Raw genomic sequence first — 57,671 nt, 5'->3', positions numbered from 1 at the left:
GAACAGGCCGTCGAAATAGCGGTCATCGACGCTCACAGGAACACCACTTCAAAAGGTTGCAGCAAACGATCGAGCACATAGGGCGCGAGCACTGGCCCGAGGCCGACGTCGCGGTCGCCTTCCAACTGGCTGGCGAACGCGTGCGCGGCGTGGCGTTTACGTGCGATGTGCGTCGGTGAAAGGAGAATCTTGCGCGCACGCTCCCATGGCACCGAAGCGTCTTCCGGGGTTGCCCAGTGCCAGGTCCAGACCGGAAGTTCATGGCAGGTCGCACCCACGCGTCGCGCCGCTTCGACACTGGCGCGGCCGACGGCCTCGTGATCGCTGTGACCGTCCTGGCGCCAGGTAGTGAAAACCACATCACTGGCGTGCAGATAACCGGCGATGAATTCGCTCAACTCGGTTTCCTGCGCCGCCACTTGCGTATCGGTAAAACCTCCGCGCAGCCATTTCAGGCTATGCATCGGCAGACCGAGACGACGCAAGGCTTCGGCAGACTCCTGCGGACGCACCACGCTCAAACGCTCGACTGTCCAGCGCTGCGAGCCGGGGTGACTGGCGCTGCCATCGGTAACAGAGATCAACTGCAACGGCCGTCCGGCTGCCGCCAGCAACTGCATGAGGCCGCCGCAACCGAGCACTTCGTCATCCGGGTGCGGCGCGATGATCACCGCTCGCGAGCCCAGCGGTACCAAGTCAAGAATGTCGATGGCCGGCAGCTCGGCCAGACGGCGCGAAGCCTGCCATTGCTGCAATGAAGTGCCCTGGCCAACGATCGGGTTGGCTTTCATAACGCCCAGACCTCGCAGGACTGACCAGCAATCTGCTGGCCCAATGCAGCAAGGTCGCGTTCGGCATGACTCTGGCGCAGAAATACCGGCAGGTCGGCACTCAACCTGGCGAAATGCCGATCCTGACAGAACGGCCCGGCACCCAGCGCCCGGCCGACTTCGCGCATCACCTGTTCGGCAGACTGTTCGACCACCGCGCGGGCGCGACGAGCAAGCAATTCAGCGTCGGCCTCGGGCTGCGCATCGATTTGCAGCGCGCTGAAGCGCAACACATCGGCTGCCGCTTGCAGTGCTGTGTCAGTCGCACCGAGATGGGCGAGGGCGTGCGGTTCATCGCGTTGCGCGCAATGCTGACGCAGCCCTTCGGCAATCCGCCGTGAAGCGCCGTACCAGCAAGCGGCGATACCGATCCCGCCCTGCCAGAACCCCGGCCGTTGCAGGTAATCACCGGGGTTGCCGATGGCCTGCGCTTCGGCGTTGTCGAACAGCACTTCGACGCTGCCGGTCGCCGCCATGCCCACCGCTTGCCAGCCTTGATCGGTGATGGTCACGCCAGGTTGATCGAGTGCGACTGCAACCAATTGCTGCTGACCGTCCGCGTCCCATGCGGTGAGCAAGGCGTGGCTGAGCACCGCAGCGCCAGAGCACCAGGCCTTGCGCCCGTTCAGCGTCACCATGTGCCCGGCCGGCGTGACTTTCACCCGTGCCTGCGGCGGTTCGGCGGCCCACATGCCCCACGTGCTGCCCGGGGTTGGCGTGCCGCCCAATTGCTCGATGATCGCCAGCGCGTCGGTGTGGCCCTCATAGAATTTGCACAGGCCTAAATCGTGTCCACCGACTTCCGAGAGACGCTGAAAGCGCTCCAGCGTGTGACCGCTGCCGGGCAACGGCAAGCGGTCGAGGCCGGCCTCGACCATTGCCCGCAGGCAACGGCCGAGGGCATTGGTGTCGGCGTAATCTGGCGGACGGCGGGCCAGATAATGTTGAAAGTCCATATCAATCTTCTTCGTCACGTTGCAGTTCGAACAGCAGCAACGAACGCCCGGTCACCGAATATTCATGGCCGAATTCAAAGCGTTCCTGGCCGCGAATAGACGGCTGATTGGTGTCGATCATGCAGGTCCAGAAGCCGCCGTCCGGCACTTCCGGCAGGGTGAAGTTGACGATGTCGTGGTGTGCGTTGACCACCAGCAACAGGGTCGCGTCGGCACCTTTGCGGCGGATGCCGGTTTCCTGCGCGCGACCGTCGAGCAGCATCCCGAGGCAGCGGTTGTGCGCATCGTGCCAGTGCTCGGTGGTCATCTCGGTGGCGTCCGGTGCCAGCCAGGTCACGTCCTTGACGCCGATGTCTTCGTTGTACTCGCCGACCAGGAAGCGTCCGCGACGCAGGATCGGATAAGTCAGGCGCAGCTTGATCAGGCGTTTGACGAACTTGAGCAGGGCCTTGCCGTCCTCGCTCAGGTCCCAGTTGACCCAGCCGATCTCGCTATCCTGGCAATAGGCGTTGTTGTTGCCGTCCTGAGTGCGGGCGAACTCGTCACCGGCAACGATCATCGGTGTGCCTTGGGCCAGCAGCAGGGTGGCGAAGAAATTGCGCATCTGCCGATGGCGCAAAGCGTTGATTTCCGGATCGTCGGTCGGACCTTCGACGCCGTGGTTCCACGACAGGTTGTTGTTACTGCCGTCCTGGTTGTTCTCGTCGTTGGCTTCGTTGTGCTTGTCGTTGTACGACACCAGATCGTTGAGGGTGAAACCGTCGTGGGCGGTGATGAAGTTCACCGACGAATACGGCCGGCGCCCGCGCTGGTTGAACATCTCGCCGGAAGCGGTCATGCGGCTGGCGAAATCGGCAAGCTGAGCGTCGTCACCTTTCCAGAACGCACGCACGGTGTCGCGGAATTTGTCGTTCCACTCAACCCAGCCCGGCGGAAAGTTGCCGACCTGATAACCGCCGGGACCGCAGTCCCACGGCTCAGCGATCATCTTCACCTGACGCAGCACCGGGTCCTGACGGCAGGCGACGAGGAAGCTGTGGCGCTCGTCGAAACCATCGTGGTAACGGCCAAGAATGGTTGCTAGGTCGAAGCGGAAGCCATCGACGTGCATCTCACTGGCCCAGTAGCGCAGAGAGTCGGTGACCATTTGCAGCACGCATGGGTGACTCAGGTCCAGGGTGTTACCGGTGCCGGAATCGTTGATGTAGTAGCGCTTGTCGTCGGGCATCAAGCGGTAGTACGAGGCGTTGTCGATACCGCGCATCGACAGGGTCGGGCCTTGCTCGTTGCCTTCGGCGGTGTGGTTGTAGACCACGTCGAGAATCACTTCGAGGTTGGCATCGTGCAGATGCGCGACCATTTCCTTGAATTCGGCAATCTTGCCACTGGCCAGATAACGCGGGTCCGGGGCGAAGAACGCAATGCTGTTGTAGCCCCAGTAGTTGGTCATGCCCTTTTGCAGCAGATGCTGATCGTTGACGAAGGCATGGATCGGCAGCAGTTCGACAGACGAAACACCGAGCTTGCGAATGTGCTCGAGCACGTCGTCAACCATCAGACCGCCGAAAGTGCCACGCAGGTTTTCCGGCACCGACGGGTGACGCATGCTGATGCCGCGCACGTGGGTTTCATAGATGATGGTCTTGTCCCACGGCACGCTGACGCGATGGTCGTTGCCCCAGGTGTGCGCCGGGTCGATGACCTTGCACTTGGGCACGAATGGCGCGCTGTCACGCTCGTCGAAACTGAGGTCGGCGTCGGGGTGGCCGATGGTGTAGCCGAACAGCGCCTCCGACCATTTCAGTTCGCCGACCAATTGCTTGGCGTACGGGTCGATCAGCAGTTTGTTGTGGTTGAAGCGGTGACCATTGGCCGGGTCATAAGGACCATAAACGCGGTAGCCGTAGATCAAGCCAGGGTGCGCATCCGGCAGGTAGCCGTGGTAGATCTCATCGGTGTATTCCGGCAGCTCGATGCGTTCGAGTTCGACCTCGCCGGCATCGTCGAAAATGCACAGCTCGACCTTGGTGGCGTTGGCGGAAAACAGAGCAAAGTTCACCCCCAGACCATCCCAGGTCGCACCGAGCGGGAAGGGCAGGCCTTCACGGATTCTCGACGGCTCGGCGTGCGCAGCGGGTTCGGCTTTCTTTGGACGGGTCATGATTGCTCCTGCAAAAAAACGGGACAGTTCAGGCAATGAGATTTCCTTGTGGGAGCGAGCCTGCTCGCGAAAGCGTCGGTACATTCGACATTTTCACCAACTGACCTAGCGCTTTCGCGAGCAGGCTCGCTCCCACAGGGTTGTGTGTTGTTCCCAATAAGGGACTTTCTTCGGGGCGCAAGAACCCCTTGTGGCGAGCACGCTCGCCACACAGTCATTCAGTTCAAAAATGGATCGGGTCAGTTCGCCGGAGGTTTCTTCGCGGCTCGCGGCTTTTTCTCGGCAGCCTTTTCGCCCGGCGGGACTACTTTGGCCGTGGCCGCAGGCTTGGCTTTCGCTGCCGGTTTGGCTTTGGCGGTCGCCGGTGTTTTGCCGTCGGTGCTTTTCGCTGCTGCGCCTGTAGTCTTGCCAGCCACTTTGCTGCCCGCCGCTTTCGGTGGCTTCTTGGGTGCCAGCGCTTCGGCCTCGGCCAGCTTGCGCGCCATTTCCCAATGACGTTCTTCGTGGCCTTCAGGTTTCCCTTCCGACTCCCAGATCTGATAGGCGAATTCGCGAATGCGTTTATCGTCGGTGCTCATCGCAATGCTCCTGAACTGAACTCATGCTTGTGTTAAGTGTTGGATAAAGAGATTGACCGGGACATCCCCCAGCGCTTCGCTGACATTCAGCTCCCTGTTTTGTGTGACTACGCTGCTTGCAAAAAGTCCCTTCAGGTTTGCATCCGAAGCGGCAGACGGTAAAACCACCCGCGTATCGCCCCAGCGCAGCGCATCGACCTGCGGCATGGCACTGTTTTCCAGCAACGTCGCGCAACGCACCGGCACTACCACGATGGCCCGCACGCCTTCGTGTTCACGCGCGAATGCCAAGACGTTGTGCGCCTGACTGCCCAGTACTTCCAATGGCTGGTAATCGCCACGACGGAACAGCTCGCTGTGTTCCTTGCGCAGGTTCAACACCTCACTGATCAGCGCCTGTTTGATGCGCCCGTCACGCCAATCCTTGAGCAGTTCGGTACCCGGCACAGATGCCTGCAACGCTTGCTCGCGGGCGGCGTAATCTACCGGGCGGCGGTTGTCCGGGTCGACCAGACTGAAGTCCCAGTACTCGTTGCCCTGGTACAGATCCGGCACACCCGGCACGGTCATGCGCAGCAAGGTTTGCGCCAGCCCGTTGAGCGCGCCGGCAGCGGCGATGCTGTTGACGGTCTTGCTCAGCGCCGCACGCAGCAACTCGCCTTCTTCACCGGTCAACAGCTTTTCCGTGAACGCCTGTGCTGCGTTTTCATACGCTTCATTCGGCGCGCTCCAGCTGCTTTGCAGCTTGGCTTCACGCAGGGCTTTCTGCTGCCATTGCCAGATGCGCTTGGCGTAATCGGCGAAACCGGCCTTGTCGTCGTCCTGCAGGTCCAGCGGCCAACTGCCGAGCAATGCCTGATAGAGGATCAGTTCGTCGCCAGCGGAAGGCGCGTCGTCTTCGATGCGCACGGGGCGGGCGAGGGCGCGCCACAGTTCGACCTGATCGGCGTACCAATGGCTGCGTTCGCTCAGCACGGCCAGACGGGCGCGAGTGTCTTCGCCACGCTTGTGGTCATGGGTAGCAGTCGCGAGCAGGTTGTCTGGAAACTCGGCCATGCGCTGTTGATTGACTTCGTGGAACTCACTGACCGGCGCGCTGAATTGCTCGGTGTTGTAACCGACATCATTGCGCGACAGCAGCACCGCCGAGCGATACAGCGCGGTATCTTCCACGGCTTTGGCCGCCGCCGGCGAAGTCAGTTGCTGGAAACGCACGCAGGCATGCTTGAGGATCTTGCGCGAGCGCCCCCGTGGCTTGCGGCGCCAAGGCGTGCCGCCGAGCCAGCTGGCGACCGAGTCGAGCACTGGCCAGTCGGCTTCGCTGAGGGTTTGCCGCGCACCGTCCATGGCGTGCTGGAAAATCGCTTCGTCCTGCTCGGACCGGCCCATGGCGCTGATGTAAGTGCGATAAACCGGGAAGTGCACGATCAGCGCATGCAGCACGCGGCGAATCGCGCCCAAGGTCAGGTCGCGGGTCATCAGGTCATCCCGCGCGACTTGATGCAGGGCCTGCGCGACACTTTCAAAGTCGCTGGCCAGCGAGCCGTTGAGGATCTGCTGACGGGCCAGTTGCGCTTCTTCCATGAACGCAGCCGGGCGCTCAGTGCGGCGCTGCCAGAGTTCGCCGAGCACGTGTTCGCCGTCCGGGTCGTGTTGCAGCAGCGACAGCTGATTCATGAACTCGTAGCCGGTGGTGCCGTCGACGCTCCAGTCGCGGCGCAGGGTTTCGCCCTCGCCGAGGATCTTCTCGACATAGATCGGCAGATGACGTCCCGGCGCCAAGTGATCAAGGCGACGGCGCAATTTGCGGCAGTAGCCACGCGGGTCGGCGAGGCCGTCGATGTGGTCGATGCGCAAGCCGTCGACCAGACCTTCTTCGACCAATTGGAAAATTTTGCCGTGGGTCGCTTCGAACACCGCCGGACGCTCGACGCGCAGGCCGCCAAGCTCGTTGATGTCGAAGAAGCGCCGCCAGTTGATGTCGTCCGCCGCCGTGCGCCAACTGGCCAGGCGATAACTCTGCCGTTCCAGTAACTCGTGGAGCTTGTGGAAGCCTTCCTCGGTGGTGGAATCGTACTGTGCGAGGTTGCCTTCGATAGTCGCCAGAACACGCGGATCGCTCGCCAGCTCGCGCAACTCCTGCTTGAGCGGCATCGCCAGCGAATGTGCGTCGGTCTGGTAGCTGAGTGTGCTGAAGCGATCTGCCAGAGACTTCAGCGTGTCGTCGGACTTGAGCAGCTCGCCATAGTTGTTCGGGCAGATCGGGAAGTGGTGATCGTAGTGCTCAACGTAAAAAGTACCGGTCTGCGCGTTGAATTTGAGCTTAAGCGTGCCTTCCTGCAACGCCACGCCGTAATCACTGCCAAGGAACGGCAGCAGCAACTGGCCTTCCATCAACGGGTCCGGCGAGTGCCACTGAATGTCGAAGAATTCGCCGTACGGGCTCAGGCGTCCCCATTCGAGCAAGTCGAGCCACCACGGGTTGTCATTGCCGCCCACGGCCATGTGGTTGGAAACGATGTCGAGGATCAGGCCCATGTTGTGTTCACGCAGGGTGCTGACCAGTTGGCGCAACGCCGGCTCGCCGCCCAGTTCCGGATTGACCTGGGTCGGGTCGACCACGTCGTAGCCATGCATGGAACCGGCGCGCGCCGCCAGCAATGGCGAGGCATAGATATGGCTGATGCCGAGGCGGGCAAAGTACGGCACCAATGGCACGGCTTGTTCGAGGGTAAAACCTTTATGAAATTGCAGGCGCAAGGTGGCGCGCAGTGGCTGGATTTGCTGTTGATTCATTGGTCACGCTCAGAGGCTTGAAGGCGCGCGCAGGCCAGCAGTTCCAGGCGGCGGGCGGCATCGGGGCCGTCCAGCAACGCTTCGCTGGGACCGGGCAAACGTCGCGACCAGTTCGGATGTGAATCGGTGGTGCCAGGCAGATTCGGCTGTTCATCGATACCCAAGGCATCTTCCAGCGGCAGCAGCACCAGCGGCGCGCGGGTGTGGCCGAGGAAACGCACACTGGCATCGACCACTTGATCGGCTTCGTGGGACTCTTCGCGGAAATTCTGCGGATCCTGGCGCAGTGCATCGCGCAGGCCTTCGCGTTCACGCTCGCGATGCCGACGCCAGTCGATTTCGCCGTTGGCATCGACCAGCCCAAGTCGTGCGTTCCAGTCGATATCGCGGCCATGCCACCAACCGTTGAGCGTCGGCAGGTCATGGGTGCTGGTGGTCGCCAGGGCATCATCCGGCCAGTCGAGAATCGGTTTGAAGCGGGTGTTATCCTGTTCGAACAACAGCACGCGCATGCCCAGGATTGACCGCGCGGCAAGTTTTTCCCGCAGGCCTTCCGGCACGGTGCCGAGGTCTTCGCCGAGCACGATGGCCTGATGCCGATGGGATTCCAGGGTCAGCAGGCGCAACATGTCGTCGAACGGGTAATACAGATAGGCGCCATCCGCCGGAGCGGCGCCGTTGGGAATCACCCACAGGCGTTGCAGGCCCATGACATGGTCGATACGCAAGCCACCGGCGTGGGCGAAGTTGGCGCGCAGCATGTCGATGAAGGCACGGAAACCGTTACGGATCAGCCCTTCAGGCGAGAACGCGGAAATGCCCCAGCCCTGGCCGCTGCGATTGAGGATGTCCGGCGGCGCGCCGACGGTCAGCGAGGCGAGCAATTCGTCCTGAAAACTCCAGGCCTGGCTGCCAGCGCCATCAGCACCGACCGCGAGGTCGGCGATCAGACCGATGCCCATGCCGGCACTGCGCGCAGCAGTTTGCGCACGCTCGAGGCAGCGATGGATCAGCCATTGGCAGAACGCGAAATAACCGATGCGCTCGGCATATTCCTCGGCAAACGCGCCGAGCGCCGCGCCGCGTGGGTCGTGCCAGTGCTCTGGCCATTGGCGCCAGTCGAGGCTTTCGCCACGGGCGGCGCGCATTTCCTGAATCGCTTCGAAGCGGCAATGGTTCTCCAGCGCTTCGCCACCGGCGTGACGAAAACTGGCGAAGTCGGCGTGCAGCGGATGCTCACCAGCGACGAAACCGTCATATAAGGCTTGCAGCAGCTTCTGCTTTGCTTCGGCAGCGGTCGGCCAGTCGATCAGCTTGAGATTTTCCAGCTGCTCGAACTGCGCGGCCAGGCCACTGGCATCAATTGCATCACGCAACGCGCGTTCCCCGAGAATGCTCCCCGGCGCGGCATACAGTGAATTGAGAAACAAGCGGCTGGACGGCGAATAAGGGCTGTAGCGGCCATTGTCTGCGCTGAACATCGCGTGCATCGGACTGATCGCCAGCGCATCGGCGCCACGTTCGCCCGCTACACGAACCAGTTCCTCCAGCGCCTGGGTGTCGCCAAAACCACCGTCACCCGGACGGCGCAGCGAATACAACTGGGCGCTCAAACCCCAGGCCCGCGGGATCGGGCTATCGACCGCATCGGCGACGCTGAAGCAGCGTTCAGGCGCCACGGCGAGCGTGAAATACTGATCGGCGATATGCACTTGCTGGTAACCGACCGGAATCAAGCCGGGCAACATGGCTTCGTTGTCCAGCTTCAGGTTCATCTGCGAGCCGTCTTCAAGATGGATTTCGCAGGGGGTTTCCGGTGAGAAATAGCGACTCAGGTCGAGGGCAACGCCCACGTCGCAGGTCAGCAGGGGCGGCAAATGGCGGTCTTGCTGGACTTCTTGCAATTCCAGCAGGCTGGCATCGATTTCTTGCGCGGTGCTGGCGGGGTGGCCGAGTCCGATCAGGACATTGCGCAACACAGCAGGAGCGACTTTTTGCTGACGCCCGTTGGCGTCGATCCAGTCGACGGCAAGGCCGGCTCGACTGGCGAGTATTTCCAGTTGCGCATCGCTCATAGGCGCTCTCCATCCAGGGGGTGCATAACGGGTGCGGCCGTGAGGCTGACGAGCGCGGTGTACGCCGGCAGTTGGTTCGGGTCCGACAGTTCGATCGCGGCTGGCTGTTGAAACAGCCACTCGGTATCGGTCTGTGCAGGGTTGACCACTGGCGTGTCGCTGAGGTTCAGGTCAATTCGCAGCTCACTGCCGTTGCCCAGTCGCCAGCGTGCGCTGACCGCGCCATAGCCGAGCATCTGCGCGCCCAGAGCCTGGGTCCCGGAGAGGTTGGGAATGATGTACTGGTGACGCAATTTCAACAGTTGCCGATAGAGCTCTTGGGTCTGCTGTTGCAATGGCGTGCCGCTGCCGGACAATCGCGGCTGCGAAGCGTGGAAAGTGCTTTCGGCATTCGGATCGGGGATCTGTTCGCGCTTGTGCGGATCGGTAAAGGCACTGAATGCGGCGAACTCGTTGCGCCGACCTTCCCGCACCAGTTCCGCCAGTTCACCGTGGTGACTGGTGAAAAACAGGAACGGTTGCTCGGCGGCAAACTCGTCGCCCATGAACATCAGCGGAATCATCGGCGACAGCAGCAACAACACCGTCGCCGCTTGTACCGCACGCGGGTCGGCGAGCTGATGCAGGCGTTCGCCAAAGGCACGGTTGCCGATCTGGTCATGGTTCTGCAGGAACAGCACGAAAGCAGTGGAGGGCAGATGTTCGCTCGGCTCGCCACGGGGTTCGCCATGGCGAGTGATGTGGCCTTGGAAAACAAAGCCCTGACTCAGGCAGCGCACCAATTGCTCGGTGGGTTGCGCGGCATAGTCGGCGTAGTAGGCGTCGGTTTCGCCGGTCAGCAGCACGTGCAGGGCGTTATGACCGTCATCGTTCCACTGCGCGTCGTAATCGTTTTCCAGCAGGCTCGACTGGTTCAGCTCGTTCTCGACGGTCAGCCAGACGTGCCGGGTCGGGTCTATCTGCTGGCGAATGCGTCGGGCCAGATCGCTGAGAAAGTCGGGATCCTCAATCGCGTGCACCGCATCCAGACGCAAACCGTCGAAACGGTATTCGAGCAGCCACATCAGCGCGTTTTCAATGAAGAACTCGCGCACTTCCGGGCGACGGAAGTCGATCGCCGCGCCCCAGGGCGTGTGCTTGTCCTCGCGGAAAAAGCCTTTGGCGTAACGATGCAGATAGTTACCGTCGGGACCGAAGTGGTTGTAGACGACGTCGAGAATCACCGCCAGGCCATGGCCGTGGGCGGTGTCGATCAGGTGTTTGAGTTGTTCCGGTGTGCCGTAGGAGGCTTGCGGTGCATAGGGCAGCACTCCGTCGTAGCCCCAGTTGCGATCACCGGGGAATTGCGCCAGCGGCATCAATTCGATGGCGGTAATGCCCAGCGCCACCAAGCGCGCCAGATGCTGTTCAACTTCGGCAAATCCACCGAGCGCACCGACGTGCAGCTCGTAAATCACCGCTTCGCTCCACGGCCGACCATTCCAGGTCGTGTGCCGCCATTGGTAGGCATGGGGATCGACCACCACACTGTGGCGGTCGAGGTCACCATCCTGCGCTCTGGAGGCCGGGTCCGGCACCTCCAGTTCGCCATCGATGCAGTAACGGTAGCGACTGCCCGCCGGGCAATTGGCCTTGATTACAAACCAACCGTCGCCCTGAGGCAGCATGGGCAACGATTTTCCATCTTCCAGTTCCACACTGACGTAGAACGCGTCAGGCGCCCACAACGCAAATTGCGTGTGCTCGGCATCCAGCATGATCGCGCCGTGGGGCCAGGTTTCTTGGGTCCTTGACGGCATTTTCTGCAACTCCCTGGTTATTTGTGGCTGGCTTTACCCAACGCCTTGGCGACCAGTTGTTCGTAAAGTTCGGCGTACGGTTCAACCGCTTTGCTCCAGTTGAACGGTGCAGCCATGGCGCGGCAGCGCATGGCATTGAGCAGTTCCGGGAAGGCGAAGACCTTGAACGCGCGGCTCAGGGCTTCCTTGTAGCTATCAACGGTGGACTCATCGAAGAGGAAACCGGTGACGCCGTTTTCAATGGTGTCGGCCAGACCGCCGGTGTTGCGCGCGACCGGCAGCGAGCCGAAACGCTGGGCGTACATTTGGCTCAAGCCGCAAGGCTCGTAACGCGAAGGCATCAAGAGGAAATCGCTGCCGGCGAACATGCGTCGGGCATCGGTTTCGTTGAAGCCGATGCGCACGCCGATCTGGCCTGGGAAGCGCAGCGCCAATTCGCGCATGGCTTGCTCTTCTTCCGGCTCGCCGCGACCAATGATCGCGATCTGACCACCGTTCTGCACGATGAACTCGGACACCGCTTCGGTGAGGTCAAGACCTTTCTGATAGACCAGGCGCGAAACCACGGCGAACAGTGGGCCGGTAGAGTCATTCAGGCCGAACAGCTCACGGACGTGGGCGGCGTTGACCGCTTTGCCTTCCCAGTCGCCGATGGCGAACGGGGCAAACAGGTGCGGGTCGGTCGCCGAATCCCAGCTCTCGTCGATGCCGTTCGGGATACCGCTGAGCAGGCCTTGCTGGGTCTTGGCGGCAAGGAAACCGTCGAGGCCACAGCCGAAGTCCGGGGTGGTGATTTCCTGAGCATACGTCGCGCTGACGGTGGTGATGTGGCTCGAATAGGCCATGCCGGCCTTGAGGAACGACATCTTGCCGTAGAACTCCATGCCTTCCTGTTGCAGGGCATGGGTGGGAATCCCCAGCTCCGGGCAGGAACCAAGGCTGGTCACGCCCTGGTAGGCAAGGTTGTGAATGGTGAACAGCGTTGGCGTGCGCTGCCCGCGCCAGTGCATGTAAGCGGGCGCGAGGCCAGCCGGCCAGTCATGGGCGTGCACCAGATCCGGGCGCCAATGGATTTGCGCAAGGTTGGCGGCGATGTCGGCAGCGGCCAGGCCGAGACGGGCGAAGCGGATATGGTTGTCCGGCCAGTCGCGACCGTTGTTGGCGCCGTAAGGGCCACCTTCACGCTCGTAGAGTTCAGGGCAGATCAACACGTAGATCACCAGGCCATCGGGCATGTCCATGCGTCCGATCTTGCAAGGTGGCAGCGCAGCGTGGCCACCCAGCTCGCCGATGATGTGAATCGGGTTTTCGCTGTGCACCACTTGCGGATAACCGGGAATCAGCACCCGCACATCATGCAGATGGGCCATGGCCCGGGGCAGGGCGGCGGAGACGTCACCGAGGCCGCCGGTCTTGACCAGATCGGCGATTTCCGAAGTCACGAACAACACTTTTTTCTTGTTGGGATTCTGGCTTGCTACCGGAGCAAGCGTCTTGGTGCCGGGTACGTTGATCTGTCGGCTGCCGGGAACACTGATGGTGCTCGATTCTCCAAGCGACTGGTGAGCACGCTCTCCCTGAATATCCAATGCCGCACTGATCATATGTATCTCCCGTGTGTGATCTGATTCTTGTCTCGAACAAGCTGTTTCGTGGCCAAGTCCTGTGGCCGGGCGCAAAGGCGCCACGCATCGGTGAGCAAATGCTGACCCAACACGCGCAAGCAGAATGGGTGGTGAGGCCGTTGCAAGGATTACACCAGTCGCTTTCGCCCAGTTGTTCTGATGACCTGTGGCGTGAAGCAAAAGTTTCGACTTTTTTTCGTCGGTATGACCGAGTGGTTTGGCCACTGAAAAATGAGTCTAGGCCAGATCCTAGAGCGGGTCGGGGCAAATGGGTAAATTGTTCGACAATCGGTTGTGTCGGGATGTAAGCGAGGGTTCAGGAGGGGAAACGCTCCGACGAAGGGCATGTTTTTCGGTCGGAGTGGGCCAAAACAGTGACTGGGTAGTCACGGTTTTGTGCTAGAGGATGGGCGGGTTGCACCGTTGTGGTGCGAAGGTATTTCAGCGTGGTATCTGAAATGACCCCTTCGCGAGCAGGCTCGCTCCCACAATGGGACGCGTACAACCTGTGGGAGCGAGCCTGCTCGCGAAGAGGCCTGTTGCAGCAACTGAACTTTAAAGTGATGGAATCAATTCAACAGACGCACCGGCTCCCCAGTTGCCCAACCCTGAATATCCTCGATCATCTGCCGGAAGAACTGCTCGTAATTCTGCCGACTGACATAGCCCACATGCGGCGTGGCGAGGACATTGTCCAGCGTGCGAAACGGGTGCAGGGCCGGCAAAGGCTCTTGCTCGAACACGTCCAGCGCTGCCCCGGCAATGCGCCGTTTCTGTAGCGCCTTGATCAACGCCGCTTCATCGACGATCGGCCCGCGAGCAGTGTTGACCAAAAGCGCGCTCGGTTTCATCCACTCCAGCGCTTGGGCATCAACCAGACCGCGACTGCGTTCACTGAGCACCAGATGCACCGACAGCACGTCGGCCTGCTCGAACAGTTGCTGCTTGCTGACGTACGTCACGCCGACCTGTTCCGCGCGTTCGGCGGTGAGGTTCTCGCTCCAGGCGATCACCCGCATGCCGAACACCTGGCCGAACTGCGCGACCCGCTGGCCGATGCTGCCCAAACCCAGGATTCCCAGGGTCTTGCCATGCAGATCGCCGCCGAGGCCCTGTTGCCACTGGCCGGCGCGCAAGGCATTGGCTTCCTTCACCAGATCACGGGTGGCCGCCATGATCAGCGCCCAGGTCAGTTCCGGTGCGGCATGTTTGTAACTGTCGGTGCCGCAGACCTTGATGCCCAGCGCTGCAGCGGCCGGCATGTCCAGCGCCGCATTGCGCATGCCGCCGGTGACCAGCAACTTCAGATTGGGCAAGCGTCCGAGCAAGTCGGCGTCGAAACGCGTGCGTTCGCGCATGACGCAGATCACCTCGTACTGGCCGAGGCGCTCGGCCAGTGTCGCGTTGTCGGCCGGGTAATCATGCACAAAGGTCACGTCACCGATGCTCTCCAGCACGGACCAGTCGACCACGTCGCGTGCCACGTCCTGCCAGTCATCGATCACTGCAATCTGCACCGTCATCGGCTTACCTCATCATGGAGCGGAAGGAGTCTTGCCCAGCCAACCGAGCAACGCCTGATGGAATTTCTCCGGTTCTTCCATTTGTGGCGCGTGGCCCATGCCCGGGAATTCGATCAGCGTCGACTGCGGAATCAACTTGGCGACCTGTTTGCCGAGCACCTCGTAGTGGCCGATTTTCGCTTTGACTTCCGGCGGTGCGAGGTCCTTGCCGATGGCGGTGGTGTCGGAGGTGCCGATCAGCAACAGGGTCGGCATCTTCAGGTCCTTGAACTCGTAGTAGACCGGCTGGGTGAAGATCATGTCGTAGATCAGCGCCGAGTTCCACGCGACCTGGGTCTTGCCCGGACCTTTGCTCAGACCGGCGAGCATGTCGACCCAGCGATCGAATTCGGGCTTCCAGCGGCCGTCGTAATAAGTGGTGCGCTCATAGTCGCGAATGCCCTTGGCCGTGACCTTCAACTCACGCTGATACCACTGATCGACGGTGCGATACGGAACGCCGAGGGCTTTCCAGTCTTCCAGACCGATCGGGTTGACCATCGCCAATTGATCGACCTGCTCCGGGAACAGCAGCGCATAACGGGTGGCGAGCATGCCGCCGGTGGAGTGGCCGAGCACAGTGGCTTTCTGAATGCCCAACGCCTTGAGCAATTGCTGGGTGTTGGTCGCCAGTTGCTGGAAGCTGTACTGATAGTGCTCGGGTTTGCTGGAGGTGCAGAAGCCGATCTGATCCGGCGCAATCACGCGGTAGCCGGCATCGCTCAAGGCCTTGATCGAACTGTCCCAGGTCGCCGCGCAGAAATTCTTGCCGTGCATCAGCACCACGGTGCGGCCGTTGGCCTTGCCATTGGCGGCGACGTCCATGTAACCCATTTGCAGCTTCTGACCCTGGGATTCGAAGGCGAAGTGTTTAAGCGTGTAAGGATATTGGAAACCCTGCAGCTCCGGGCCGTAGGCAGGCCCTTCGGCGGGGGCGGTTTCAGTGGCCGCTTGCGCCATTAATGGCAGGGCAGCGCTGAGGACGAGGCCGGGCAGCCAGCGGGAAAGCGTGACGGACATAAGCACTAACTCCTTGAAAATTGGCCGACTCTGGAAGGTCGGGATTACGCCGACGTTAAACAAAGGCAATCACAGGAAGGGTTGGTTCAACCGAGCCAGCCCAGGGTCAGCAAGGCCAGCACGCCATAGCGCGCGCCTTTGGCCAGGGTGACGATCAACAGAAAGCGCCCGAGCGGTTCGCGCATGACGCCGGCAATCAAGGTCAGCGGATCGCCAATCACCGGCAGCCAACTGAGCAGCAGCGACCAATGCCCATAGCGCTCGTAGTGCTTGCGCGCCTTGGCCATATGCCGCGGACTGACCGGGAACCAGCGTCGATCCTGAAACCGCTCGATGCCCCGTCCCAGCCACCAGTTGACCAGCGAACCGAGCACGTTGCCCAGCGTCGCCACCGCGAGCAAACCCCACAGCCAGTAACGCTCGCTGACGATCAGGCCGACCAGCAGCGCCTCGGACTGCAACGGCAACAATGTCGCCGCGCCAAACGCAGCAAAGAACAGGCCGAAGTAGGCTGCCCCCATCAACGGGCCGGGTAGTCCGCCACTACCACATCAGCGCCGTCCTTCTTCAGGCCGATGACCTGATACGCGTCGCTCATGCCGTCCATTTCCATGCCCGGTGAGCCCATTGGCATGCCCGGTGCAGCCACACCCAGCAGATCGTCGCGCTTGCTCAACGCAAGCACCTGATCGGCAGGCACATGGCCTTCAACGAATTTGCCATTGATGATCGCCGTGTGGCAGGACGCCAGACGCGGTGGTACGCCGTGCTGCTGTTTAAAGCTGCTCATGTCGCTTTCGACGTGATCTTCGACTTTGAAGCCATTGGCTTCGAGATGGCTGATCCACTTTTTGCAGCAGCCGCAATTGGCATCGCGGTGCACTTCGATCGGGATCAGTTCGGCGGCTTGCGCCAGGGAGGAGATGAACAGGGCGCTCAGGGCGAGCAGACGCAGTTGGCTTCGCATGGGAATGGGCTCTCGACTCGGTGAAGGTCAGCAAGAACGCATTTTGACCTGTTTTCCCGCTCCTACATCAACTGAGTGTTTCCAGTTGCTACAAAACACCCGAACCATTGTAGGAGTGAGTCTGCTCGCGAATGCGGTTGACCAGCCGCAGCTCCAGTGACTGAGAAATCGCTTTCGCGAGCAGGCTCCGCTCCCACAGGGGATTGGCGTAAAGGCCAACATCCCCGTGGTCGCGGTTGGCTTAACTGACCTTGAACCGCCCCATGATTGCGCTCACGCGGCTATTGGCTTCGAGCAACTGGCGGGTATTCAGCTCGCTGGCCTGGCCGCTCTGCACCAGTTCATCGACCATGTGGCGGATCTGCACCATGCTGCGGTTGATCTCTTCGGTCACTGCGCTTTGCTGTTCGGCGGCGGTGGCGATCTGCGTGCTGAGGCTGTTGATGTGGCTGACCGAACCGGCCATTTCGTCCAGCCCCGAGTTGACTCGGGCGGTGGCGTCAGCGGCGGACTGGCAACTGGCCTGGGTGTTTTCCATGGCACTGACCGAGGAACTCACGCCTTGGGTCAGACGGGTCAACATCTCGTTGATTTCCGAGGTGCTGGCCTGAGTGCGGGCGGCGAGGGCGCGGACTTCATCCGCCACCACCGCAAAGCCACGACCCTGTTCACCGGCACGCGCCGCCTCGATCGCCGCGTTGAGGGCGAGCAGGTTGGTTTGCCCGGCAATCGCACCGATCACGCCGAGGATTTCGGTAATGCGCTGGGCGTCCTGCTGCATGTTTTCAACTTTGTGTGTAGCGCTGGCCACTTCGTCGATCAGCGCGACCACGCTGTTGGTCGCTTCACCCACCACGACGCGCGAGCGATCGGCATTTTCATTGGCGCGCTGGGTGAACGCAGCGGTTTCAGCGGCATTCTGCGCCACGCTTTCAGCGGTGGAGCTCATCTCGGTAATGGCGGTGACAGTCTGGTCGGTTTCCGAAGCGTGACGCAGCAGAATCTGGCTGGTGTGCGCCGAAGTGCGCTGCAGATTATCGAGGCTGGAGGCCATGGCACCGGTGGCCTGGGTGACTTCGCCGATCATGTTCTGCAAATAGACGATGAAGGTGTTGACCGAATGGCCGATGGCACCCAGTTCGTCTTCGGCGCGAATGGTGATGCGGCGGGTCAGGTCGGCGTCACCGCTGGACAGTGAATCGATGTTGGCTTTCAGAGCCTTCATGCGTTGTACCAGTTTGCGAATCGCGTAAACCTGCAACAGCACCAGCAGGATCACCAGCGGAATCTGGATCAGGCTGAGACTGTTGAGCACATCGTCACGCTGGGCGGTGAGCATCTTGGTCGGCAGGGCGGTGGCGAGGAACCACGGTGTGCCCTCGATAGGGCGCATGAAGAATGTGGCGTCTTCACCATTGTTGTCGAACTCGACGCGTTGCGCTTTATCGCGGTTCTGCAGGCCGGTCTTGATCTGATTGATGAAGGTGGAGCTGGCCGCCAGTTCGCTGATGTTCTTCAGTACGATCGGACCGCTGATGCGCGAGCTGTTACTGATGATCTTGCCGTCAGCCTCGACGATGAGCATTTCGGCGTTGAGGTCTTTTTCCTTGCGCGCCACCAGGTCGTTGAAGAAGCCCAGGGTCACGTCGATGGTCGAAACGCCCCAGGCACTGCCGTTCTTGTAGATCGCCATGGCGCAGTTGGTGCGCGGCTCGGCACTCGCGTCGTCCTTATAGGCAGCGGCCCACGCGCACTGACCGCGCGGGGTGGCCATGCCGCCCTTGTGCCAGCTCTGGTCGTAGTAGTTCGGTGCGGCGTCGCTGTTCCAGAACGTATTGACCTTGAGCTGACCCGAGGCATCCCGGTGCCAGAAGGTGCTGAACTTGTTGCGCCCGGCTTCGCGCTGGCCGGGCAACGGCCAGATACCGCCGCCAAAGACTTTCAGTTCGCCGTACTGATCCACCAGCCCTGGCAACACCACGTCGATGGCTGCACTGTCGAGCAGGGGGATGGTCTGGGTGATACTGCGTTGCTGCGCCTGCACCTTGTTCAGTTCGCCCTGAATCTGCACGGCGACTTCGGCGATGCGGTTGAGCACGACCTTCTCTTCGGTATCGCGCAGGGTCGGTGCGACCAGTTGGCTGATGCCGACCACGGTGAGCACGGACAACAACAGGATGAACAGAATCAGAAACAGCGTGTAGCGAGCCTGAATAGTGCGCAGTGCGGGCATGGAACTGATCCTTGAGCGGCTTTTTTGTTGGAGGGCAGGAATAAAACAGGGCGGGTATCACAGCGTATCGTCGTTACGGGCGGAAGCTTTAGGTACTTGCGCGCCGAAAGAACTCCGGGCGATGACCGGTTGGTATCGGGATTGGTACATCTCGCGCAATCGCCACAGTTGTTACATCCTGATGACGGCGCTGAAGCAATGTTTGCGGGCCTTAAGCTCGGTGTCATGAATGTACGAGATTTGTAAAAAAGCGCACAAAAGGGTTGGTTGGATCAGGCGAAGCGGCCGATACTCGCGCCCATTCAATTGGTTGGGACAAGGACATTTCATGCTTATTGCACAAGGAATCCTCGCATGACGATCGGCTATACCGGCGCCTGGGAAAGCAAGGCGGGCGTAATGGTCCGCGATACCGGCGCGAAAAAGCAGGTTTCGCAGAGCGTCAAGGTGCAGCAGATGCTGACCCTGGTCGGCAACGATCCGAATGCGCTTAACGTCGCGGAGATGGACAAACAGGGTTTGCGCAAGCAGATCAAGGGCTTTGATCCAGCCAACGTCTCCGTCAAGCAGTTGGGCAACCTCAGCGAGTTCCTGCGCGGGCGCGGCCTGATTTCCGAGATCACCTCGATCACCTTGCTCAATGCCGGCGACAAATTCGACCGCTTCGGCGTGCAGAAAGACCCGGAGGCGAAGTTCAACGCGCTGGAATATTTCGCCACGCAGCTCGATGCCATCCAGACCAACAGTCTCAATGGCAATTACTACGGCAAGAGCCTGATTCCCGAATTCAAGAAAGCCATTTACGTCCTGCAGAATCTCAAGACCTATGGCGAAGGCAATGCGGCAGTTCCGTCCGACAAAGGCCTGAAGGCAAAGGCCTGACATCTGCCGATGAAGCCCGCTCATCCGTGTGCGGGCTCGGGCTGTTTACACCGCAGCCATGGCTCGCCCAGTGAGTTGACGTTGTGCCTGGTCGTGTAACTGCTGCATGTGCGGGCAATGCAATGTCAGCTTGCGCGTGCGGTAGCCGCGATGAAACAACGTCAGCCAGCCTCCTCCATTGTCTTGCGCAGGCGCCAGACCGGTGAAAGCAAAACCGATGGCGTTAAGACTGTGCAGATCCACGGCAAACTGTCGGGACAGCTGCAAACGAATCGAAATCAGCCAATGCCCGGGCAACGTTCTCAGCTGATCGAGCAGTTCCGGTTCGAGTTTTTCCACGAGCATTTCATGGCGATTGCCGTGTTGTTGAACCTGAACCGAGGGCCCGCGCCAGCATGCTGCACTGGGAGAACAGCCAAACGCCGCCGTCATACGCTCCATGAACGCACGGTAGCGGGTTGGCCACTGCTGCTCCGGCAGCGGACGCTGATAGCCGTCTATGGCGCGGACACCCAAGACGATCGACTCCGGTTTTTTGCAGCCGAAGGGCGAACGGACAAAGTCCGGCAGCAATCCAGTGTTGTGAAAACCGAGACTGATCGCCATGCGTTGAGTGTAAGGGTGATGGGTGACCTGTTTGATCGAAACGCTGCGACAACTCAACGCCTGTGCATGAGTCAGCAGTTGCGCGCCCAGCCGCGTGGCGATGTTCTTGCCGCGGGTATCGGGATGTACGACGCTCAAGGCCAGTTCGGCATCGTGCGAGCTTTCGCTCTGCCGATACAAAGTGGCATGGCCAAGAATCCGTTCACCCTCGACCGCAACCAGTGAGTGCCAGCGCTTGGCTGCGTGGTTCTGATTGATCAGGCAGGGCAGGTAGACGTCGCTTTGCACGTAATGATCGCCATAGACCTCGCGAAACAGCTGGCTGACTGCCGTGGCGTCGGTGTCACGGTAATTGCGCAGGATCAACGCTTCCATCACGCACCTCCCTGTCATGTCGGTCGTAGCAGCGTAAATCGACGATCCGCAGGCTTTTCCCTGCGCGAGGATGGCGCGCAAGGTCCTCGAAGCGGCAGCTCTGTATACGCAGCTGCAATAACCCGGCGCCTCGCAGTTGTGGTATCTGCGGATACAGTTCGATCAAGCGGGCCTCGAGTCTGTCCTCGATGCGGGTCGATCCTTCGTTGACTACGTATTTCACCGTCAATAGATCCCTGCCGTCGTCGTGTTCGATCAATAACTGCCAATCGTTGCTGCCAGTGCTGCTCCGTACGCTTTCGCTGATTTCATCGGTCATCAGCGACAGAATGCCGACCCGCACGCGCTGACTGTTGCCGCTGCGACCCCGCAGGGCGAATTTGCGTTGTGCAGTGCCCGGCGGTTCGCGCCAGCACGCGAGATCTCCGACGGGATAGCGGATCAGCGGCATCAAACGGCGATGCAGATTGGTCAGCACCAGCAGACCGGTTTGATCGCAGGCCTCGATCGTTGCGCCGCTGTGCTGATCGATAATCTCCAGCAGTGCGTGACCGTCAGGTGTGCGATGTTCTCCTTCGATGCAGTCACGATGACTTGCACCGATGAATCCGCCATCGACGCTGGCGTAGCCGATCGAGGCAATGCGCGCGTTGGGCAGCACTTGCTCGAGAAGCTGGCGTTGCGAGGCAAACAGACTCTCCCCGCCATAAAGCACGCTATCAACCAAGGGCAGCGCAAGGCCGCGTTGGTCGAGCCAACTGGCGAAGGTCAAAAGTTGCGCAGGCAAGCCAGCCAACACGTTGATCCGGTGTTGCACGATGGCATCGGCCAGCATTGGCGGGTCGACTTCGCCGGTAAACGGAAACTCGGTGATAGGCGTTTCCACATGGGCCAGTGAATCGTGGATAAACAGGAAACTGGCGTAGAGGTCGCCAGCGAAGAACAGATTGGCGACACGGTCGCCGGAGCTGAATTGCTCGCTCAGACTGCGGCCGAAAGCTTCCACTGTGCGTTGCCATTCCGTGCGGGCATATACGGAGAGCCTGCCGCCGCCGGTTGAGCCACCGGTCTTGAAGACCAGGGCGTGGGCAATCGGTGCTGTCAGAACTGGCCATTGCGCCAGATCCGCGCTGTCTTTCCAGAAGTCTGCCGGATCAAGTAGTGGCAGTTCGCGCAGCGAGCTTATTGCCTCGGGAATATCGGCGAGGCTGTTCCTGTAGTAGGGCGAATGCTTGCGGGCAAAACCCGTCAATTCGCTAATCGGGTCGGTTGTTTTCACGGTGTATTCTTCTTGATTCGAATGAGCCAGCTCACGGCAAGCGTCAGCGGCGGGAGTCAATGACCAGCGGCGTCTTGCCGCTGTGTTTGTTTTGAACGAAGTGCTCGGGCGGGCATTGTTCGATCTGCAGCACCAGCAATCCGCTGTCGACCACGGTCATCAGGGTCAGGTAATCGGCGAGACGGTGTTTAGCGATGTCGGCTGCAAGTTCGCAGTGCAGTTGCATGCGCTCGACGCCGTCAGCGCTGTGGTCCAGCTGCAACTGAAACGGCACTTGCAGCCGCGACGCCAATTCGCTCAGGGAGATGAAGTCAGTGCCGATGCGCAACAGCTTGCCGTGGCGTTGCAACAGCTCGAAGCGTGGCGACGTCAGCCCGCAGGCGCAGACGCCCGGCAGCCAGCGCCCGGTGTCGCCAATCTCATAACGCTGCACGCGCTGGCCCCCTTCACGGGCGAGCGAGGTCACCAGCAGCCGACCGACTTGATCCTCGACCACCGGCACATCCTCATCGAACGCGACGATTTCCAAGTGCTGGATCGCGTTCATCAGATGGAAAACGCCATCCGCCGAAGCCTCGCAGGCATGGCCTAGCGGGCCGGCATCGACGCTGCCGTAGATCGCCGAGCGAATGCTCGCGACGCCACAACTGCGCAGCAATGCACGGTTCTGCTCGCTCAGGTGCTCGCCACCGAGAAAGACCTTTTCAACCCCGCCATAAGCGCGCAGCCGCTGCTGCTCATTCAAAAACAGGCGATGCAGTGTGGCGGGCATTCCCACCAGCACGTTGACCCGTTGGTCGATGATCAGTTGGGCAATCTCCCGGTAGTCGTCATCGATAGGGGCGGCCATGGGCAGGTGCGTCACCTCGAGCAATTCCAGCGCTTTGCTGAAACTTAGAAAACCGCCGTACAGCCCGCCACAGAAGAACAGGTTCATGACCCGATCCCGCGCCGGATCAAGACCAGCGGCGAACAGACCGTCAGCGGTTGCGCGCATCTGCCGATCGAAATCGCGATAGCTGTAGCCGGCCAGAGCAGGGGTGCCGCTGCTGCCTCCAGAGCGGAAATACAGCTGCGCCTGATCGTTGATGGGCTGGGCGACGAACGCCTCTTTGTTCATGATCGCAGCGCACGACTTCGCCGCGAGTGGCGGTGAATCGAGACTGGCCTGATTCGGCAGTTGCGTGGCCGCCAGACTCACCGATACCCGCCGACTCAAACGTTGCAGCGCATAGACGCCATCATGGGGTTCGCCTGCGTAACCGTCGTGAATGCTGCCGATCGCTGCGATCCGCGTGACCCCGGCGGCGATCAACGCATGGGTAAGCTCGGCAATGCGCGATTGCGCACACACCAGCGCACAGCTTTGCAGGACGTTGCGCCACGGCAGCAGGGTGGCGGTCAGCAGCGCTTGCGGCAGCGGGTGCAGCAGTACGCTGCGAAACAGCGGTGAAGGCGCGAGTTGCCGATCATGGGTCCAGATCACCCGCCAGCCCGGGCCGCTCCACACTTGCCCGGTGTGTCCGGCGAAACTCTGGCCGAGGCGGGCCATCTGCGTGTGCGTGGTAATTTGCGAGGCTTCCTGGATTGTCGGTACCAGTGCCGGCCACTGTGCGGCGCGTCGTTGCAGGGCCTGCGCCAGGCGTTCACCGATATCGCGCAGAACCTGCGGATCATCGCTGTCCACCAGCAGCCATTGCGGGCTGGAGCAGGCCTGCTGATCCAGTCGGCAGACTTCGTCGGCGACGGCATCAAGCGCCTCCGGCGTAGACGATTCCGGGGTGAGATAGACGAAGCTGATGCGGTGCCCCCAATCGATCCAGCGACACCCCGGCACCAACTGTTGCCGAATCGCTTGCAGGGCCGCTTCGCCACCCCACGCTGCAACGCCGTTGGCGGGTTTGCACAGCTTGCCGATCTGCTCGGTGCTCGCTGGAATCACCGCCACATGTCCGGCCAGTTGTCCGCTGGCATCGCAGTCGACCAACGCGCGCAACAGTTGCGCCGTCAGGCCTTGATCGCTGCGGCTGGGGCGCAACCAGTTGACGTTGCCGGCGAGCAGACTTTCCACCACCGCGCAAAAGGCCAGCAGCGGCGCGTTGGCCGGAGTGATGTGCACCACCAGCCCGAGCGGACGCCAGGCTTCGAAGCGTGGCTGGCGATAATCGAAACGACGCAGGCAATCGGCCTCGGCGCCCAATTCACGCTGGCGTTTGTAGGCTAGCGCTTCGGGTTGGCAGAAATCGATCAGGGTCTGCCGCTGCTCGTTGTCGAGGGGCAGATCCGAGTGCGCGTCATGCAGTTGCCGGGCAAATTTCGCGACTGCGTCGATGACTGTGCGGCTGTCGAGTGCGCTCGCCAAGTGTTGCGGCAACGCCTGTTGCAGGTCTTGCAGCGCTTGGTCGAGGCTATAAGCGTGGTGCAGTTGTCCATTGATCAAATACATATCAGTGACTCCCCATTAATTCGGCGGCGGCCATTGCGCAGCTTCTGCCCGCTGTGGTGGCGGCGCGGCCGTGCAGTTCGAACCAGTCGCTGGTCAATCCACAGCCGCAACTTGCGCCCGGGTGCAGCGTGGCAAGGTCGCTCATGACCACGGCGTGGGCCGGGCTGGAGGAGATGTAAGGCGAGACGAAGCCGAGCAGGCCTTGTTGGCCATAGGGCAGCAGGGAAAAATCCGCCGGATCGCGAATCAGCACTCGCGAATACACCGGCACATGAAAGCGGTGACGGGCGCATTCGATGTAAGGCACGGCGTGCTCGACAGCACCGTAACCATCGCGGCAGCGGGCCGGTTCGATGCCCAGTTGCCGATGGATATGGGCGTAAAACTGTTGTTTGGGAATTTCCTGCGCAGCCTGGGTTTTCCAGCCACCGCCAAAAAAGGCCAGCGAACCGGCGGGCAATTGCACATCCTGCACAGCGGTAGCCTGCATGCGTTGCAGGGTCTGCCAGAGAAATGCCGGGAAGCCAAAAATCCGTACCGGCAAGCCTTCTTCAGCGAAAGACTGCAAGGCGGCGATCACGCCGAATACATCGAACTGATGGCCGCGACCAGTGTTACGCAAGGCGTAGACCACGCGATTGACCGGGGCAAACCGACAGAGAAACTGGTCGGTAAACGAGGTGCCCAAGGTGATGCGTCCTTCTGGTTCGTAGCTCAACAGCAGGTAGTTGCACGGACTATCGGGAGTGTCCCAGGCGTAATGGCGAAAGATCTGCGCAACCATGAACTGCGCCCGAGCCAGGCTGCGTTCGTCGTAACGCATCCGGCTTTTCTGCCCGCTGGTGCCCGACGAAGTCAGTTCCAGGGCGTTCGTCCCCGTGCTGCTGAGCAGAAGGTGTTGCTTGAAGAAACTGGCAAAGATCGGCGGCAGACGCGACCAGTCATTGAGATTGTCGAGGTCCTGCGGCGTCAGTCCATGGGCGTTGAGCCAATGGGCGTAACCCGGGGTGTGATCGCAGTGAAAGCGGCTGATTTCGGTCATCGCCCGATCAAACAGATCGGGCGCGGCTGAATCCGCGCAATAGGGTTGCTTCAACGCGCACAGCGCGTCGGCACAGGGTAGGTGAGTCATCAGTGTTCCTTACTGAGGCGAGGCCACATCAGATGTGGTGGTTTGCAGCAGCCGGTAAACCATGGGCAGGCACATCAGCCCGCCGAATGCGGCCCAGATAGCGAAGTATTCAAGACGGCTGCCGCCACCGATGGCCGCAATCAGCGAACCGCCAAAGCCCATGAGGGCGATCGAGATCATGCCGGTCAGCGCCGACACCAGGCCTTTGCCGTCGTCGCTGGAAAACAGCGCCAGGCGATACACCGCCGCGTTGCTCATGCCCAGCCCGACGGCGTACAGCGACAAACTCGCCACCACCGGACCAAGCCCCGCGCCGAGCAATGCGCACGCGGCCAGAAACAGAAGGCCTAGACAGAACGGCCAGAGCGCCAGTTGAATCAATTGCGTCAGCGAATGAGTCTGCAGCAAGCGGTCGAGAATCAGATTGCCGGCGATGACTGCCGAGAACACCGGTATCTGCCACAGGCCATATTCCAGCGGCGGCATGTCCAGTACCCGCACCAGCAGCAATGGCGCCAGGCCTATCCAGGCGATGAGCGGCAGACTCATCAGGCCGAGCGCCAGGCTTGCACAGAGGAAACGCGCATTGCCCAACAGCGCACCGTAGCGCCGACAAGTGAGGCGCCAGAAGAAGGGCACCCGGGGAGTTTGATGACCATCGCGGCGCTCGACGCCCACGGTTTCCGGCATCCACAGCAACAGGCCGAGCCATACCAGCGCTGCTGTGCATCCCAGCAGCAGAAAAATTTCCCGCCAGCTCAGCCATTCCAGCAGCAGGATGCCAAGCAGCGGCCCGAGCAACGGCGATAACAACGCAACATTGCCGAGCAACGCCATCAGCCTGACGGCGTCGGCTTCGCAAAAAACCTCCTGCAATGCCGGGTAGCTCACGGCGACGACGAATCCCAGCCCCATGCCCTGCAACAGACGCAACAGGTTGAACGCTTCAATGCTGTCGGTGCTGAAAGCTGCCGCGCACGACACACCGAACAGCGCGCAGCCTGTCAACAGCAGTGGCCTGCGTCCGAATTGGTCGGACAAGGGGCCAAGCAACCATTGCAGGCAGACGCCACCCAACAGATAAAGATTGAATGCATGGGGAACATGCCGCGCGTCCGCTTCGAGGTCGGTAGTGACGTCCAGCATCGCTGGCATGATCACGTCGCTGGCCATGTAAGTGAGCAGTTCGAAAGCGGTCAGCGCCAGACAGAAACCGGCAACCTGTCTGGGGCCGATATTGATAAGTGTTCTCTGCATGAACATCCCTGTTTTATGAGTGGTAGGAAGTTCGCAGAGCCTAGGTGCAGACGCACAGCCGACCTAGCCGTTTGCTGCGTCAGCAGATTTCAAAAACTTACGGCATGTTTAAAGGATTGGCGCGGCGCCGAAGCTGTTTACTTGTTTGCGCCAGAGCAGGGAGGGCGGGCCATGCCTCAAGGTCGGCTGACCTTGCAGCCAAAAGTCTTCAGGGGCGGTAACATGAGCGCCCGTTTGCCCCGGCACGTCCCCGTAATTCGGCAAGCGTATGGCTTGCAAACGCATACATTCCAACGTTTCAGGAAACCGCAATGACCCAGAAGCAACGCTTGATTTATTCGATTCTGATCGCCCTGTCGGTACTGGCGATCATGCTGGGCCTGTCCTGGCTGCAAAACGCCGGCATGATCACCGAGAAAACTTTCCAGTACGTCGCGATCGGCGTGGCCGTGGTTGTGGTGGTGATCAATGGCGTGATGCGCCGCAAGGTCAAGCCGTAACGGCGAGCACCCGGTGCCTCATTCGTGGTTGAGGACCGCTGCAGCCTGCGGGTGCAGGCTGTAACTCTTGTCGGCGTTGAAGGTGATCACGCCTTCGGCGCACAAGCGTTTCAGCACTTCGCGCACGCTGAGAAACGACAACGGCACGTCCAGATCGAGCAACTGGCTATGCACGCCACGGACGCCCAGGCGACGATTGCTCTGTGCCGCCACCAGCAGGGCGTCGATGACTTTCAGGCGAATCAGGCTGGTGCGCAGGCCGAAACTCTTCAGTAGCACGCGAATACGCTCGTTGCCCGGACGCTCGCCGCGCTGGGTGAAATTGCCGGTGTGCGAACCCATGGAAACGCCCTGTGGCGTCTGGCTACCGTCCGTTGGTAGTTGCGAGTTGTACATGCGATTACTCCTTTTCAGAGCCAGATCGGGAAAGGTTTTGTTGCGCTCTCTAAACAAGACGTTTCAGCACGACAAATCATGAAAGAAAAGATGTAGAAATTTCGTCGCAAATTCGTCCCGGCCTTGTGATGCCGGCCTCGTGCCGAAAGATTGCCCGCTAAATTTTTTTCCTCAGCTTCGTTTCTTCGACAGGCTCATTGCGCGTGGACGCAGGGGCAATCGACCTTTCGATCAGGAGCAAGCGTGATTATTTCCAGGCAACTCACCGGGCTGGCCCTCGCCAGCACCTTGTTCGGACTGAGCCTGTCGGCCCATGCACTGAGCCCGGCTGCACAAACCAGCGCCGATATTCGCCGCACCAGTTTCGGCGTGCCGCACATTCGCGCCGAGAACGAACGCGGGCTGGGCTTCGGCATCGGTTACGCCTATGCCCAGGACAACCTTTGTTTGCTGGCCAACGAGATTGTGACGGTCAACGGCGAGCGCTCACGCTACTTCGGCCCGGAGCAGTTCACTGTCGAACAACGGGAAAACCGCGTCAGTGATGTGTTCTTCACCTGGCTCAATACTCCAGAAGCGGTCGAAACCTTCTGGCAGGCGCAACCGACGCAGGTCCGCGACCTGGTCGAGGGTTATGCCGCCGGATACAACCGCTATCTGGCCGAACGGCGCCAGCAGGGATTGCCGCAGCAATGCCAGGGCGAGTGGGTACGCGATATCAGTGCCGAGGATCTGGTCAAACTGACGCGGCGCCTGTTGGTGGAAGGCGGGGTGGGCCAGTTCGCCGAAGCCCTTGCTGGCGCGACACCGCCGCAAGCGACGGCGCAGGTCAAGCACGACACCGAGGCGTTCCAGTTGGCCGACGCCCGTCAGCAACGTTTCGCCCTGGATCGCGGCAGCAATGCCGTGGCAGTCGGCAGCGAGCGTTCGTTCAACGGCCGTGGCATGTTGCTGGCCAACCCGCATTTCCCATGGGTCGGCGGCATGCGTTTCTATCAGATGCACCTGACCATCCCCGGCAAGCTCGATGTGATGGGCGCGGCTTTGCCGGGTCTGCCGATGATCAACATCGGTTTCAACCAGCATCTGGCGTGGACCCACACTGTCGACTCGTCGAAGCACTTCACCTTGTATCGCCTGCAACTCGATCCAAAGGATCCGACTCGGTATTTGCTCGATGGCAAGTCGCTGCCGCTGAACAAACAGACGGTTACCGTGCAGGTCAAGCAGGCTGATGGCCAGGTCGTGCCGGTGAAGCGCGATATCTACAGTTCGCAGTTCGGCCCGATCGTGCAATGGCCGGGCAAGCTCGACTGGGACAAGCAATATGCCTACAGCTTGCGCGATGCCAACCTCGACAACGATCGCGTGCTCGAACAGTGGTATGCGATGAACCGGGCCGGCAGTCTCAAGGATCTGCAAGACGCGGTGCACACGACCCAGGGCATTCCGTGGGTCAACACTCTGGCGGTGGATGACAAGGGCCAGACGCTGTACATGAACCTGTCGGTGGTGCCGAATGTCAGCGCGGAAAAGCTGGCCAAGTGCAGCGATCCACGCCTCGGTCTGCGCATGATTGTCCTGGACGGTGCCAACAGCGGCTGTGCCTGGGATGTCGATCCGCAAGCGGCGCAGCCGGGCATTTTTGCGTCCAGCCAGTTGCCGCAATTGCTGCGCAAGGATTTCGTTCAGCACTCCAACGATTCAGCGTGGCTGGCCAACCCGGCGCAACCGCTCACTGGCTATTCACCGCTGATCAGTCAGGACGGACAACCGCTGGGCCTGCGCTCGCGATTTGCGCTTGATCGTTTGGCTGAGCTGAGCAAAAAAGGCCCGTTGGCGGTCAAGGATCTGCAGCACATGGTCATGGACGATCAGGTCTATCTGGCCGCGCAGGTCATGCCCGATCTGCTGAAGTTCTGCGGCGCCGATCTGGGCAGCGATGCGGCCACGCTGAAGCCGGTCTGCGCCAGCCTCAAAGCCTGGGATGGTCGTGCCAGTCTGGATTCCGGGATCGGTCTGGTGCACTTCCAGAACATCATGCAGGCGCTGCTTGAATCACCGGAAATCTGGCGTGTTGCATTCAATCCGGCCGATGCGCAACACACTCCGCACGGCCTGGCGCTCGAACAACCGGCCGTGGCCAAGGCGCTGCGTGAAGCGATGCTGGCGTCGGTCGAGCTGGCCGGCAAAATGGGCCTGAAGCCGGACATGCGCTGGGGTGATATCCAGGTGGTGAGCAGTGGCGGGCGGCAAACGCCGATTCATGGCGGGCCAGGTACGTTGGGCATCTACAATGCAATGCAGAGCGTGCCCCGTGATGACGGCAAACTTGAGGTGGTCAGCGGCACCAGCTATCTGCAAGTGGTGAGCTTCGACGAAAAAGGCCCGCACGCCCAAGGGCTGCTGGCGTTCTCGTTATCCAGTGATCCGGCGTCGAAATATTCACGCGATCAGACCGAGGCGTTTTCGAAGAAACAGTGGAGTGTCCTGCCATTCACTGAGCAGCAGATCAAGGCGGATCCGCAATATCAGGTGCAGACGATCAAGCATGATCAAGCAGGAAAAGTGGCAGCGCAGTAAACAGTCGTCGCCTGAAACAAACGAAGGCCGCCTCCCGCAAGGGACGCGGCCTTCAGCTTTTCGGCGGGCGTTGCGGCATCGAATTGATTACCGGGTTGCCTTCCTTGTTGCGGGTCAGGTAGACCGGCAGCACTTTCGGCAGGCTGTTGGCGAGGTTGTTCATTTCTTTGATGTTGTAGACACCGCCCACGCGGATCGCGCCGGTACTGGTGTCGGCCAGCATCAACGGCTTGTCCAGGTAACGGTTGATCAAAGGCAGGGCGTCGTGCAGCGCAAGGTTGTCCAGTATCAGTCGGCCGCTGCGCCACGCCAGCGAGGTATCGCCGGGGTAGGTCTGGCTGATTTGCGGTGCGTAATCGCCATGTCGGTAGCGTGCCTGCATCGATGGACTCAGACGCAGGCCGTCGCCCGGCAGATCGCGATTGCTGCTGACCAACACCGAACCCTCGACCAGATTGACCCGAACCTGATCTTTATACATCCACACATTGAATCGGGTACCGGTCACGCGGATCTTGCCATCGCCGGCGCGCACCACAAACGGATGAGACGCGTCATGGCTGACATTGAAAAACGCCTCGCCCTTGTTCAGGGTGACGCGACGTTCATTCTTGTAATTGCTGAAAGTCAGGTCGGTGTTCAGGTTGAGTTCCAGCTGGCTGCCGTCACTCAGAGTGATCTGACGCACACTGTCGGTGGCGGCGTAATGCTGATAACTGTTGGGCACCCAGCCCAGACTCCAGCCGCTGTAGGCCGCGAGCGGCAAGCCGATAGCGCAGGCGCCGGCGATGACCGCGAACTTGCGCCACGAACGCAACGGTTTGCGCTGCGCGGCGAGCGCCTCGGGTTCGGTTCGAGGCAGGTCTCCGGCGACTTCCCAGATTTCCTGCATGGCTTCGTATTCAAAGGCGTGCAGCGGATGGGCTTCGTGCCAGGCTTCAAATGCGCGACGCTCCTCGTCCGTGCAGTCAGCGGCGTGCAAACGCATGCACCAGTGCGCGGCGGCATCGGTGATCGCATCGTATTCGGCTTCCGAGAGAGTGTCTTGGGTCATTGACTCGTCCTGATTTCGCTCATTCTAACCTCGCCGGCAGGCTGCCGAGAACATCCGTCATGGCATTTACCCATCAACGTGGAACTTATTTTTCCCTGTGGCGCCCAAAAAAACAGGAAGCAACTGCCTACTATCCATAAATGGAGTGAAAAAATGATCAAAAAGACATTCGCAGCCCTGATTGCCACTGCCGGTCTGCTCAGCGCCGGTGCCGCCTTGGCGGACAAGCCCGGCGCAGGCTGGATCACCATCGAAAAAGCCATCGAGGTCGCCAAGACCAAGGCCGGCTATGTCGAGGTCTATGAGATCGGCGCCGACAATGACGGCTACTGGGAAGGCGAAGGGCGCAAGGCCGATGGCACTGTTTACGAATTCCGCATTGATGGCGCTTCCGGCAATGTGCTGCGGGACCAGAAGGATTAACCCAGCATAAGCACCGCTGATTGTTGTGTTGAACAATGCGCTGGCACGACGTCAGCGCATTTTTTTGTCTTCACGGCAGCGCTTGCGAGGCTCCTGCCTGATCCGACCCCGGCGCCGCTGACGATAGGGGGGCGGGAAGCGGGTCGAGCTGGCGGCCCAGTTCACTGATGAGCAACGCGATCGAATCGGCGTTGGCGAGCATGACGTCAATCCTTGCATCTGCAGAATCAGGGCGGCAAAACGCCAGGCGTGCATCTGCAAGGTTTGTGGTGTTGGTAAGGCTGAGGATTTTTTGGTAATTGCCGGCATGCGCGGGTACTTTGTCCAGGTCGGTCCAGACCTGTTTGCCGGTCTTCACCGCAAACAAATGCTTGCCGTAGCGCGACAATAAGCTGCGATGACGTTCAATAGATTCCTTGGCATGTTTGCCCGAGGGCGTCCTCGTATCGATGAGGTCCAGATAAGGCGCCATGGCCTGCACGGCGACAAGATCGTCGCTGTCGCAAACCAGATGCGAGAGCTCATGGATCAGCGTTACAGCGCGGGCATGGGAATCAACATTGAACCGAGGGGGCAAATGCGCAGTGTATTTATCCAGTCCCGGGTTGAAAAACAGCTCAGTGAGATGAATGATTTTTCTCTTATCCTGTTTGAAAACGAATGCCACGGTATTGCCGCTGCCAGGTCCGTTCAGACCAGTAAAAAAGCGTTCGGTGTAGAGCAGATCGTCTTTCGGGTTCGTCAGTTCTCGGCAAACAGGAATAATCACCTTCTCGAATTTCCTGAGCAGCGTAGGCGTTATTACCGACACCTCGAAGAACTCCTTTAAAACTGTCTCTAACCGCGTGCCGGTAAGGTTGTCGCGCTGCGTAACGTAGTTATGCAGACAATTGACTGCGTATTCTCTTGCACGATTTACCGCTTGCTGTATCACGAACGCCCTGGCCGGATAGCGACGGTTGATCTGGGCCATGCCTCTGGCCTGGATATACATTTCTATGGAACGGTTTTCCTCGACTTCGTGTTGCACAGGGTCACGTTTTTTTGACCGGCAGCGATACACCTGCTGGCTGGTGCTTGCGACGACCAGACGGGAATTTTTCTCCTCGAGTGCCGGCCCCTGGTTGCCGTCTTTTTTGCGCAAATACCAGGTCTTTTCGACCTGGACCGTCGGATACACCTTGCCGGCAATAGCGGCGTATTTCTGCGTCGTCGACGAATCTCCATAGACCAGCTTATTGGCATCGAGCTTGAGGCTTTCCAGCGCCGTGCTGCTTTCGAAGGGCTGCAGATCCACGCGGGCGGGCGTTACCGGTGACACTTTTGCCCAGCGAGAGGCTGCTTGCACCGTCGTGGCTGTACCCTCAGGTGCGTGCGCTTCTGCGGCGAATTCGGTACTGACCGTTTCTGCCTCGCTTTCCCACGACAGACGTCCCAGGCTGAAGAGGGTAATCGCCCCTGCAATGAAGCTTTTCAGGGCGTTCGCCCAGTGGTGATCCTGCAGGCCTTCAGCGGAGGCCTTGAAATCCTGATAGCTGCGCCAAAGGAAAAATCCGCAGGCGAGTTTGCCCGGCAACACGTGCGGCACCAGGCGGACGCCGTGGCTGAACAGAAACTTCACTGCTTCCCAATCTGCCTGGGCGTTGATCTGTGGTTGGCTGCGCAGCATTTGTGGCAGAAGACTCAGGGTGTCTTTGTGCAACCGCTCGAGCACGTTGCCCTTTATGGGGGAGTCATGAAGGGTGATTTCACTGTTTTTGCCGATCGTTGTTTTCAACAGGCTCTTGAATACGGCCTGCTGCGCGTCAGGCAGACGCCGGATGAGCAAGTCCTGAAAGTGGCCGGGGGTATTGAGTGCTTCGATCAACTGCGCTTCGTTCTCGAACTCGCGAAATATCCATCTTGAGTAAGGCGCATAAAGGACCCGGGGACCTGTTTGCCCTGCGCCCGGACCGAAGACATACAGTCCGAGCGCGTCTACGCAATCAGCGCCTGAAGTCTTGATCAACGATAGCGGACAAGCGATGGCGTGAGCACCGTCGACCATCGCCCGCGCTATCCCGTCCGGCATATCGAGGACCTGGCAGATATAGTCGTAGCCGGTATCGGAGAGTTGCTGTTGCAACTTCATCGAGTGGGCGTGCTGCATCAATTGCCAGGGCAGCTGGCGCAAGAACCGTTCTTTGCTGAGGCGTACTGACGCGCTATCAGCTGTCAGCGCTTCGGTCACTTTCGCGGTGTAGGTAGTGGCAACGTCGAGAGATTGCAGCAGTTGCCGTACGGCGGACTGGCCAAAATCCTTCGGTAGTGCCGTCGCGGTTGTCGATGCCACTTTGAAACCGCTGTCCTGCACGACGTTGTAGTGATGCAAGGCAAACTCCAGCAAGTCACAGGCCGGGCCGGCCAGTGTCAGGTTGGGGGTGATCCGGATGTCCTGTGGCTTGAGGCCGTTGCCTGGAAATCGCGCGTCGAGCAGTGTCTTGAGGGTCTGCTCGATATGAGTGGCCAGCGCCGGGGCCTCATCGAGGAAATCCTTGCCGTCGATGAACGCGCGGCGCAGTTCATCCAGCAACGCCAGTTGCGTGCGCTGCTCGGTCGCCGAGGCCATGCGCAACCAGTCGGGATAATCCAGATGACTGGCAAGGGTTCGGGCAAGGTCAACGGCGCGGCGCAGATTGGTATCGATCACCGCGCTTTTCATTTGCTCAAGGTAAGTCTGCAACGTGTCCTGGGCCTTGATACACACGCGCAGCTCTTCTGAATCGGCCAGGAAGTGTTCAATGCCCGATTGCATGCGATTACTGGAAACCCGGTCTTCAATCAGTTGAAAACTGCCCAGGGTGTATTGCAGGTCCAGTCGACGTTGAGCTCTTGGCAGATTTTCCAGCAGCGTGTGACTCTGGTTGTTGTCATCCAGGCGTTGTTGCAATTGCTTCTGCGCGACGGCGATATTTTCAAACTGTTCCAGCCCAGTGGCCGGTGTCCACAGGATGGCGCGTCCGGAATGCTGGTCATCCATGCCGCCGCGCTCGGTCAGAAGCACGCAGTGAGCGAGCGGCAATGCACCTTTGAACTCGGCACAGGTGAGGGTGAGCGACCAGGCATCGGGGCGAAAACCATTGAGTGACTGGCGCTCCCTGCGTGTCGGATGCGTGGCATCGAACACGGTGTCGACGATCTTTCGCTCCGCCTCCAGCCATGACCCGCTGAGACTGCGCAGGTACGCCTCACCGCGCAGGCCATCTTCGAACGCCTGCGCCAGCTTCCACAGAATGCCTTCCAAAAAGACGCGCTGTTCGGCGCTGTGCGCGGTCGGCTGGTCTTTGAAGTGGCTGGTCAGATTATCCAGCGTCCGTCCCAGACTCGTCGCCTGTTGCGCAGCCTTGTCCGCTTGCACGAGTGACGATGGCGGAGTGCTGGTGAATAACGGACGGGTACTCCAGCGCTGATTGAGATCGAGCTTGAGCAATCGTTCATGAATCATCGAACGGATATCCAATGCCTTATCAAAGAGTGCATGGATATCGGTGGTGCGTTTGCTCTGACGAAAGCGCTGCAACACGAATTCAATGTTCTGGCGTTGTTTGGTGATGATGGTCTCGAACAGCGTCGTCATGATCTCACCGCCAATGTTTTCCCCGGATACCTGTGCGTTAGTGAAGCCAAGGTAGCGATTGCGCTCTTGCAGGTTCATCAGCCCGTACAGCTCATCTTCGTGCCCGACAGCTCGCAGTTTGGCGGTCAGTGTCTGTTTGAGGTCGGCGTAGTCGGTGAGTACCTGCAGGCCCTGGCTGGGCGTATAGAGATAAGCCTTGTCATGATTGATCATCAGCGAACCGGCCAGCTCGACACAGGCTGTCTCTTCGCTCAGGCACACGGTTTCGAACGTTGGCCGCCGCACTGCAACGCTTGGCTCACGGACCAGACAGTGAAGGGCGTCGAATTCGCTGGCAGTGAGGATCTGCGTTTCGCGCTTGATCATCAGATCCGCTCGCGCTTGATCCTGTAGCGTCTGGCTGAAGAAGGTACGTCTGGGCGAGCCCTCGAATGAAGCGCCATTCCAGTAGATCTCAAGCTGCCGAAACAACAGCATGGTCAATTTTCCCGATGCGGACTCGATCGCATGGGTCCAGGCAGACTGATCGTCTTCGCTGACCGAACGAGCGGGATGGGTAAATTCCACGGTCTGACCGTGCGGCCAGCCTTGGCGATGAAAGTGCAGCAGCAGCGCGTCACTGAGCGACAGCGAGTCGACCCACTGTTTGTCCGCAGAGGAGGACGTCGAATAAAAACCGACCCGGGTTAGCGACTGTTGCAACGCGGCAAAATGCGCTTCGAGCAGTTCGTCGAGAATCTTTTCCAGCAACGTTGCAAGGGATGGCAGGCGTTTGAGCTCGTCCAGCAGGTCGCGGGCGCACCTCTCCAGGGATTCGCCGATAGCCGCTTGCTGGTCCTCGAACACATCGCCTTCGATGGTTTCGCAGGTCAGGGTAATCCCGCGTTTTTCCACCAGTTCCTTGCGCAGCGAAACCGAGAGGAAAGCCAGCAGATCATCAGCTTCCCCGGCATTGTCGAGGCGTGTCTGCAGGGCGGCCGTCAGTGCTTGGCGGTCAGCGAATTTTTTCAGGCCATCGTAGGGCGTATAGAGAAACACGCCGTTGTCATCCGGCCCTGCGCTGAGCATGAAGCTGCCCGCCAGCGACACGGCCTGTTGCTTGTCGGCGTTGAGCAGGATGCGTTCGGCCAGCATCGGCGGGGTTTGCTTGTTGCGCAGCGATTGCGTCGCCAGTTGCGCATGGGCAAGCCAGTCGAAGTCTTTGCTGTGGAGACCGTGTGCCGGACCCAGGGCAGCATGCAGGCCGGGTGAATCGAATATCACTGGAAACAACAGCGGGGCAGTCGGGGTGGACATCATTGCAACTCTGAACGGGGCGCCATTGGGCTGGAACTCAACAGTAGATGCGCAGACTGGAGCACTTGCGGTAGATAGTTACCGCACACGTTGACAGTGAAATGTGCGTCAGGGCGCGCCAACCGATGCCAATCAATCGAAGGGTTGACAGCTGGCAGCTCGGGCGCGGTTAATCGGTGGGCAAATTCGACCGTACGCTGTTGTTCCCTCCAATAATCATTCTGGAGCTTCAGATGTCTGCGCTACACGATCATGGCTCGTCCACAGTGTCCCTCGAGGCACTGACGCAACTGCTTGAAACGATTTTTCTGCGCCACGGCACTTCCAGCGAAGTCGCCCGGGTGCTGGCCGCCAACTGCGCCAACGCCGAACGCGACGGCGCCCACAGTCATGGCGTGTTTCGCATCCCCGGTTATGTCTCGACGCTGAAAAGCGGTTGGGTCAATGGCCATGCGGTGCCCCAGGTTGAAGATGTCGCGCCGGGGTTTGTCCGGGTTGACGCCGGCAACGGTTTTGCCCAGCCAGCGTTGGCAGCGGCCCGACCACTGCTGATCGAGAAGGCGCGTCATGTCGGGATCGCGGTGCTGGCGATTCGCAACTCGCATCATTTCGCTGCTTTGTGGCCGGATGTCGAGCCCTTCGCCGACGAAGGTCTGGTCGCGCTGAGCGTGGTCAACAGCATGACTTGCGTGGTGCCCCATGGCGCTGATCGGCCATTGTTCGGCACCAATCCGATTGCCTTCGCCGCGCCAAGGGCCAACGCCGCGCCGATTGTTTTTGACCTGGCCACCAGCGCCATTGCCCATGGCGATGTGCAGATCGCCGCGCGCAAAGGTGAAAAACTCCCGGTCGGCATGGGGGTCGACAGCCTCGGCCAACCGACCCAGGACCCCAAGGCGATTCTCGAAGGCGGCGCATTGTTGCCGTTCGGTGGGCACAAAGGCTCGGCGCTGTCGATGATGGTCGAGTTGCTGGCGGCGGCATTGACCGGCGGCAATTTCTCATTCGAGTTTGACTGGTCCAACCATCCCGGCGCGAAAACGCCGTGGACCGGCCAGTTGTTGATCGTCATCGATCCGAGCAAAGCGGCGGGGCAGAACTTCGCCCAGCGCAGCGAGGAACTGGTGCGGCAGATGCACGGGGTCGGGCTCAAGCGTTTGCCGGGGGATCGGCGGCATTTGCAGCGTGCCCGCTCATTAGCGCAGGGCATCACGCTTGATGAACAGACGCTGGGGCAGTTGCGGGAGTTGGCGGGGGACTGAGTTTGCACAAGGCATAAAAAAGCGAGCCGCAAGGCTCGCTTTTTTTGTGGCGCTGGAACTCAGCGGCGGCCGAGCAGCAGGCCCACTACCAGGCCGAAACCGGCGGAGACCGCCACGGTTTGCCAAGGGTGGCCACCGATGTAGTTCTCGGTGGCTTCAACAGCGGGTTTGGTGCGGTCGCGCACGCTGGACACCGAATCCAGTGCCAGCTGCAGCTTCTGGGCGATTTGTGCGCGCAGCGTTTCTGCTTCTTCGCCTACCAGTGAAGCGCTGCTCTTGAGCAGTTTGTCCGATTCTTCGATCAGAGCCTGAAGCTCGCTGAAAGCTTGATCCTTGATTTGCTCTTCGGCAGCTTGCGAGGCGGTTTTACGGGCCATTGGGTGACTCCTTGCAGGTGAATGGACAGTGACCAATGGAGTGTAGCGGCAAGCGAAAAGTTGCATGTCATTCGCGGACAAGGGAAAAACCTGCACCGGAGATTTGTGTCGAGCGTGTAAGATGTCGCCATTTTACGCAGCAGGATAAATCCCCATGAGTTTCAATCTGGCCGACAAATCCCTCGCAGAGCGCGCAGCGCTGGAAGACGAGAAATCCCGTCTGTTCGAACTCTGGCAGAACAATCTGGGCAAAGCCAAAGGTGAAGCAGCGCGCCTCTTTGGGGAGCGCTCCAAGCGCAAGGGCAAATGGGCCGAGTGGGTCCGCGCCGAGCTGGACGGCATGTCGCCGCCGGAGTTCGCCAACATGGTGCGCAGTGAAGTCAATCGCCTGATGGCGGCGAACAAATAATCCGTTTCACCCCTGGCTGAACGTGGCGGCAATCGCCTCGCGAACTTTGACCAGCACCGGATCGATCTGTGTGCTGGTGCGCCAGCCCAGTTCCACCGGATAGCGCGGTAAAGCCAGAGGGCAGGGCAGCAACGCCAGCCCGCTCAGCGTCGCGATGCTTGCGGCGGCATGGGCCGGGATGGTCGCCACCGCCTGACTGCCCTTGAGCAGGAAGGGCAGCGCGGCGAAATGCGTGGTCGACGCGCAGACTCGCCGGCTCAAGCCCACTGCCGCCAATCCTTCATCGGTAATGCCGATAAAGCCGCCCGACGACACCAGAATGTGCTCGCGTTCAACGAACTCCTGCAACCCGATCTGCTGTTGGCCTGGCGCGAGACTGGCCGGGTCGACGAGGCATGCATAGCCACCTTCGCCCAACACCTGACGGCTGAGCAGGCGCTCGGCAAATCCTCCGGCAGTGATCGCCAGGTCGATGCTGCGCTCCATCAGCGCGCGGGCGACGATCTGGCTGTGGGTCTGGCGGAATATCAGCCGCAGCTTCGGCGCACGGCGGGCGATTTCCTCGATCAGGCGGCGGCCGTAGGCAATTTCAAAGTCATCTGACAGACCGATCGCCACCGAGCGCCCCTCGTACTGATTGGCCGCTGGATCAAGCATGGCCAGACTTTGCCGGCATTTGTTCAGGGCATCGCTGATCACCGGTTTCAACTGATTGGCTTGCAGCGTCGGCGCCAGACCGCGCCCGGTGCGCACGAACAACTGATCGCCATACACCTCACGCAAACGACGCAACGCCGCGCTGACTGCCGATTGCGTTACGCCCAGGCGCAGAGCGGCGCGGCTGGCACTGGATTCCTCGTGCAGTGCTTCGAAGACTTTCAGCAGGTTGAGGTCGATGTCGGCGATATTCATTTGGCTCATATCATTCAGCAGTGGGCAGGGCTTTATTCATGATCGCGTGACGCCGGAGAATCGGCAACACCTGAACCTGATGGAGTAAACACGATGGCCAAATCCATAGTGGCGGCGTTGCAGATCGGCGCCTTGCCCGGCGGCAAAGGCGAAACCCTTGAACAGATCCTTGCTTGGGAAGACGCAATCCGCGAATCCGGCGCCGCGTTGGTGGTGATGCCGGAAGCCTTGCTCGGTGGCTACCCGAAAGGCGAGGCCTTCGGCACCCAATTGGGCTACCGACTGCCCGAGGGGCGTGAGGCGTTCGCGCGTTATTTTGCCAACGCCATTGATGTGCCTGGCGCCGAAACCGACGTGCTGGCCGGATTGTCAGCGCGCACCGGGGCCAATCTGGTGATCGGCGTGATCGAGCGCGCCGGCAGCACGTTGTATTGCACGGTGCTGTATTTCGATCCGCAGGCCGGGCTGCTCGGCAAACACCGCAAGCTGATGCCCACCGGTACCGAGCGACTGATCTGGGGCAAGGGTGATGGCTCGACGCTGCCGGTGTTCGACACCCAGGTCGGCAAGCTTGGCGCGGTGGTGTGCTGGGAAAACATGATGCCGCTGCTGCGCACGGCGATGTATGCCAAGGGCGTTGAGGTCTGGTGCGCGCCGACCGTGGACGAGCGCGAGATGTGGCAGGTCAGCATGCGCCACATCGCCCACGAAGGCCGCTGTTTCGTGGTCAGCGCCTGTCAGGTGCAGGCCTCGCCGAATGCGTTGGGGGTGCAGATTGCCAATTGGCCCGGGGATCGACCGTTGATTGCCGGTGGCAGTGTGATCGTCGGGCCGATGGGCGATGTGCTGGCTGGACCTTTGCGTGGCGAGGCGGGGTTGCTGACGGCGGAGATCGACACCGATGAACTGATCCGCGCGCGGTACGACTACGATGTGGTCGGCCACTATGCGCGGCCGGATGTGTTCGAGTTGAACGTTGATGAGCGGGCGAAGCCGGGGGTGCGGTTCAATTCTTGACCTTGAAACTTGCAGAGAACCTGTGGGAGCGAGCCTGCTCGCGAAGACGTAGGCACCTGCAATATTGGAATTGCCTGAACTACCGCTTTCGCGAGCAGGCTCGCTCCCACAGGGATTGTGTGTTGTTCTGCCGATTGGAACCGCTGACTACCAAGTCGCCGCACTCGCTTTAGGCAAGCTCAACTTGCCGCTGTCGGTAAAGCGCATCGTGCCGAACAACCCGCCCGCCAGTTTGCCGCGCAGCACGTAGGGCAGGTTATCGAGGCTTTGCGTCTGGCTCAGGCCCAAGGTCTGGCGCAGGAACGAGAACGCCGAGACGCTGACCGGCACCGTGACAATGGCTTCAGAGAAACGCGGGATTGAGCCGCTCTGATCGCTCACACCCGAAGCCAGCGAATGACCATTGACCTCCAGATCCAGGGCGATGCCGTTGTAATCGATCGCCGTTTCATTGGGGTTCTGCACGCGCAGCTTGATCGCGAAGCGTACTTCCAGTTCCTGACTGGGCAACGGTTCGAGGCCGACCACGTTGATGTTCACCGGGTCGCGATTGGGAAACAATGCGCAGGCACTGAGCGACAACAGCAGAAGCGACAGGAAGACGGCGTGGAGGCGGCGCATAAAAATCTCTCGACAAAAAAGGGCTGAACCGTCGCCGGTGCAGCCCTTTTTGCCAAGGCGCGACGTCAGCGGTTCAACTGTGCGACAGCCGCCGCTTGGCCGGGTTCACCTTTGGCGGTGACGTCGGGGTTTTCCATGACCTGCAGGATCGAAGCTTCCGGGTCGAAGTCGTCTTCTTCCAGCTCGATGAATTCTTCCGGCAGGAAGATGTTCAGCACGATAGCGCACAACGCGCCAACGGTGATCGGCGATTCGAAGATATTGCGCAGCGCTTGCGGCAGTTCGCGCAGGACTTCCGGCACCGCCGCGATGCCCAGGCCCATGCCGAGGGAAATCGCCACGATCAGCATGTTGCGTCGATGCAGGCCGGCCTCGGCGAGGATCTTGATCCCGGCCACGGCGACGGTACCGAACATCACCAGCTCGGCGCCGCCCAGCACCGGTTTCGGCATCAATTGCAGCACCGCGCCGATCATCGGGAACAAACCGAGCAACACCAGCAGCCCGGCGATGAAAAACGCCACGTAGCGGCTGGCCACGCCAGTCAACTGGATCACGCCGTTGTTCTGCGCAAAGGTCACCATCGGCATGCTGTTGAACACTGCCGCCATGGCCGAGTTGAGACCATCGGCGAGCAGGCCGGATTTGATCCGGCGGATGTACAGCGGGCCTTTCACCGGTTGCCGCGAGATCATCGAGTTGGCGGTCAGGTCACCGGCCGCTTCCAGCGGCGACACAAGGAAAATCACTGCCACCGGCACGAACGCCACCCAATCGAAGTTGAAGCCATACTTGAACGGCACCGGCACGCTGACCAGCGGCACCTCGGGCATCGAAGCGAAATCCACCGTGCCCATCAGCCATGCCACTACGTAGCCGAGGGTCAGGCCAATGACGATCGCGCCCAGGCGCAGAAACGGCACGTCGACACGGTTCAGCACAACGATGGTGCCGATCACCAGTGCTGCGAGAAACACATGGCTGGCCGCGCCAAGATCTGGCGCGCCGAAGCCGCCGGCGATGTCGGTCATCGCCACTTTGATCAGCGACAGGCCCATCAGCGTGATGATCGTGCCGGTCACCACCGGCGTGATCAGCATGCGCAGTTTGCCGATGAACTGGCTGAGCACCACTTCGATGAACGCGGCGAAGAAGCACACGCCGAAGATCGTCGAGAGGATTTCGTCAGTGCCACCGCCACGCGCCTTGACCATGAACCCGGCGCTGAGAATCACGCTGATAAAGGAAAAACTGGTGCCTTGCAGACACAGCAGACCGGAACCCACCGGACCGAAGCGCTTGGCCTGGACAAAGGTGCCGAGGCCGGAGACGAACAGCGCCATGCTGATCAGATAGGGGATTTCACTGTGCAGACCGAGGGCGCCGCCCATGATCAGGGTCGGGGTGATGATGCCGACGAAACTCGCCAGCACGTGTTGCAGCGCGGCGAACACCGTGGCGGTCAGGTGCGGACGGTCGTTGAGGCCGTAGATCAGGTCGTTGTTGCGCGGGGTTTTGTCAGAGGCGGTCATGGTGATGTGCGCGCCGCAAGGCGGGGCCGGGTCAGAAAATGGGTGCGCAGAATGCCGGAAGAGGGCGGCGAGGGCAACGAGCAATAACTGCCTGAAAGGTCAGGTTTTACTGCCTCTCCCTTGTTCTGATCGTTCCCATGCTCCGCGTGGGAATGCAGCCCGGGACGCTCCGCGTCCCTTCCAGAGCTGGAGCGCGGAGCGTCCCTTGAGGCATTCCCACGCGGAGCGCGGGAACGATCAAACGTGCCTCGACCGGCAATGAAAAAGCGCCCGTGGCATACTCCCGCGCATGACTTTCGACTCCCCCCTCAGTGCCTGGCAATACGCAGTCGACCACAAGGGTTTCATCCAGGATGAAGCCCAGGAACACGCGGTCTGGGCCTTGCAAAAATGCCATGAAGCCTTGCACACCGGTGCCCGTTCGGTCAGCGGCGTGTACCTGTGGGGGCCAGTCGGTCGTGGCAAGACCTGGCTGATGGATCAGTTCTATCAGAGCCTGCGGGTGCCAGCGCGGCGTCAACACTTTCATCACTTCATGGGCTGGGTGCATCAGCGTTCGTTTCAACTCAGTGGCATCGCCGATCCGTTGCGCGCTTTGGCCAAAGAGCTGGCCGGCGAAGTGCGCGTGCTGTGCTTCGATGAACTGTTCGTCAATGACATCGGCGACGCGATCATTCTCGGCCGGCTGTTTCAGGTGATGTTCGATGAAGGTGTGGTGATCGTCTGCACCTCCAATCTGCCGCCCGATGATCTATACGCCGACGGCTTCAACCGCGACCGTTTCACGCCGGCGATTGCGGCGATCAAGGCGCACATGACCGTGGTCGCGGTGAATGGCGCCGAGGATCATCGCTTGCATCCGGGGACGATCGAGCAGCGTTATTTTGTTCGCGCGGATGATTTACCGAGCGCACTGGAGGCCGTGTTCAAATCGCTGGCTGCAGATGAGACTGTCAGCGAGGAGCCAGTCGCCGTGGGCCACCGCACGCTCAACGTGGTGCAAGCCAGCGAATCCGTGCTGTGGTGCCGCTACAGCGATCTGTGCGAACAACCTTTCGCCGCCATGGACTTCATTGCCCTGTGTGATCGCTACCGGGCTATTCTGTTGAGCGAAGTGCCGAACCTCAGCGCACAAAAACGCGAAGGACGTATTGCACGCGGTACCGAAGACGGCGCTGCGCGCGTGGTCGCCGGCGACCGGGAATTGCCACAGTTATCGGTGCACGACGACGGCGTTCGCCGCTTTATCGCACTGGTCGACGAATGCTACGACCGCAAAGTGCCGCTGTACGTCGAGGCAAGCGTTCCGATGGAGGCGCTGTACACCGAGGGCTATCTGGAATTCCCTTTCCGCCGCACCCTCAGCCGTTTGCGGGAGATGCAATTGCAGCGCTTCGCTGAAGCCTGAAAGAAGAGGGCGCCGACATGAGTCAACCGCTGTCCCATCATTTGCTGACCATGGCCTATCAGAATGCCTGGGCCAATCACCGCCTGGCCAAGGCCTGGACCCGGCTCGACGCCACTGAATTGGCGGCGCCACGGGTGAGCTTCTTCCCCGGCATCCGCCTCACGCTTAATCACATCCTCACCTGCGACTGGTTCTACGTCGACGCGCTGGAGCGCGAATTGCGCGGGGACGAGCCGCACCCGGATTGCTACGTATTCTTTAATCAGGACGAGCCGTTTACCGATGCCGCAACGCTGCGTGCCGAACAGGCCCGCGTTGATCGCCGGCTGCTCGCCTATTGCGAGCAACTGCGCGATGCCGATCTGCCAAGAATCGTCACTATCGCTCGCGACGAACCGCAACATGACAGCCGCCTGCGCATGCTTTCGCACCTGTTCGAACACCAGATCCATCATCGCGGCCAAGTGCACGCCATGCTCAGCGGCACGACGGTCAAGCCACCGCAACTGGATGAGTTTTTCTGTGTTGGCGAAAGCGCATTGCGCGCCGAAGACTTCGCCGAACTGGGCTGGACTGAAGAGCTTATCTGGGGCCACTGACCGCGAAAGATCGCAGCCTCGTTGCACTCGTCAACTCCTACACATATCGGACCGTAGGAGCTGACGAGTGCAACGAGGCTGCGATCTTTTGATCTTCAGCTTTTCAAGTTGCCCTCTCAGGCGCACCCAAGCTAATGTCCCCGCTAGGCCTTCCAGCTAGCACCTTGCGCGCCGGGGCTTTTTGCTTATCGGGGATGGAAATGGATTCCGCAGAAATACTCGTACTTCAGGCCAGCTACAGCAACCCGGTGCACGCCGAAGCCATCGGCATCGTGCTCAACCACTACGCCGAAGATCCCATGGGCGGCGGTCACGCCCTCGACCCCGACCTGCTGCGTCGACTTCCCGAAGAACTCGCCCGCCGCCCGCATGCCTTCAGTGTGCTGGCCTTCGTCGGCGGCGAACCGGCCGGGCTGGTTAACTGTTTCGAAGGCTTCTCGACCTTCGCTTGCAAACCGCTGGTCAACGTTCACGACGTCGCCGTGGTCGGCAAATTTCGCGGCCTGGGGCTCAGTCAGAAAATGCTGCAGAAGGTAGAAGACATCGCCCGTCAGCGCGGTTGCTGCAAGATCACCCTGGAAGTGCTGGAAGGCAATGCGGTGGCGCAGGGTTCGTATCGCAAATTCGGCTTTGCACCGGGGATGTTCAATCCAGATCACGGGCGGATGTTGTTCTGGATAAAGGATTTGCAGGCCTGAAGGCTTCTCACCGCAAATCACCAACATAAAAAAAGGCGCCCCAAGCAGGGCGCCTAACTGTCATCTCCCGGGCCAGAGCGGAGCCACGGAAGGTCCATCGGTTGCTCGGTAAAGCTCAGTCGCGATAAGACTCGGTCACCTGCGCCGTCTGGTCAGCAGGGACGCGAATTTCTTTCGCGCTGGCGTCGGCCTTTTGCTCGCCTTGCGCGTGCTGGACCGGGAAGTTGTCGTAGTAATAACGCATACGCTCGGCGCCGCCCTCGGCGAAGACGCTGGTAGAGCCAAGGGCGAGCAAGGTGGTGAGAGTGATAGTGGTGGTTTTCATGGTGCCTCCTACTGAACAAGTGGGAGTCGGTTCGTCCGTGAAGCAGACCGCGAAAGAAGTCTGCGTCGCGGCCATTAACAATGGGTTAACGCTGGTTCAGCGCAAATATTGCGGCGTATTACAGAAACAATGCGGTCGATAGGCACAAAAAAGGGCCTTCTCGGCCCTTTGTCGTTTTACTTCTGCGCTACTTCCGCCGGATCCGGGTGCTTTGGCTTCATCAAACTGAAGTCAATCAACGCCCGCCGCGGTGCCTGGTACGGGTCGCCAATCAGCAGCTTGCGCGGTACGAAGCTGTCGCTGACCAGGCTTTTGCTGCGATCCAGTTCATCGGAGCTCAACCCGGCCAAGTCCGCCCAGGTATGAATGAGCTGCGAGCTGCTGTACGGGCGACTGAGGTCGCCGGCGAAGTTCCAGTCATGGTTTTCCTTCCACTTCGGCGAGGCCCAGGCCATGAACGGGATGGTGTACATCGGCGCGGTCGGTTTGTTTTCGTTGCGGCCCAGCGTGCCGTGGCCGGCGGAGTCGAAGACATCCTCACCGTGGTCGGACAGGTACAGCAGGAAGCCATTCGGGTCGGTTTTGGCGTAGTCCTTGATCAGGCTCGAGACCACGAAGTCGTTGTACAGCACGGCATTGTCATAGCTGTTGTAAGTCGGTACCTGATCGTCACGCACGCCAGCCGGAACGCCTTGGCGATCCTTGAACTTGTCGAACGTCGGCGGATAACGGTACTGATAGCTCATGTGCGTGCCGAGCAGATGCACGACGATCAGCTTGCGCGGCGCCGCATCGGCCAGCGCCTTGTTGAACGGCTCGATGACGTCGCCATCGTATTGCGCCGAGTTCTGGTTGCGGTTGTTGTTCAGGTACACCTGCTCGTCAGCCTGTTCGGAGAAGGTCGTGAGCATGGTGTTGCGCTTGGTCATGGTCTGCTGGTTGGTGATCCAGAAGGTCTTGTAACCGGCCTGTTTCATCACGCTGACCAGCGATGGCGTCGACAGGTACAGATCCGGGTTCTGCTCATCGGCGAAGGTCAGCACTTGCTGCAGCGCTTCGATGGTGTAAGGGCGCGGGGTGATGACGTTGTCAAAAACCGCCAGTTGATCCTTGAGCTTGTCCAGTTCCGGCGTGGTGTTGCGCGGGTATCCGTAAAGACTCATGCGCTGGCGGTTGGTCGATTCGCCGATCACCAGCACCAAAGTCGCCGGTTGCCCGGCCGAGGCGTCCTTGAGGTTTTTCAGCGGCGGGATCTTGCTGGCACTGTCGAGCATGCCTTGCATATCCCCCAGCGTTTCCAGATAGCGGTGATACGCCACGGCCATCTGCCACGGCACGGCAGGCTCGATGCGGGTTTCGAATTTCTCGAAGCCTTCAGCGAAATTGCCCATGCGCATGGTTTGCTTGACCAGCGGATAACCGGCCACGGCGATCACGATCGCGGTCGCGGCAACCATTGCGCGTCCACGCGGCATGTACACCGGACGCAGGCGCGTCCACAGAAAGTAGGCAAACGCGGTATGGGCGAGGAACGCCGGGATCATCCACCAGGCGAAATACTGGGTCATGTACTCGCCGGCTTCCGACACGTTCGACTCGAACATGATGAAGATGACGCTCTGCGAGAATTCCTGCTGATAAATGAAGAAGTAGCCGAGGCTGGCCATCGAGCAGGCCCACAGCACCACACCGATGATCGCCGCGAGCAGGCGAGTCTGTTTGGGGAACAGCAGCATCGGCGCCAGCCACAGCGCGCTCATCACGAAGGCCTGACGAAATCCGGTGAAGCCGGACGTGCCGGTCAGCTGGATCAGCAGTTGGGTAATACCCGAGAAATACCAGAAGAAGACGAACAGCCAGATGAATCCGGCCCAGTCGAAACCGGCCGCAGTCGTTTTGCTGCGTTTGAACAATGCCATTCAGCGCTCCAGCTCAATCATCAGACCCACGCCGGAAACGCTTCCATGACACCGACGAACAGAGGCCGTGCGCGCAGGCACGGCCAGAATGGGGCGGAGTATCCCCAAGGGCTTGTGAAAGATTTGTTAAGCGCCGCTGTTGGTGTGTATCAAGCGGTCAGAGGTGCAACGTGTCGGGAACGACGGGGGCCGTTCCCGAAGCAGGCGGGGATCAGGCGTGGGGTGCGCGCTGCACAACCGGACGCGGTTGCGGCTGCGAGCCCTGGGTCAATGCGCGCAATTGCGCCAATTCGTGCTTCAACTGGTCGCGCTCGTCTTTCAACTGGCGCAATTCATCGCGACGGATCGTAACGTAGAGGGTTTGTGGCGGCATTGCTGTGTGTACTGTGCCCATTGCTCACCTCGCAAATGGCGTGCATCAACTGTAAGTCACTCCTCGTTTTGAGGCGCTTGACTTACTATCGGCGCCAATTTTGATTTCTTTTGCCCTGGAAGGGAACTTTTTTATTTTTCATGGTCGGTGTGTCTTCGGCAGGATTCGGGGCGTTATCACTCTGGATCGGGCACAATGCCCGGAAACTTCATCGCAACGCTCTGGACTAACCTCCATCAGTCGCGTTGGGCTATAACCAATGACACACATTTATTTGTAGTAAGGAGCATCAGCACATGCAACTCGGGATTATTGGACTGGGCCGCATGGGCGGCAATATTGCGCGACGTCTGATGCTCAACGGGCACACCACCGTTGTTTACGACCGCAATACCGCTTTCATCGATAACCTGGTCGCCGAGGGCTCCACTGGCGTCGCCGACTTGCCAGCGCTGGTCGCCGGCCTCGACAAGCCGCGCGCGGTCTGGGTCATGCTGCCGGCGGGCGCACCGACCGAAGACACCATCAACACCCTGAGCGAACTGCTTGAGCCCGGCGATACGATCATCGACGGCGGCAACACCAACTACAAGGACGACATTCGTCGCGCCAAGACGCTGAACGAGAAGGGCCTGCACTACATCGACGTCGGCACCTCCGGCGGCGTCTGGGGTCTGGAACGCGGCTATTGCATGATGATTGGCGGCGACGCCGAGACGGTCAAACGTCTGGATCCGCTGTTCGCCGCACTGGCGCCGGGCATGGGCGACATCCCGCGTACCAAGGACCGCAAATCCGATGACCACCGTGCCGAGCACGGCTACATCCACGCCGGTCCCGCAGGCGCCGGGCACTTCGTGAAGATGATCCACAACGGCATCGAGTACGGCATGATGGCCGCGTTCGCCGAGGGCTTCGACATCCTCAAGACCAAATCCAGCGAACGCCTGCCGGAAGATCAGCGATTTGATCTGAACGTGGCTGATATCGCTGAGGTCTGGCGTCGTGGCAGCGTGGTTTCGTCGTGGCTGCTGGACCTGACTGCCGATGCGCTGGCCAGCGATCCGAAGCTCGACGGTTTCTCCGGTTCCGTGGCTGACAGCGGCGAAGGCCAATGGACCATCGAAGCGGCCATGGAGCAAGCGGTGCCGGTACCGGTGCTGTCCAACTCGCTGTTCTCCCGTTACCGCTCTCGCGGGCAGGGCACCTTCGGTGACAAGATCCTGTCAGCACAACGCTTCGGCTTCGGCGGCCACGTAGAGACCGCGAAAAAATGACCCGTACGATCCCCAGAAAATCCAAGGCAGAACCCGCACCACCGACCACGCTGTTCCTGTTCGGTGCCCACGGCGACCTGGTCAAGCGCTTGCTCATGCCGGCGCTGTACAACCTCAGTCGCGACGGCCTGCTCGACGAGAATCTGCGGATCGTCGGCGTTGATCACAACGCCATTACCGATGAAGCCTTTGCGCAGAAGCTCGAAGACTTCATCCGTACCGAAGTGGCGGCGAAGGTCGGCAAGGGCGATCAGATGCTTGATCCGGCCTTGTGGGCCAAGCTCGCCAAAGGCATCAGCTACGTCCAGGGCGATTTCCTCGACGACAGCACTTATTCAGCCCTGGCGGCGAAAATCGCCGACAGCGGCACCGGCAATGCGGTGTTCTATCTGGCCACCGCGCCGCGTTTCTTCAGTGAAGTGGTGCGCCGTCTCGGCAGCGCCGGTTTGCTTGAAGAAGCCCCCGAAGCGTTCAGAAGGGTGGTGATCGAGAAGCCGTTCGGCTCCGATCTGCACACTGCCGAAGCCTTGAACGCTTGCCTGCTCAAGGTCATGAGCGAAAAGCAGATCTACCGGATCGATCACTATCTGGGCAAGGAAACCGTGCAGAACATCCTGGTCAGCCGGTTCTCCAACAGCCTGTTCGAAGCGTTCTGGAACAACCATTACATCGACCACGTGCAGATCACCGCGGCGGAAACCGTCGGCGTGGAAACCCGTGGCAGTTTTTACGAACACACCGGCGCACTGCGCGACATGGTGCCCAATCACCTGTTCCAGTTGCTGGCCATGGTCGCCATGGAACCGCCGGCTGCTTTCGGCGCTGACGCGGTGCGCGGCGAGAAAGCCAAAGTGGTCGGGGCGATTCGTCCCTGGTCGACGGAAGAAGCCCGGGCCAACTCGGTGCGCGGCCAGTACAGCGCTGGCGAGCGCGATGGCCAGCCGTTGAAGGGTTATCGCGAAGAAGCCAACGTGTCGCCCGACAGCACCACGGAAACCTACGTGGCGCTGAAGGTGATGATCGATAACTGGCGCTGGGTCGGCGTGCCGTTCTATCTGCGCACCGGCAAGCGCATGAGCGTGCGCGACACCGAGATCGTCATCTGCTTCAAACCAGCGCCGTACGCACAGTTCCGCGACACCGAAGTCGACGAGTTGCAGCCGACTTATCTGCGCATCCAGATCCAGCCAAACGAAGGCATGTGGTTCGACCTGCTGGCCAAGCGCCCGGGGCCGGCGCTGAACATGGCCAATATCGAGCTGGGTTTTGCGTACAAGGACTTCTTTGAGATGCAGCCTTCCACCGGCTACGAAACCTTGATCTACGACTGCCTGACCGGCGACCAGACGCTGTTCCAGCGTGCCGACAACATCGAGAACGGCTGGCGAGCCGTGCAGCCTTTCCTTGATGCCTGGCAGCAGGATGCCAGCGTCGAGACGTATGCGGCCGGCGAAGATGGCCCGCAAGCAGCTGAAGATCTGCTGACTCGCGATGGTCGCGTCTGGCACAGCCTGGGATGAGTGATTTGTCGAAACAACCGATACGTTTTCTGCTCAGCGACATGGACGGCACGCTGTTGCTGCCGGATCACACACTGAATCAACGCACCATCGACGCCGTTCGCTCGTTGCGCGAGGCCGGCGTGCTGTTCAGCCTCGCCAGCGGCCGCCCGCCGAAAGCCATGTTGCAGCAGATCGAGGCGCTGGGCGTTGATCTGCCGACAGCGGCGTTCAATGGCGGCACCATCGTCAAACCGGACGGCACACTGTTGGCCGCGCATTATCTGCCGGCCACGACCGCGCTGATTGCTTTGGCGCAGTTTGCCGATCAACCGGAGGTGGAAATCTGGGTGTTCAGCGGCGGCGACTGGCTGCTCAAGGACCCGCACGGACCGATGGTCCCTCGTGAGCAGAGCGGCCTCGGCTATCCGCCGGTGGTGGTCGAGAGTTTCGAGCCGTATCTGGAGCGCATCGACAAGATCGTTGCCACCAGCAATAACACAGAGTTGCTGATTGAGCTGGAGGCGCAGCTGTTGCCCAAGGTCAACGGCATGGCGCAAGTGTCGCGCTCGCAGCCGGTGTATCTGGACGTCACTGCGCTTGAGGCTAACAAAGGCACCGCGCTGACAACGATTGCCGAATACCTCGGCGTGCCGCTCGAGCAAACCGCTGTCATCGGCGACGGCGGCAACGACCCGGCGATGTTCAAATGCGCCGGCTTGTCGATTGCCATGGGACAGGCGGAAGAGGCGGTGAAGCGTCAGGCGGATGTCGTTACAGCGTCGAACACCGAAGACGGCGTGGCTTTGGCGATCGAGCAGTACATCCTCCCGCACTGATCCAACACCAAAACCAATGTGGGAGCGAGCCTGCTCGCGAAGGTGTCGGCACATTCAACACCTTCTTTGCCTGACCTAACGCATTCGCGAGCAGGCTCGCTCCCACAGGGTTATTCAGTGTGGCTTAGAGCCAATAGCTCACCGCATACCAGCCCAACAAACCCATCACCACGGTATACGGCACCGCCATCCACACCATGCGCCCGTACGACAAACGTACCAGCGGCGCGATCGCTGAGGTCAGCAGGAACAGAAACGCTGCCTGACCATTCGGTGTCGCCACACTCGGTAGATTGGTGCCGGTGTTGATCGCAATCGCCAACGTTTCGAAGTGCTCGCGAGTCATGTGCCCGGCCAGAAAAGCCTGTTTCACCTCAGTGATGTAAATGGTCGCGACAAATACGTTGTCGCTGATCGCCGAGAGCAGACCATTGGCGATGAACAACATGCCCGGCTGTTGATCCATCGGCAGCGCCAAGACCCAATCGATGAGTGGAACGAACAGATGCTGATCGTGAATGACTGCCACTACGGCAAAAAACACCACCAGCAGCGCGGTAAACGGCATGGCGTCCTTGAATGCGCTGCCCAGGCGATGCTCGTCGGTGATCCCGGTAAACGCAGTGATCAACACAATCACCATCAATCCGATCAGGCCGACTTCAGCCAGGTGAAACGCCAGGCAACCAATCAGAATCAGCGCCGCCGCCCCTTGCACCAGCAGCGCCGCCGTCTGACGAGGCGTACGTTTGGCGTTGTCCTCGGCAGCGTAGTCAGCCAACACAGCGCGGACGTTGTCCGGCAGCAGCGTGCCGTATCCGAACCAGCGCAGCTTCTCCAGCAGCACGCAAGTAACCAGACCAGCCGCCAGTACCGGCAGCGACACCGGGGCAACCTTCTGGAAGAACTCGCCGAAATGCCAGCCCATCTCATGGCCGATCAACAGGTTCTGCGGCTCACCGACCAAGGTGCAGACGCCACCGAGCGCCGTGCCGACCGCGCCGTGCATCAACAGGCTGCGCAGGAAAGCGCGGAATTGATTCAAGTCCTCATGGTGTCGCGACGGTAAATGCTCATCGTCACCGAATTCGCTGTCCTTGCGTGGATCATTGCCAGACGCGACCCGGTGATACACCGAGTAAAACCCGACAGCCGCACTGATGATCACCGCCGTCACGGTCAACGCATCAAGAAACGCCGAAAGAAATGCCGACAAGAAGCAGAACATCAGCGCCAGAATCGCTTTCGAGCGCACGCCCAACAGCAGCCGCGAGAAGAGAAACAGCAGCAAATCTTTCATGAAGTAGATGCCGGCAACCATGAACATCAGCAGCAGGATCACCGGAAAGTTGTGCAGCAACTCATCGTAGAGCGCTTGCGGCGTGGTCATCTTCAACAGCAACGCTTCAATCAACAGCAGGCCGCCGGGCATCAACGGATAACACTTGAGCGCCATGGCCAGGGTGAAGATGAATTCGATCACCAGCAACCAGCCTGCGGCGACCGGGCCGATGGTGAACAGGACCACGGCATTGAGAATGAGAAAACCGACGATGGTCGCCTTGTACCAGCGTGGCGATTGCCCGAGGAAGTTGTGCGCGAACGCCTGGGCGATTGAACCGGACATCGGCTGCTCCTTTTATTTAGAAGCGCGAAAGTTGCCGGATGTTTCAAGGAAGATCAAGTCGCCGATAACCTCGATCCTGTTGAATGCTCTATGGATTCAGATAACGCGCAACCATTGCCCGGTAGTTGCCATCCAGTGAATAGCCCCCCACCACGATAGCCCCGTCAGTTTGTATGGCCAGAGAATTGGCTGTATCGAGACTTCGCCCCAGTCGCGTGCGCAACCAACCGTGGCCCTGGCCGAACGCGGGATCGAGACTGCCGTCAGCTTGATAACGGGCGACCATGAAGTCGGCTTCAACCCCGCCGATGGTCGCGCCCACGGCAACGATGCGGCCATCGCTCATCAACTGGGCGGCGTTCCATTGGCATCCGCTGGGACCGATGTCCACCACCTGTGGTTGGCCATGATGACAGTGCAGGTCCGGTCGACCGTTGGCGTGCAGGACAAACGTCAGGCAGCGGATCGGATCGCGGCTGCTGCCGAAGCAGTAGAGCCTGTCGGCGGACTCGATGATCTGGCTGACCTGAGCGCTGTTGCCGTGGGCCCTGAACGCCATGAAACCGTCCACGGCAAAACGCTCGTCCAGACGCCCATCGGACTGGTAAACCGCCAGCAGCCCTTGCTGCGGAAAGTCGATGGAACCTGCGACGACAATTCGCCCATCCGCCTTCAACAGCAGGGTGCTCAGCCAGGTGTTGAGCAGCAAGTGGCGAACCATGACAAATCCGCGCCCGTTGAACGATTCGTCGAGGCTTCCATCAGGACACAGGCGAATCAGCATCCCGGCGTGGTCGGCGAGGCTGAAATGATGGTTGGCGATCAGCAGAATGCGACCGTCGTCCTGCACCGCAAAGTCACAGGCTTCAACACCAGGCACACCCGGCGGCAGCCAGTTGTCGCGGGTGCCCATGGACAGCTCCCCGGGCAGACGCACGATCTGGAAGCCGTCATCACCGAAAGTTCGATCTGGCCGGCCGTCGGCATCGAACAGGGCGAAGGCGGGGAGGGTGCGATGGGTGTCTTCATAATGCAGGCCGGCCAGCAGAATCTTGCCGTCAGCTAGTACCTGAACCTTGCCGGCCTTGGCTTCGAATCCTTCGACGAAACTGCCGATCACGCTGCCCTGAATACCGAACGACAAATCCGCCGAACCATCACCCAGCAGCCGCGCCAGGCCAAAACGACTTCCCTTCGGCGTACCGACCTTGGCGGCGACCAGAATCCGACCCTGCGCATCGAGCGCGACATGTTGCGTCTGGCTGGACAGGCTACCGGCAAAGTACACCTGCGCAACACCGCCGATGGCGAAGGTCGAGTCGAGCGAACCGGGGTTTTTCCATACCGTGGGCAGCGCATAAGTGTTCAGGGTCGACATGCACGCGTCTCCTTGCGAGTAGCCGATATCCCAGTGATTGGGAGGCTGACTGCACGAGCGAAACATTCAATCCCTGAACCGCGAGAAGTACAACTGGACGAATCAACAGAACGACGGTCGCACTGTGCCAGAACAGTGTCTTGTTGAACCAGTCGCAAGCGAGCCAAGTAATTTGGATGAAGCAGCGGGGTAAGTACCGTGCTTATTCGACTTCGCATACAACAACGGCGGATGACTTTAACGTCATCCGCCTTTGTTCGATTATCAGTGTGGCATCGACCACGATTGCAACTTGTGACCGTCTTCGCTCAGCTCGGCGCGGGCCTGTTGCAGCAGTTGTTCGAGTTGCGCCGGGTCAGAGTAGGCGCTGCTCGGGATTTGTTTGCGACCGATGTGTGAGTTGGTGCGGTCGACGACGGTCAGGCTCAGTTCGCCATTGCCGTCTTGTGGCGCCCAGGCCACGCACTGAAAAGGCTTGAACGCGTGGTTGGCAATCAAAAGTGCTTCGTTGATACGCAGCGGGGCAGTCATGGGGTCTTCTCTCTATTGGCGCCCAATCAAGTGATGTGCCGTCGGTTGGGCTTACCGTGCGGCGGGTTACTTGTACTGATGCACGCAACAGGGGGGTGGGTCACACTTGAAACAAAGAAATTTCAGGTTCTTTACATAACGTAAGTTCGTTTCGTTAATCCTGCACCCGTCCGAACACCGCGCTGAATTCACCCCTCTCCCAAGAAAAGGGGGCCGATTTGTGGGCTTTTCAAACTCGAGTTCGGCTTGGTCTTTCAGATCGGCGTACCCCGCGCAAATACCTCGGTCAGTTCCCTCTCCCTCGGGAGAGGGCTAGGGTGAGGGGCCGCTCTTTGATTCACCGCAAATAGTCGATAGCTAACTAACATCCAACTTTCTTATAACTCTTTTAATACCCGCCCTATAAGCAATCGGTACAAGCTCCCGTCAAAATCTTGCTAGTGTTACAACCGGGTCTGCCAAATGACTGTTTTTACGATCATTTATCAAATTTGGCGCCAAGGAACAGTCATGAGCGAAGCGCCTGCGTCGAGACGTTTACTGGTGGTCGATCCCTGCGACGACTGCCATCGGCTGTTGCCTGGATTGCGCGCCGTCGGTTGGGATGTCGACAGCTGTAATCTGGAGAACGCCGCATCCCGCGCTTGTGACGTCGGCCTGCTGCGCTTGCAGCCTTACCACCTGGAACGTCCAGAAGCGGTCAAAGAACTGATCAGCCGCAGCGGCACCGAATGGATTGCCGTGCTCAATCAGGAAGTCCTGCGCTTACAGAATGTTGGCGATTTCGTTTGTGAATGGTTCTTCGACTTCCACACCTTGCCCTTCGATGTCTCCCGCGTCCAGGTCACCCTCGGCCGCGCCTTCGGCATGGCGCGCCTGCGCGGGCAGGGCACGATTCATGTCGATCAACCGGAGCACGAACTGCTCGGCGACAGCAAACCGATCCGCGAGCTGCGCAAACTGCTGAGCAAACTGGCCCCGACCGAATCGCCCGTGCTGATTCGCGGCGAAAGCGGCACCGGCAAAGAGCTGGTCGCGCGCACCCTGCATCGACAATCCCAGCGTCACAACAAACCGTTTGTAGCGATCAACTGCGGGGCGATCCCAGAGCATTTGATTCAGTCAGAATTGTTCGGCCACGAGAAAGGCGCGTTCACCGGTGCACACCAGCGCAAGGTCGGACGCATCGAAGCGGCGAATGGCGGTACGTTGTTTCTCGACGAAATCGGCGACTTGCCGCTGGAACTGCAGGCCAATCTCCTGCGGTTTCTGCAGGAGAAGCACATCGAGCGGGTTGGCGGCAGTCAGCCGATACCGGTGGATGTGCGCGTGCTGGCCGCAACCCACGTTGACCTAGAAGCGGCGATCGAGAAGAAGCGCTTTCGTGAGGACCTTTACTACCGGCTCAACGTACTGCAAGTGGTGACCGCGCCATTGCGCGAACGCCATGGCGATCTGTCGATGCTGGCCAACCATTTTTCGCACTTCTACAGCCACGAAACCGGGCGCCGGCCACGCAGCTTCAGCGAAGATGCATTGATTGCCATGGGCAAGCATGACTGGCCGGGTAACGTGCGCGAGCTGGCGAATCGGGTACGGCGGGGGCTGGTGTTGGCGGAGGGACGGCAGATCGAGGCGCGGGATTTGGGGTTGATCAGTCAGCATTCGATTGCCACGCCGATGGGCACGCTGGAGGATTACAAGACCCGAGCGGAACGGCAGGCTTTGTGTGATGTGTTGAATCGGCATAGTGATAATTTGAGTGTGGCCGCGAAAGTATTAGGGGTTTCGCGGCCTACTTTTTATCGGTTGTTGCATAAGCATCAGATTAGGTGAGTGCCGCAATTATCCTTGCCAGTTTCAAGTTGAAAATCATATTGCTCTCAATCTTAGATTTTTTAAGTGAGCAAGCTTTCCATACCCGGCTAGAGTAAAAGACAGATGCAGGCTGCCCATTGTTAAAGACTTTGCCACATTAAATCTCACCGTTCTTGACTGCCACAACTCCGATGCAGCCAATTCTTCCCCGAGCATCTGCTGACCATTTTGGAGGAAGGTTACAACTTTGGTATCCCACGCACGGTAATCAAAACTGAATTCTAGAGCAGCGCCAGTATCGATCTTTTGATAGCTCTTATCAATTGCTATTCCGTGATTCGCCGGACTTCCACGTGGTATGGTCTCAACAAAATATTCACCGACAAGCACTATCTTCGACCATGCGCTAACTTTTGACGCCCAATGATTCCAATCATAATAATCAAACGTAGTCAAATCATCCAACCCAGCCCTGACCCCATAATTTCTCACCCGACACGCAACGGCCTCACCCTCAACCGCCCCCAAATACAACCCAACCTTCACTAAAACAGCCAACGTCGAATCCGCCTTACACCCCCGCAACCACTCCACCTCAGCCAAATAACTCAGCCCCACTTCCTGATCATGCGCCGCCCCCACAAACTGCTTCTTGACCCGCTCCCCACCCCCCGCAAACGTCTCCACATACTCCAACCAAATCGGACACCCGGCGCACTGGAACGGCCAAGCCTCACATAACACCTTGGTGTCATCCTTGATCAACCCAACATCCAGCACTTCACCATCAAACCCCTCGATCT

Annotated in this window: 47 protein-coding genes (1 of these 47 running past the window's edge); 14 read left to right on the top strand and 33 right to left on the bottom strand. The window is 60.0% G+C overall.

Going from position 1 to position 57,671, the window contains the following annotated elements:
- The 14 genes from D8U61_RS10485 to D8U61_RS10420 form a co-directional block, all read right to left on the bottom strand.
- Window positions 1-36, bottom strand: partial view of an SAM-dependent methyltransferase gene (locus tag D8U61_RS10485; protein ID WP_130926880.1) — the start only. 564 nt of this gene lie to the left of the window's left edge; the window shows 36 of its 600 coding nt (coding positions 1-36); its start codon is at window positions 34-36; its stop codon lies beyond the left edge, outside the window.
- Window positions 33-791 carry a PIG-L family deacetylase gene (locus D8U61_RS10480; protein WP_122612253.1) on the bottom strand — a complete coding sequence of 253 codons (759 nt, stop codon included), beginning with the start codon at window positions 789-791 and terminating at the stop codon, window positions 33-35. Before D8U61_RS10480 ends, D8U61_RS10485 begins: the two co-directional genes overlap by 4 nt.
- Window positions 788-1,786 carry an acyl-CoA dehydrogenase gene (locus D8U61_RS10475; RefSeq protein ID WP_130926879.1) on the bottom strand — a complete coding sequence of 333 codons (999 nt, stop codon included), beginning with the start codon at window positions 1,784-1,786 and terminating at the stop codon, window positions 788-790. Before D8U61_RS10475 ends, D8U61_RS10480 begins: the two co-directional genes overlap by 4 nt.
- A 1-nt stretch (window position 1,787) precedes the next feature.
- A complete protein-coding gene (gene glgX, locus D8U61_RS10470; protein WP_041480983.1) occupies window positions 1,788-3,947 on the bottom strand; it encodes a glycogen debranching protein GlgX in 2,160 nt (719 codons plus the stop codon).
- Between the two features lie 239 nt (window positions 3,948-4,186).
- The gene (locus D8U61_RS10465) at window positions 4,187-4,525 is read right to left on the bottom strand and encodes a DUF2934 domain-containing protein (protein WP_130926878.1); all 339 of its coding nucleotides are present in this window, start codon (window positions 4,523-4,525) and stop codon (window positions 4,187-4,189) included.
- A 21-nt stretch (window positions 4,526-4,546) separates the two neighbouring features.
- Window positions 4,547-7,321, bottom strand: coding sequence for a malto-oligosyltrehalose synthase (locus D8U61_RS10460; RefSeq protein ID WP_130926877.1), 2,775 nt, complete (start codon window positions 7,319-7,321; stop codon window positions 4,547-4,549).
- Window positions 7,318-9,396 carry a 4-alpha-glucanotransferase gene (malQ, locus tag D8U61_RS10455; RefSeq protein WP_122698339.1) on the bottom strand — a complete coding sequence of 693 codons (2,079 nt, stop codon included), beginning with the start codon at window positions 9,394-9,396 and terminating at the stop codon, window positions 7,318-7,320. Before malQ ends, D8U61_RS10460 begins: the two co-directional genes overlap by 4 nt.
- Window positions 9,393-11,195, bottom strand: coding sequence for a malto-oligosyltrehalose trehalohydrolase (gene treZ, locus D8U61_RS10450; RefSeq protein ID WP_122612248.1), 1,803 nt, complete (start codon window positions 11,193-11,195; stop codon window positions 9,393-9,395). The genes malQ and treZ overlap by 4 nt, the downstream gene beginning before the upstream one ends.
- A 17-nt stretch (window positions 11,196-11,212) precedes the next feature.
- Window positions 11,213-12,799, bottom strand: a complete 1,587-nt coding sequence (glgA, locus tag D8U61_RS10445) for a glycogen synthase GlgA (protein ID WP_016774645.1) — start codon at window positions 12,797-12,799, stop codon at window positions 11,213-11,215.
- Between the two features lie 590 nt (window positions 12,800-13,389).
- Window positions 13,390-14,343, bottom strand: coding sequence for a D-2-hydroxyacid dehydrogenase family protein (locus D8U61_RS10440; RefSeq protein ID WP_130926876.1), 954 nt, complete (start codon window positions 14,341-14,343; stop codon window positions 13,390-13,392).
- Between the two features lie 12 nt (window positions 14,344-14,355).
- Window positions 14,356-15,402, bottom strand: a complete 1,047-nt coding sequence (locus D8U61_RS10435; protein WP_125916206.1) for an alpha/beta hydrolase — start codon at window positions 15,400-15,402, stop codon at window positions 14,356-14,358.
- Window positions 15,403-15,488: 86 nt separating this feature from the next.
- The gene (locus D8U61_RS10430; protein WP_041480976.1) at window positions 15,489-15,923 is read right to left on the bottom strand and encodes a YqaA family protein; all 435 of its coding nucleotides are present in this window, start codon (window positions 15,921-15,923) and stop codon (window positions 15,489-15,491) included.
- Window positions 15,923-16,369, bottom strand: a complete 447-nt coding sequence (locus D8U61_RS10425; RefSeq protein WP_041480975.1) for a DUF411 domain-containing protein — start codon at window positions 16,367-16,369, stop codon at window positions 15,923-15,925. Before D8U61_RS10425 ends, D8U61_RS10430 begins: the two co-directional genes overlap by 1 nt.
- Before the next feature lie 241 nt (window positions 16,370-16,610).
- On the bottom strand, window positions 16,611-18,602 hold the full coding sequence (locus tag D8U61_RS10420) for a methyl-accepting chemotaxis protein (protein ID WP_122612245.1): 1,992 nt from the start codon (window positions 18,600-18,602) through the stop codon (window positions 16,611-16,613).
- A gap of 354 nt (window positions 18,603-18,956) precedes the next feature.
- On the opposite strand from D8U61_RS10420, the gene D8U61_RS10415 reads away from it, so the two are divergent.
- Window positions 18,957-19,484, top strand: a complete 528-nt coding sequence (locus D8U61_RS10415) for a hypothetical protein (RefSeq protein ID WP_024012886.1) — start codon at window positions 18,957-18,959, stop codon at window positions 19,482-19,484.
- Between the two features lie 45 nt (window positions 19,485-19,529).
- Here D8U61_RS10415 and D8U61_RS10410 read toward each other — a convergent pair whose 3' ends face one another.
- From D8U61_RS10410 to D8U61_RS10390, 5 genes are read right to left on the bottom strand one after another with little or no spacing between them, the layout of a single operon-like run.
- Window positions 19,530-20,465 (bottom strand): GNAT family N-acetyltransferase, encoded by a 936-nt coding sequence (locus D8U61_RS10410; RefSeq protein ID WP_130926875.1) that lies wholly within the window; start codon window positions 20,463-20,465, stop codon window positions 19,530-19,532.
- Window positions 20,434-21,744, bottom strand: a complete 1,311-nt coding sequence (locus tag D8U61_RS10405; RefSeq protein ID WP_130926874.1) for a phenylacetate--CoA ligase family protein — start codon at window positions 21,742-21,744, stop codon at window positions 20,434-20,436. The genes D8U61_RS10410 and D8U61_RS10405 overlap by 32 nt, the downstream gene beginning before the upstream one ends.
- 43 nt (window positions 21,745-21,787) lie before the next feature.
- Window positions 21,788-24,190, bottom strand: a complete 2,403-nt coding sequence (locus D8U61_RS10400) for an acyl-CoA reductase (RefSeq protein WP_130926873.1) — start codon at window positions 24,188-24,190, stop codon at window positions 21,788-21,790.
- 1 nt (window position 24,191) lies between these two features.
- On the bottom strand, window positions 24,192-25,322 hold the full coding sequence (locus D8U61_RS10395; protein ID WP_130926872.1) for an acyl-protein synthase: 1,131 nt from the start codon (window positions 25,320-25,322) through the stop codon (window positions 24,192-24,194).
- Between the two features lie 9 nt (window positions 25,323-25,331).
- Window positions 25,332-26,579, bottom strand: a complete 1,248-nt coding sequence (locus D8U61_RS10390; RefSeq protein ID WP_130926871.1) for an MFS transporter — start codon at window positions 26,577-26,579, stop codon at window positions 25,332-25,334.
- Between the two features lie 311 nt (window positions 26,580-26,890).
- On the opposite strand from D8U61_RS10390, the gene D8U61_RS10385 reads away from it, so the two are divergent.
- On the top strand, window positions 26,891-27,079 hold the full coding sequence (locus D8U61_RS10385) for a hypothetical protein (protein WP_016770563.1): 189 nt from the start codon (window positions 26,891-26,893) through the stop codon (window positions 27,077-27,079).
- Window positions 27,080-27,097: 18 nt separating this feature from the next.
- Here the strand turns inward: D8U61_RS10385 and D8U61_RS10380 are convergent, their stop codons facing one another.
- Window positions 27,098-27,475: a fe2+ zn2+ uptake regulation protein gene (locus D8U61_RS10380; RefSeq protein WP_024012892.1), complete on the bottom strand. Its 378-nt coding sequence runs from the start codon at window positions 27,473-27,475 to the stop codon at window positions 27,098-27,100.
- 243 nt (window positions 27,476-27,718) lie between these two features.
- On the opposite strand from D8U61_RS10380, the gene D8U61_RS10375 reads away from it, so the two are divergent.
- A complete protein-coding gene (locus tag D8U61_RS10375; RefSeq protein WP_125926870.1) occupies window positions 27,719-30,058 on the top strand; it encodes an acylase in 2,340 nt (779 codons plus the stop codon).
- A 52-nt stretch (window positions 30,059-30,110) separates the two neighbouring features.
- On the opposite strand, the gene D8U61_RS10370 is transcribed toward D8U61_RS10375, so the two are convergent.
- Window positions 30,111-31,112: a FecR family protein gene (locus tag D8U61_RS10370; RefSeq protein WP_125926869.1), complete on the bottom strand. Its 1,002-nt coding sequence runs from the start codon at window positions 31,110-31,112 to the stop codon at window positions 30,111-30,113.
- Window positions 31,113-31,265: 153 nt separating this feature from the next.
- Here D8U61_RS10370 and D8U61_RS10365 point away from each other — a divergent pair, with 153 nt between their 5' ends.
- Window positions 31,266-31,535: a PepSY domain-containing protein gene (locus D8U61_RS10365; protein ID WP_016770715.1), complete on the top strand. Its 270-nt coding sequence runs from the start codon at window positions 31,266-31,268 to the stop codon at window positions 31,533-31,535.
- Between the two features lie 70 nt (window positions 31,536-31,605).
- On the opposite strand, the gene D8U61_RS10360 is transcribed toward D8U61_RS10365, so the two are convergent.
- Complete coding sequence (locus tag D8U61_RS10360; protein ID WP_241663615.1) at window positions 31,606-36,285, bottom strand: DUF6543 domain-containing protein; 4,680 nt, start codon at window positions 36,283-36,285, stop codon at window positions 31,606-31,608.
- Window positions 36,286-36,680: 395 nt separating this feature from the next.
- On the opposite strand from D8U61_RS10360, the gene D8U61_RS10355 reads away from it, so the two are divergent.
- The gene (locus D8U61_RS10355) at window positions 36,681-37,709 is read left to right on the top strand and encodes an Ldh family oxidoreductase (RefSeq protein ID WP_125926867.1); all 1,029 of its coding nucleotides are present in this window, start codon (window positions 36,681-36,683) and stop codon (window positions 37,707-37,709) included.
- A gap of 59 nt (window positions 37,710-37,768) precedes the next feature.
- Here the strand turns inward: D8U61_RS10355 and D8U61_RS10350 are convergent, their stop codons facing one another.
- Window positions 37,769-38,086 (bottom strand): DUF883 family protein, encoded by a 318-nt coding sequence (locus tag D8U61_RS10350; protein ID WP_024012897.1) that lies wholly within the window; start codon window positions 38,084-38,086, stop codon window positions 37,769-37,771.
- 154 nt (window positions 38,087-38,240) lie between these two features.
- On the opposite strand from D8U61_RS10350, the gene D8U61_RS10345 reads away from it, so the two are divergent.
- Window positions 38,241-38,495: a hypothetical protein gene (locus D8U61_RS10345; protein ID WP_003224595.1), complete on the top strand. Its 255-nt coding sequence runs from the start codon at window positions 38,241-38,243 to the stop codon at window positions 38,493-38,495.
- Window positions 38,496-38,501: 6 nt separating this feature from the next.
- On the opposite strand, the gene D8U61_RS10340 is transcribed toward D8U61_RS10345, so the two are convergent.
- Entirely contained in the window at window positions 38,502-39,416 is a 915-nt protein-coding gene (locus tag D8U61_RS10340; RefSeq protein ID WP_125926865.1) for a LysR family transcriptional regulator, read from the bottom strand.
- Between the two features lie 84 nt (window positions 39,417-39,500).
- Between D8U61_RS10340 and D8U61_RS10335 the strand changes: the two genes are divergently transcribed.
- A complete protein-coding gene (locus D8U61_RS10335; RefSeq protein ID WP_125926864.1) occupies window positions 39,501-40,424 on the top strand; it encodes a carbon-nitrogen hydrolase family protein in 924 nt (307 codons plus the stop codon).
- A gap of 147 nt (window positions 40,425-40,571) precedes the next feature.
- On the opposite strand, the gene D8U61_RS10325 is transcribed toward D8U61_RS10335, so the two are convergent.
- Together D8U61_RS10325 and D8U61_RS10320 are read right to left on the bottom strand one after the other, a co-directional pair.
- On the bottom strand, window positions 40,572-41,045 hold the full coding sequence (locus D8U61_RS10325) for an LEA type 2 family protein (protein ID WP_125926863.1): 474 nt from the start codon (window positions 41,043-41,045) through the stop codon (window positions 40,572-40,574).
- A gap of 65 nt (window positions 41,046-41,110) precedes the next feature.
- On the bottom strand, window positions 41,111-42,577 hold the full coding sequence (locus D8U61_RS10320) for a nucleobase:cation symporter-2 family protein (RefSeq protein WP_110645241.1): 1,467 nt from the start codon (window positions 42,575-42,577) through the stop codon (window positions 41,111-41,113).
- 289 nt (window positions 42,578-42,866) lie between these two features.
- On the opposite strand from D8U61_RS10320, the gene zapE reads away from it, so the two are divergent.
- The 3 genes from zapE to D8U61_RS10305 all read left to right on the top strand — a co-directional run bounded on the left by zapE (window position 42,867) and on the right by D8U61_RS10305 (window position 45,282).
- Entirely contained in the window at window positions 42,867-43,985 is a 1,119-nt protein-coding gene (gene zapE / locus D8U61_RS10315) for a cell division protein ZapE (protein ID WP_125926862.1), read from the top strand.
- Between the two features lie 17 nt (window positions 43,986-44,002).
- Window positions 44,003-44,584: a DinB family protein gene (locus tag D8U61_RS10310; RefSeq protein WP_125926861.1), complete on the top strand. Its 582-nt coding sequence runs from the start codon at window positions 44,003-44,005 to the stop codon at window positions 44,582-44,584.
- A gap of 200 nt (window positions 44,585-44,784) precedes the next feature.
- Entirely contained in the window at window positions 44,785-45,282 is a 498-nt protein-coding gene (locus D8U61_RS10305) for a GNAT family N-acetyltransferase (RefSeq protein WP_130926869.1), read from the top strand.
- A gap of 115 nt (window positions 45,283-45,397) precedes the next feature.
- Here the strand turns inward: D8U61_RS10305 and D8U61_RS10300 are convergent, their stop codons facing one another.
- The 3 genes from D8U61_RS10300 to D8U61_RS10290 form a co-directional block, all read right to left on the bottom strand.
- Window positions 45,398-45,607, bottom strand: coding sequence for a hypothetical protein (locus D8U61_RS10300; protein ID WP_130887305.1), 210 nt, complete (start codon window positions 45,605-45,607; stop codon window positions 45,398-45,400).
- A gap of 176 nt (window positions 45,608-45,783) precedes the next feature.
- Complete coding sequence (locus D8U61_RS10295; protein WP_130926868.1) at window positions 45,784-47,526, bottom strand: phosphoethanolamine transferase CptA; 1,743 nt, start codon at window positions 47,524-47,526, stop codon at window positions 45,784-45,786.
- 211 nt (window positions 47,527-47,737) lie between these two features.
- Window positions 47,738-47,920 carry a DUF6026 family protein gene (locus tag D8U61_RS10290; protein ID WP_016774671.1) on the bottom strand — a complete coding sequence of 61 codons (183 nt, stop codon included), beginning with the start codon at window positions 47,918-47,920 and terminating at the stop codon, window positions 47,738-47,740.
- A gap of 275 nt (window positions 47,921-48,195) precedes the next feature.
- Between D8U61_RS10290 and gnd the strand changes: the two genes are divergently transcribed.
- From gnd to D8U61_RS10275, 3 genes are read left to right on the top strand one after another with little or no spacing between them, the layout of a single operon-like run.
- Window positions 48,196-49,176 carry a phosphogluconate dehydrogenase (NAD(+)-dependent, decarboxylating) gene (gene gnd, locus D8U61_RS10285; RefSeq protein ID WP_122507312.1) on the top strand — a complete coding sequence of 327 codons (981 nt, stop codon included), beginning with the start codon at window positions 48,196-48,198 and terminating at the stop codon, window positions 49,174-49,176.
- Window positions 49,173-50,696, top strand: coding sequence for a glucose-6-phosphate dehydrogenase (zwf, locus tag D8U61_RS10280; protein WP_130926867.1), 1,524 nt, complete (start codon window positions 49,173-49,175; stop codon window positions 50,694-50,696). Before gnd ends, zwf begins: the two co-directional genes overlap by 4 nt.
- Window positions 50,693-51,514, top strand: a complete 822-nt coding sequence (locus D8U61_RS10275; RefSeq protein ID WP_123442523.1) for an HAD family hydrolase — start codon at window positions 50,693-50,695, stop codon at window positions 51,512-51,514. The genes zwf and D8U61_RS10275 overlap by 4 nt, the downstream gene beginning before the upstream one ends.
- Window positions 51,515-51,638: 124 nt before the next feature.
- On the opposite strand, the gene nhaB is transcribed toward D8U61_RS10275, so the two are convergent.
- The 3 genes from nhaB to D8U61_RS10255 all read right to left on the bottom strand — a co-directional run bounded on the left by nhaB (window position 51,639) and on the right by D8U61_RS10255 (window position 55,050).
- Entirely contained in the window at window positions 51,639-53,141 is a 1,503-nt protein-coding gene (gene nhaB / locus D8U61_RS10265) for a sodium/proton antiporter NhaB (protein WP_130926866.1), read from the bottom strand.
- 88 nt (window positions 53,142-53,229) lie between these two features.
- On the bottom strand, window positions 53,230-54,519 hold the full coding sequence (locus D8U61_RS10260; protein WP_130926865.1) for a hypothetical protein: 1,290 nt from the start codon (window positions 54,517-54,519) through the stop codon (window positions 53,230-53,232).
- Between the two features lie 264 nt (window positions 54,520-54,783).
- Window positions 54,784-55,050 (bottom strand): hypothetical protein, encoded by a 267-nt coding sequence (locus tag D8U61_RS10255; protein WP_016774677.1) that lies wholly within the window; start codon window positions 55,048-55,050, stop codon window positions 54,784-54,786.
- Between the two features lie 510 nt (window positions 55,051-55,560).
- Here D8U61_RS10255 and D8U61_RS10250 point away from each other — a divergent pair.
- Window positions 55,561-56,886 (top strand): sigma-54 dependent transcriptional regulator, encoded by a 1,326-nt coding sequence (locus tag D8U61_RS10250; protein WP_016774678.1) that lies wholly within the window; start codon window positions 55,561-55,563, stop codon window positions 56,884-56,886.
- 36 nt (window positions 56,887-56,922) lie between these two features.
- On the opposite strand, the gene D8U61_RS27785 is transcribed toward D8U61_RS10250, so the two are convergent.
- Window positions 56,923-57,671 (bottom strand): hypothetical protein (locus tag D8U61_RS27785; RefSeq protein WP_177433324.1); only part of this gene is annotated, 749 nt, incomplete at its 5' end.

The organism is Pseudomonas sp. Sample_14, assembly GCF_004307515.1.
Lineage (GTDB): Bacteria > Pseudomonadota > Gammaproteobacteria > Pseudomonadales > Pseudomonadaceae > Aquipseudomonas > Aquipseudomonas atacamensis.
The sequence above is the reverse complement of the archived record's forward strand: the minus strand, read 5'-3'. Positions and strand labels throughout refer to the sequence as shown.

Bases quoted from the DNA above. Each gene is read 5' to 3' on its own strand.
- D8U61_RS10395 (WP_130926872.1), bottom strand. From the start codon at position 25,322: ATGACTCACCTACCCTGTGCCGACGCGCTGTGCGCGTTGAAGCAACCC.
- D8U61_RS10255 (WP_016774677.1), bottom strand. From the start codon at position 55,050: ATGACTGCCCCGCTGCGTATCAACGAAGCACTTTTGATTGCCAACCAC.
- D8U61_RS10390 (WP_130926871.1), bottom strand. From the start codon at position 26,579: ATGCAGAGAACACTTATCAATATCGGCCCCAGACAGGTTGCCGGTTTC.
- D8U61_RS10430 (WP_041480976.1), bottom strand. From the start codon at position 15,923: ATGGGGGCAGCCTACTTCGGCCTGTTCTTTGCTGCGTTTGGCGCGGCG.
- D8U61_RS10335 (WP_125926864.1), top strand. From the start codon at position 39,501: ATGGCCAAATCCATAGTGGCGGCGTTGCAGATCGGCGCCTTGCCCGGC.
- D8U61_RS10460 (WP_130926877.1), bottom strand. From the start codon at position 7,321: ATGAATCAACAGCAAATCCAGCCACTGCGCGCCACCTTGCGCCTGCAA.
- zwf (WP_130926867.1), top strand. From the start codon at position 49,173: ATGACCCGTACGATCCCCAGAAAATCCAAGGCAGAACCCGCACCACCG.
- D8U61_RS10300 (WP_130887305.1), bottom strand. From the start codon at position 45,607: ATGAAAACCACCACTATCACTCTCACCACCTTGCTCGCCCTTGGCTCT.
- D8U61_RS10380 (WP_024012892.1), bottom strand. From the start codon at position 27,475: ATGTACAACTCGCAACTACCAACGGACGGTAGCCAGACGCCACAGGGC.
- D8U61_RS10260 (WP_130926865.1), bottom strand. From the start codon at position 54,519: ATGTCGACCCTGAACACTTATGCGCTGCCCACGGTATGGAAAAACCCC.
- glgA (WP_016774645.1), bottom strand. From the start codon at position 12,799: ATGATCAGTGCGGCATTGGATATTCAGGGAGAGCGTGCTCACCAGTCG.
- D8U61_RS10250 (WP_016774678.1), top strand. From the start codon at position 55,561: ATGAGCGAAGCGCCTGCGTCGAGACGTTTACTGGTGGTCGATCCCTGC.
- malQ (WP_122698339.1), bottom strand. From the start codon at position 9,396: ATGAGCGATGCGCAACTGGAAATACTCGCCAGTCGAGCCGGCCTTGCC.
- D8U61_RS10425 (WP_041480975.1), bottom strand. From the start codon at position 16,369: ATGCGAAGCCAACTGCGTCTGCTCGCCCTGAGCGCCCTGTTCATCTCC.
- D8U61_RS10370 (WP_125926869.1), bottom strand. From the start codon at position 31,112: ATGACCCAAGACACTCTCTCGGAAGCCGAATACGATGCGATCACCGAT.
- D8U61_RS10325 (WP_125926863.1), bottom strand. From the start codon at position 41,045: ATGCGCCGCCTCCACGCCGTCTTCCTGTCGCTTCTGCTGTTGTCGCTC.
- glgX (WP_041480983.1), bottom strand. From the start codon at position 3,947: ATGACCCGTCCAAAGAAAGCCGAACCCGCTGCGCACGCCGAGCCGTCG.
- D8U61_RS10385 (WP_016770563.1), top strand. From the start codon at position 26,891: ATGACCCAGAAGCAACGCTTGATTTATTCGATTCTGATCGCCCTGTCG.
- gnd (WP_122507312.1), top strand. From the start codon at position 48,196: ATGCAACTCGGGATTATTGGACTGGGCCGCATGGGCGGCAATATTGCG.
- D8U61_RS10410 (WP_130926875.1), bottom strand. From the start codon at position 20,465: ATGGAAGCGTTGATCCTGCGCAATTACCGTGACACCGACGCCACGGCA.
- D8U61_RS10290 (WP_016774671.1), bottom strand. From the start codon at position 47,920: ATGGGCACAGTACACACAGCAATGCCGCCACAAACCCTCTACGTTACG.
- D8U61_RS10345 (WP_003224595.1), top strand. From the start codon at position 38,241: ATGAGTTTCAATCTGGCCGACAAATCCCTCGCAGAGCGCGCAGCGCTG.
- D8U61_RS10320 (WP_110645241.1), bottom strand. From the start codon at position 42,577: ATGACCGCCTCTGACAAAACCCCGCGCAACAACGACCTGATCTACGGC.
- D8U61_RS10420 (WP_122612245.1), bottom strand. From the start codon at position 18,602: ATGCCCGCACTGCGCACTATTCAGGCTCGCTACACGCTGTTTCTGATT.
- D8U61_RS10355 (WP_125926867.1), top strand. From the start codon at position 36,681: ATGTCTGCGCTACACGATCATGGCTCGTCCACAGTGTCCCTCGAGGCA.
- D8U61_RS10350 (WP_024012897.1), bottom strand. From the start codon at position 38,086: ATGGCCCGTAAAACCGCCTCGCAAGCTGCCGAAGAGCAAATCAAGGAT.
- D8U61_RS10440 (WP_130926876.1), bottom strand. From the start codon at position 14,343: ATGACGGTGCAGATTGCAGTGATCGATGACTGGCAGGACGTGGCACGC.
- D8U61_RS10365 (WP_016770715.1), top strand. From the start codon at position 31,266: ATGATCAAAAAGACATTCGCAGCCCTGATTGCCACTGCCGGTCTGCTC.
- D8U61_RS10305 (WP_130926869.1), top strand. From the start codon at position 44,785: ATGGATTCCGCAGAAATACTCGTACTTCAGGCCAGCTACAGCAACCCG.
- D8U61_RS10435 (WP_125916206.1), bottom strand. From the start codon at position 15,402: ATGTCCGTCACGCTTTCCCGCTGGCTGCCCGGCCTCGTCCTCAGCGCT.
- D8U61_RS10310 (WP_125926861.1), top strand. From the start codon at position 44,003: ATGAGTCAACCGCTGTCCCATCATTTGCTGACCATGGCCTATCAGAAT.
- D8U61_RS10415 (WP_024012886.1), top strand. From the start codon at position 18,957: ATGACGATCGGCTATACCGGCGCCTGGGAAAGCAAGGCGGGCGTAATG.
- D8U61_RS10475 (WP_130926879.1), bottom strand. From the start codon at position 1,786: ATGGACTTTCAACATTATCTGGCCCGCCGTCCGCCAGATTACGCCGAC.
- D8U61_RS10480 (WP_122612253.1), bottom strand. From the start codon at position 791: ATGAAAGCCAACCCGATCGTTGGCCAGGGCACTTCATTGCAGCAATGG.
- D8U61_RS10400 (WP_130926873.1), bottom strand. From the start codon at position 24,190: ATGTATTTGATCAATGGACAACTGCACCACGCTTATAGCCTCGACCAA.
- D8U61_RS10340 (WP_125926865.1), bottom strand. From the start codon at position 39,416: ATGAGCCAAATGAATATCGCCGACATCGACCTCAACCTGCTGAAAGTC.
- D8U61_RS10275 (WP_123442523.1), top strand. From the start codon at position 50,693: ATGAGTGATTTGTCGAAACAACCGATACGTTTTCTGCTCAGCGACATG.
- treZ (WP_122612248.1), bottom strand. From the start codon at position 11,195: ATGCCGTCAAGGACCCAAGAAACCTGGCCCCACGGCGCGATCATGCTG.
- zapE (WP_125926862.1), top strand. From the start codon at position 42,867: ATGACTTTCGACTCCCCCCTCAGTGCCTGGCAATACGCAGTCGACCAC.
- D8U61_RS10465 (WP_130926878.1), bottom strand. From the start codon at position 4,525: ATGAGCACCGACGATAAACGCATTCGCGAATTCGCCTATCAGATCTGG.
- nhaB (WP_130926866.1), bottom strand. From the start codon at position 53,141: ATGTCCGGTTCAATCGCCCAGGCGTTCGCGCACAACTTCCTCGGGCAA.
- D8U61_RS10295 (WP_130926868.1), bottom strand. From the start codon at position 47,526: ATGGCATTGTTCAAACGCAGCAAAACGACTGCGGCCGGTTTCGACTGG.
- D8U61_RS10360 (WP_241663615.1), bottom strand. From the start codon at position 36,285: ATGCTGGCCGAACGCATCCTGCTCAACGCCGACAAGCAACAGGCCGTG.